This window comes from Achromobacter sp. NPDC058515 (assembly GCF_042721735.1).
In the GTDB taxonomy this organism is placed as follows: domain Bacteria; phylum Pseudomonadota; class Gammaproteobacteria; order Burkholderiales; family Burkholderiaceae_B; genus Achromobacter.
The window spans coordinates 1-57,671 of the sequence record NZ_JBHXNI010000012.1; the positions used below are offsets into that span (position 1 = coordinate 1).

Genomic DNA, 57,671 nt, shown 5'->3' on the forward strand with positions numbered 1-57,671 from the left:
CCCCACAGGTATCCCCTGTGGGGTTTTGTCTTTGCGGCGCCGGCCACGCGCGGCAGGCCGAAACCCATACAGAAAACCCCCTCGCGGCTGACGCCGCGAGGGGGTTTTTTATTCCGCAGGACTACATCCCCTAGAGATCCGGCGCGTTGGAAGCGCCTAGGTATTGCTGGCGATCGATGCCGTGGCGTTGCAGCTTGTCGTAGAACGTCTTGCGCGGGATGCCCAGTGCTTCGAGGGTGGCTTTAATGTCGCCCCGATGCGCGGCCAGCGCATCGCGTATGAGCTGGGCTTCAAAGTGCTCCATGCGTTCGGGCAGGCTTGGCGCCTCGGTCTGGGCCTGGACCGCTGCGGGCGCGGGCGCGTTGAGTACGCCCAGTACGACGCGCTCGGCAAAGTGGGCCAGTTCGCGCACATTGCCGGGCCAATCGTGCGTCATGAGATGCTGCCTGATCGAGGCGGGCATCTCCGGGATATCGCGCTGGAAGCGGCGCGAGGCGTGGCCGAGGTAGTGGGCGAACAGCAGCGGGATGTCTTCCCGGCGTTCGCGCAGCGGCGGAATCCGGATCGTGACCACGTTCAGCCGGTAGAACAGGTCTTCGCGAAACTTGGCGCGTATGGCGGGACTGCCCAGGTCTTCCTTGGTGGCGGCGACGACGCGCAGGTCCAGCGTGCGCACTTCATTGCTGCCCAGCGGCGTGATCTGGCGCGATTCGAGGACGCGCAGCAGCTTGACCTGCACGGCCAGCGGCATGCTTTCGATTTCGTCCAGGAACAACGTGCCGCCGCTGGCGTGCTCGATGCGTCCGATGCGCTTCTTCTGGGCGCCGGTGAACGCGCCGGCTTCATGGCCGAAAAGTTCGCTTTCGATGACGCTTTCGGGCAGGGCGCCGCAGTTGATCGCCACCAGTGCGCGATGCCTGCGGCGGCTGAGTCGATGCAGCGCGGTGGCCACGACTTCCTTGCCGGTCCCGGTTTCCCCTTCGACAAGCACATCGACATCGGCGTCCGCGATGTGGCGCAGCGTCTGCTTGATGCGCTCCATGGCGGGGGTGGCGCCGATGAAGGGAACTTCATCCGCTTCGATGGCGAACGCGGCTTCACGCAGGCGACGATTCTCGAGCACCAGGCGGCGCTTCTCCGCGGCATGGGTGATGGCGGTGATCAAGCGGTCGGCGGGATAGGGCTTGGAGAGGAAATCATAGGCGCCGTCCCGCATGCACTGGACAGCCGTGGCGATGTCGCCGTGGCCGGTAATCAGGATGACGGGGATGTCGGGATCTATGCCGCGCAGGCGTTGGAAGAGCTGCAGCCCATCCATGTCCGGCATGCGGATGTCGGTCACGACCACGCCGTCAAAGTCCCGGCTCAAGGCGGGCAGCGCCGCGAGCGCGCTCGCATGCGCATCCACCGAAATGCCGTGGAGCTTGAGGGTCTGGATGTTGGCGCGGCGCAGTTCGTCGTCGTCGTCGATGAATACGGCGTGCGGCGCGAAGGGCTTGCGCAGGCCGTCATCGGGTGCAGCGGCGGAAGGCGGAGGGGATTCAGTTGCGCGGGGCATGGAGCGTGCTCGAAGCGTTGGGCTGGTCCGGCGCCTTGCGCAGGGTCAGGATGAACATGGCTCCCCGGGCAGGCGCATGCGGGGAGGAAAAGACCGGATCGGCAGGATGCGCGGCGCGCAGGTCTCCGCCGAATTCCAGGGCGATGTCGCGGCTGATCACCAGGCCCAATCCCAGGCCGTCCGGCTTGGTCGTGTGAAAGGGCGTGAACAGGCGGGCGCGGGCGTCTTCGGACAGGCCGGGACCGTTGTCGTGGACATGCAGTTGCACGGTTGCCCCCAGGTCTTGCAGCGCCAGGCTGATGCGACCGTCCGGCAATCCTTGCAGCGCCTCGAGCCCGTTCTGCAGCAGATTCACCAATATCTGTTCCAGCCGGATGCGATTGGCCTGCACGAGGCAGTCCTGATCCCGGGGAGGTTGCAGCATGGCGACGCCCTGGCGCCGTGCGCGCGGCCCGACAAGCAGCAGCGCGCCTTCCAGCGCTTGCATCAGGCTGGTGGGGCCGACCGTGGCGCCCGCCTTGCGGGAAAAGGCGCGAAGCTCGCCGGTGATGTGGCCGATGCGTTCGGTCAACGCCGCGATGGTGCCCAGGTTCTCCTGCACCGCGTTGCCGTCCTGGCGCCGCAGGAACTCGGCGGCGTTGTCGGCATAGGCGCGTATGGCCGCCACGGGCTGGTTGATTTCGTGCGCCACGCCCGCCGCGACCTGGCCCAGCAGGGCAAGCTTGCTGGCCTGCACCAGCTCATCCTGCATGGTGTGCAATCGGGACTCGGCGCGTTGGCGCTCGTCCATTTCGTCGAGCAGATGTTCGTTGACCTCGCGCAGCTGCGCGGTGCGCTCGTCGACCAGCGCCGCGAGCTGTTGACGGATGGCCGCCTGCTGGTTCGCGCGTTCGCGGCCGCGATGGCGGCGGTAGAGGACGATGCCGATCAGGGCGGCCAGCGCGCTTTGCGCCAAAAGCGCGCCCAGCTGGGCGTTGGCGGTCGCCTGGTTCATGGCGGCCTGCACGGGCGATAACTGGTGCAAGGTCCAGCCTGGCGATTCGACGACGGGCAGGGTGGTGTGCAACAGGGGCGCTCCGGCGGGAGCCCGCGGCAGGGCCTGGTTGGTGCGCACGAGCTGGCCGGTGCTGACGGGCTGCAGCGGCGGGCTGATGGGTAGCGGCTGGAAACGGGCGTCGCCGAATTGCAGGCTGGCGCGCAGGGTATGCGCCAGCGCGGGCGGTAGCGGTGCCAGGACCTGGAAGCGCCAGTCCGGAATGCTGCCCAGCAGCACCACGCCATGTTCGTCGGTGACGAAGATGGGAGCGTTGGATTGCCGCCAGTCGGCTTCGAGATCCCGGAAGTCCACTTTCAGGACCACCACGCCCAGCATGGCGCCGCCGGCGTCGTCCACGCGCCGCGACAGGTAGAGCCCGGCTTCGTGACTGACCGTCCCGAGGGCGAAATGCTCTGCCGAGCCATGCGCGACGGAACCCTGGAAGTAGGGGCGGAACTGATAGTCCACCCCGACGAAGGTGGCGGGTTCGCGCCAGTTGCTGGCGGCGATCGCCAGGCCCTTCTTATCCAGCACGTAGATGGCTGAAGCGCCGACGCCGCGGCTCAGCGCATCGAGTTTTTCATCCAGCGCTTCGATCTGCGCGGCGCTGGCGCCCTGCAGCGCCGCGCGCAGGTCGACGTCCTGCGTCAGGGCGAAAGGCAGCGCCCTGAACTTATCCAGGTTGTTGCGCAGCAGGGCGGCATTGATCTGGCCCGCGCCGCGGGCCTGCACCGCAGCGTCTTCCAAGGCGCGGTCGCGGGCCCAAAGGGTGGCCGCATGCAGCACGCCGAACACGATGCCGACGATCAGCAGGGTCAAGGCCACGCGCCACCGCCACGACCAGGCGCGCATGGACGGCGCGGCATGGTCCGGCGAGGGCGGGGGGCCTGAAGAGGGGGGCGGGGCGTTTGGCATGAGTGTGCGGTTTTTCGCACATTTTATCTGGTTTCTGTGCGAATTTCCGCCACAAACAGCCTGCCAGATTCAGTGGGGATTTCAGAATTTCCTTGCTTATCAATGGTTTGTCCGTGACGTAGCGCGCTTGCCGTTCCTGGCATGGCCTTTGCATATAGAACCGCAAGCCGCGGCACATTCCCGAGCGGTGAAATCGGCATGCGGCAGGACTGCATGGCCATAAAACAGATAACGCCCCGTCGCCCGTCGCGCTGAACCCGCCCGGAGCAAGGGACATTGGTGGGGACAAATCCCAATGATCGAAGTGGATCAAGGCGCGCCCGCGCGCAAGCTCAAGTTCTATCAAATCCTGTACGTGCAGGTGATTTTCGCCATCGTGGTCGGCGTGCTCCTGGGCGCGTTCAAGCCGGAGCTCGGCCAGCAGATGCAGCCGCTGGGCGACGCCTTCATCAAGCTGGTGAAGATGATCATCGCCCCGGTCATCTTCCTGACCGTGGCCACCGGGATCGCCGCCATGAGCGACCTGAAGAAGGTGGGCCGCGTGGCGGGCAAGGCCATGCTGTATTTCCTGGTCTTCTCCACGCTTGCGCTGATCGTGGGCATGATCGTCAGCCACATCGTCCAGCCGGGCGCCGGCATGCACATCGACCCCGCGACGCTCGACCAGAAAGCGGTTTCCGGATATGTCGCCAAGGCGCACGATTCCACCATCACCGGCTTCCTGATGAACGTGATCCCCACGACCATCTTCAGTCCGTTCGTGGGCGGCGATATTCTCCAGGTGCTGTTCGTGGCTGTGCTGTTCGGCATCTCGCTGGCCATGGTCGGCGAACGCGGCAAGCCCATTCTCAACTTCATGACCGCGCTGGCGCAGCCGATCTTCAAGATGGTCGCGATCCTGATGAAGGCCGCACCCATAGGCGCCTTCGGCGCGATGGCGTTCACCATCGGCAAGTATGGCATCAAGTCGGTCGTCAACCTGGCGATGCTGGTGGGCACGTTCTATGCGACGTCGGTGCTGTTCGTAGTCGTGGTGCTGGGCCTGGTTGCCCGCTACAACGGCTTTTCGATCCTGAAGCTGGTCCGCTACATCCGCGAAGAGCTGCTGCTGGTGCTGGGCACCAGCTCGTCCGAAGCCGCCCTGCCGACGCTGATGCAAAAGATGGAGCGCGCCGGGTGTTCGAAGTCGGTTGTCGGCCTGGTGGTGCCCACCGGCTATTCGTTCAACCTGGACGGCACCAACATCTATATGACGATGGCGGCGCTGTTCATTGCGCAAGCCTGCGACATTCCCTTGTCGCTCGGCGATCAGATCCTGCTGCTGCTGGTGGCGATGCTCAGCTCCAAGGGGGCTGCGGGCGTGACCGGCGCGGGCTTCATCACGCTGGCCGCCACGCTGTCGGTGGTGCCCTCGGTGCCCGTCGCCGGGATGGCGCTGATCCTCGGCGTGGACCGCTTCATGTCCGAATGCCGCGCGCTGACCAACCTGGTCGGCAATGCGACCGCCACCGTCGTCGTGGCGCGCTGGGAAGGCGAGCTGGACCAGGAGCAGCTGCATGCCGCGCTGGATGGCGCCGGGGCGCCGCCCGCCGCCGCGCAGCCCCAGGTCGCGTTGAGCGAGCCCGCCCGGCAAAGCTGATCGGCATCGCGTAAAAAAATCCCCCGGGGCCGCAAGGCCACGGGGGATTTTTCGTATGGGGAAGGCGCCGGCTCAGGGAATCTGGATGCCGGCCTCGCGCAGCAGCTTGGCCGTTTCGAACAGGGGCAGGCCCATCACGCCGGTATAGCTGCCGGCGATGTGCGAGATGAAGGCGCCTGCCAGGCCCTGGATGCCGTAGGCGCCGGCCTTGCCGAAGGGTTCGCCGCTGTCGCAGTAGCGGGCGATTTCTTCGGCACTCAGCTCGCGCATGCGGACTTCGGTGATGGAGACGGCTTCCAGCAATTGGTCGCCCGTCCAGACGGCGACGGCGGTATGCACTTCATGGGCAGAGCCGGACAAGGCCCGCAGGATGCGCATGGCGTCGTCGCGATCGGCGGGCTTGCCCAGGACGTCGCCAGCCAGGATGACCGTGGTGTCGGCGGCCAGCAAGGGCAGGCGGGGCAAGCCTTGACCGCGCATCCAGTCGCGCCCGCGCAAGGCCTTGTCCCTTGCGGTGCGCCGCACGTAGTCAGCGGCGCTTTCGCCGGCATGCCACGGCTCGTCCTCGCCCGGCGGGGCTGGCGCGAGCAGGACCTCATGCGCCAGGCCGATCTGCGTAAGCAATTCGCGTCGCCGGGGGCTGGCCGACGCAAGATAGAGGCGCGGGGTAGGGGCTGGGGTGTCGACGGTGTCGGTCATGCGGAACAGGATAGGCGCCGGGCCGGCCAGGGGTCAGGCGCGATGGTAGGGATGGTTGGTCATGATGGCCCAGGCGCGGTAGAGCTGCTCGGCCAGCACCACGCGCACCATGGGGTGCGGCAAGGTCAGCGACGACAGCCGCAACTGGCCGCTTGCCGACGCCTTCAGGTCGGGGTCCAGGCCGTCCGGTCCGCCGACAAGGAAGGCGACATCCTGGCCGCCTGCCCGCCATTGCTCCAGCTTCTGCGACAACGCCATGGTGGTGAGGTCGCGGCCGCGTTCGTCCAGGGCCAGGCGCAACGCGCTTGCCGGCAGGGCGGCTTCGATGCGCTTGGCTTCGGCCGCCATCATCTGGGCGGGCGTCTTGCCGGTGGTGCGGGGTTCGGGCTTGATCTCGCGCAGCTCCAGCGCGCAGTCGGCCGGCAGGCGCTTGGCGTAGTCGTCCCAGGCGGTCTGCACCCAGTCCGGCATCCGCGTGCCCACTGCCACGACGATCAGCTTCACGACGCGCTCAGTACTCGGAGTCGTCGTAGGCGCCGCCGCTGTCGCTTGCGATCGGAGCGGGCCGGGTGGATTCGGGCAGGAGCTTCACGCGCACCGGCTTGCCGCCCCAGATCTCTTCCAGGTTGTAGTACTGGCGGATGGCGGGTTGCATGACGTGCACGACGACGTCGCCGAGGTCGACGACAACCCATTCGCCCGTATCTTCACCTTCGATGGTGATGCCGGTGAGGTCGAGAGCCCGGCCGCGGTCCGCAACGCTGGAGGCGAGGGCGCGGGTCTGGCGGTTGGAGGTGGCGCTTGCAATCACGACGCGATCGAACAGGCTCGTCAGATGCGTGGTGTTGAAGACCTTGATGTCTTGCGCCTTGACGTCTTCGAGGGCATCGATGACGGCGCGTTGGAGTTTCTGTATATCCATAGCTGCAAATATAACCCGCGCACGGACAGCGGATGCTGGCCCCGTGACGCTTTCAGCGCCGGGCGGGTGTGGGTTTATCGGTAAAGATGGTGCGCCGCAATATACGCGGCCACGGGCGCGGCAAGCAGCCCGTCGGTGGATTCGCCTTGCGCCAGGCGCCGGCGGATATCGGATGCCGACACCGGCATGGGGGGAAAGGGAAGTTCCTGCAGTTCGCGGGCCTGGCTGCTCAGCCATTCGGCGAGTTCCGGCGGCGCGTTGAGCGCCGTGCCGGGACGCGTGGCCACGGCCAGGTCTACCAGGCGGGCGATCTCCCGCCAATCCCGCCAGGTGCAGAAGTTGGCCAGCTGGTCGGCGCCCAGCAGCCAGACATAGTGCGCGTCCTGGGGCAGGGCGCGCAGCGTGTCGAGGGTGTAGGTGGCGCCGCCGCGTTCGATTTCGATGGGGTTGACGACCAGGCCGGCGTGTCCGGCGACCGCCAGTTGCAGCATGTCGCGGCGTTGCCCGGCCGTGGCGTGCAGCGCGGCCCGCTGCCACGGGTTGGCGGCGGGAATGAGCTGCACCTGCGCCAGCGCGAGCGCCTGCAAGGCATTCTGCGCCAGTGCGATGTGCGCGATGTGGACGGGGTCGAAGCTGCCGCCCAGGAGCCCGATGCGCTTCAAACCCAGTCCCGCGGCGTCAGGTAGGCGGCCAATTCGGCTTCGGGCGTGCCGGCTTGCGGCTGCCAGTCGTAGCGCCACTGCGCGAGGGGCGGCATGGACAGCAGGATCGATTCGGTGCGTCCGCCCGATTGCAGGCCGAACAGCGTGCCGCGATCGAAGACCAGATTGAATTCGACGTAGCGGCCGCGGCGATAGGCCTGGAAATCGCGTTCGCGTTCCGCATAGGACAGGCCGCGGCGTTTTTCGACGATGGGCATGTAGCTGGCCAGGAAGGCGTCGCCGACCGATCGGGTCAGCGCGAACGACGCGTCGAAGCCGGGCGCGTTCAGGTCGTCAAAGAAGATGCCGCCGATGCCGCGCGTTTCGTTGCGGTGCTTCAGGAAGAAATACTCGTCGCACCAGCGCTTGTAGCGCGGATAGTAGTCGGCGCCGTGGCCGGCCAACGCATCGCGGCACACCGTGTGGAAGTGCCGGGCGTCTTCCTCGAACGGGTAGTACGGCGTCAGGTCGATGCCGCCGCCGAACCAGAAGACGTCGGCCTCGTCGTGGCCGGGCCGGGCCGCCGCGACAAACATGCGCACATTCATGTGCGTGGTGGGCACGTAAGGATTGCGCGGATGCAGCACCATGGACACGCCCATGGCTTCCCACGAACGGCCGGCAAGCTCCGGGCGATGCGCGCTGGCCGAGGGCGGCAGCTTCGAGCCCTGGACGTGGCTGAACAGCACGCCGGCCCGCTCGAACAGCGCGCCGCCTTCCAGCAGGCGCGACAGCCCGCCGCCGCCTTCGGGCCGCACCCATTCGTCGGAACGGAAGGGGCCGCCTTCGGCCTCTTCCAGCGCGCCGACGATACGGGCCTGCAGGCCGGTGAGGTAGTCCCGGACGGCGGAGACGGGCAGGGCTTTCATCGGCGGTTCCGGTTACGCGTTGGACTTGGGCTTTTGCTGCGAGGGCTTCAGCGCGCGCCAGCCGATGTCGCTGCGGTACTGGCGGCCATCGAAATGGATGCCGTCGATGGCTTCGTAGACTCGGTCGCGAGCCATCTTGACGGAGTCTCCCAGCGCCGTGACGCACAGCACGCGGCCGCCGGTGGTCTTGGTTTCGTCGCCGTCGAGCTTGGTGGCGGCGTGAAAGACCATGCAGTCCTCGGCATCGGCGGGCAGGCCGCGGATGACGTCGCCCGTGCGCGGCGTGTTCGGATAGTTGTGCGCGGCCAGCACGGCGCCCAGCGCGGTGCGGCGGTCCCAGACGATGTCGGCCTTATTGAGCGTGCCGTCCACGGCGTGCTCCAGGGCGTCGAGCAGATCGCTCTTGACGCGCATCATGATGGGCTGGGTTTCGGGATCGCCCATGCGGCAGTTGAATTCCAGGGTCTTGATCTCGCGGTCGGGATCGTCGCCGGGGGCGATCATCAGGCCGGCGTACAGGAAACCCGTGTACGGAATGCCGTCGCGCGTCATGCCCTGCACGGTCGGCAGGATGATCTCGCGCATGATGCGGTGGTGCAATTCGGGGGTGACGACGGGCGCGGGCGAATAGGCGCCCATGCCGCCCGTGTTGGGACCCTGGTCGCCGTCCTGCAGGCGCTTGTGGTCCTGGCTGGTGGCCAGGGCCAGCACATTGCGGCCATCGCACATGACGATGAAGCTGGCTTCTTCGCCCACCAGGCATTCTTCGATGACGACGCGCGCGCCGGCTTCGCCCATGGAGCCGTCGCCCAGCATCGCGTCCACCGCGGCATGCGCTTCTTCCAGCGTGGCGGCGACCACGACGCCCTTGCCGGCGGCCAGTCCGTCGGCCTTGATCACGATGGGGGCGCCTTCCTGGTCAATATAGGCGTGGGCCTTTGCCGGATCGGTGAAGGTCTCGTAGCGCGCGGTCGGGATGTTGTGCCGGACCATGAAGGCCTTGGCGTAGTCCTTCGAGCTCTCGAGCTGGGCGGCCGCCTTGGTGGGGCCGAAGATCTTCAGGCCGCGGGCGCGGAACACGTCCACGACGCCGGAGGCCAAGGGCGCTTCCGGACCGACGACGGTCAGGGCGATTCCTTCGCGCTGGACGAAATCGGCCAGCTCCTCGGCATTGGTGAGCGGGATGTTTTCCATCTGCTCGGCCCGTTGCGTGCCGCCGTTGCCCGGAGCAACGTACACCTTGTGTACGCGCGGGGAGCGGGCCAGCCGCCAGGCGAGGGCATGTTCGCGGCCGCCCGAGCCAATTACCAGGAGTTTCATGTTGCGTGAGTCTGAAGATGCGCGCAGGCGAACGATGCCGCTTGCGCGCCGGGAAAGGGGAATTACTGCGCTTCGTCGAAAATGACGGTCGTATAGACTTCCTGCACGTCGTCCAGGCTTTCCAGGGCGTCGAGCAGTTTCTGCATCTTGACGGCGTCTTCGCCGGCCAGTTCGGTTTCGTTCAGCGCTTTCATGACGATGCCGTCGACTTCGGCCTTCAGGCCCGCGTCGTCGAAAGCCTTGCGCACGGCGGCGTAGTCGGGCGGAGCGCACACGACTTCGATCACGCCTTCGCTGTCGGTCGTCACGTCTTCGGCGCCGGCCTCGAGGGCGGCTTCCATGACCTTGTCTTCCGGGGTGCCGGGGGCGAACACGAATTGGCCGCAATGCTTGAACATGAAGGCCACCGAGCCTTCTTGGCCCAGGTTGCCGCCGTTCTTGGCGAAGGCGTGGCGGACTTCAGCCACGGTGCGGGTGCGGTTGTCGGTCATGCAGTCGACGATCACGGCCGCGCCGCCGATGCCGTAGCCTTCGTAGCGGACTTCCTCGTAGGCGACGCCGTCTGCGCCGCCGGCGCCACGCTGGATGGCGCGCTGGATGTTGTCCTTGGGCATGTTGGCGTCGGTCGCCTTGTCCCAGGCCATGCGCAGGCGCGGGTTGCTGTCCGGGTCGGGGCCGCCGGCGCGCGCCGCCACGGTGATTTCACGAATGATCTTGGTCCAGAGCTTTCCGCGCTTGGCGTCTTGGCGCCCTTTGCGGTGCTGAATATTGGCCCATTTGCTGTGTCCGGCCATGGCTTCCCAGGATAAATTGTCTGCAAAGAGGGAATTTTACCGTGCCGGCGGCCCTCGCGCCCGGCGGGGGGGCGCATGTGTCCTTATTGCCACGCGCACAAGGCGGGCGGCAGGCTCTACACTTGGGCATCCATCTGATCCCTGGTCCGGAGAGCCGCATATGCCCAACCCCATTGTCATCGCCAAGAATGCGCAGACCGAGTTGGCGCTGCTGCCGGCCCTGGCCAACCGCCACGGCTGCATCACCGGGGCGACGGGCACCGGCAAGACCGTCACGCTGCAGGTGCTGGCCGAATCTTTTTCCCGCCTGGGCACCCCGGTGTTCATGGCGGACGTGAAGGGCGACCTGACCGGCATTTCCCAGGCGGGCGCGGCCAGCCCCAAGCTGCAGGAACGGCTCAAGAACCTGGGCCTGTCCGAACCTGCCTGGGCGGCCAGCCCGGTCGCGCTGTGGGACGTGTTTGGCGAGCAGGGCCTGCCGGTCCGGGCCACGATCACGGACATGGGGCCGCTGCTGCTGTCGCGCATTCTGGAATTGAACGACACCCAGGAAGGGGTTCTGACCCTTGTTTTCAAGGTGGCGGACGACGAAGGGCAACTGCTGCTGGACCTGAAGGACCTGAGGGCCATGCTGCAGAACGTCGCCGACCGCTCGGCCGAACTGAAGACGCGCTACGGCAATGTATCGTCGGCCAGCGTGGGCGCCATCCAGCGCGCCCTCCTGGCGCTGGAGTCGCAGGGCGCCGAGAAATTCTTTGGCGAGCCCATGCTGGACGTCGCCGACCTGATGCGCACGGACGCCCAGGGCAGGGGCATGGTCAACGTGCTGGCCGCCGACAAGCTGATGCAGGCGCCGCGCCTGTACGCCATCTTCCTGCTGTGGCTGCTGGCGGACCTGTATGAAAAGCTGCCCGAAGTGGGCGATATGGACCAGCCCAAGCTGGTCTTCTTCTTCGATGAAGCCCACCTGCTGTTCAATGACGCGCCGTCGGCGCTGCTGAACAAGATCGAGCAGGTGGTGCGCCTGGTCCGGTCCAAGGGCGTGGGCGTCTATTTCGTGACGCAAAACCCCCTGGACATTCCCGACACCGTCCTGGGCCAGCTGGGCAACCGCGTCCAGCACGCCCTGCGGGCCTTTACCCCGCGGGACCAGAAGGCCGTCAAGACGGCTGCGCAGACCATGCGCCCCAATCCGGGTCTCAATATTGAAGCCGCCATTACCGAACTGGGCGTGGGCGAGGCGCTGGTGTCGCTGCTGGACGCCAAGGGCCGGCCCATGCCGACCGAGCGCGCGTTCATCGTGCCGCCGGCCAGCCGGATCGGGCCGGCGACGGATGCCGAACGGCAGGCCCTGCGCCAGGGCAGCCCGCTGGCGGCCAAGTATGAAAAGGAGGTCGACCGGGAGTCGGCCTACGAAATCCTGGCGGGCCGCGCGGCCGTGCCGGCGGATCAGGCGGGCGCGAAGGGGGCTTCCCCCAAGCCCGGCGGCCAGGCGCCGGCCGAGGAGTCGGGCGGCGGCTGGATGGGCGGCCTGAACGACGTGCTGTTCGGCTCGACCGGCCCTCGCGGCGGCAAGCGCGACGGCGTGGTGCAGACCATGGCCAAGAGCACGGCCCGTTCGATTGCGCGCGAGCTCGCGCGCGGGATCCTGGGATCGCTGCTGGGGTCGAAAACCCGACGCTGAACCAGCTCCTCTCATTGGAGCGTCAGCCCTCCGGACGTTTTGTAACGGGGGGTATTCCGCTGCCGCCTTTTATGCCTATGATTCTGGGCGGTGAACCCAGGAACTAAAGGAAAACGTGGTGGCTAAGAAACACAAGATTGCAGTGCTTCCGGGAGACGGGATCGGCAAGGAGGTCGTGCCTGAAGGGTTGAAGGTGCTGGATGCCGTGGCGACGCGCTTCGGCATCGAGTTCCAGTGGGATCACTTCGACTGGAGCTGCGACTATTACGCCAAGCACGGCAAGATGATGCCGGACGACTGGAAGGCCCAGATCGGCCAGCATGAAGCGATTTTCTTCGGTTCCATCGGCTGGCCCGCCACCGTGCCGGACCACGAGGCGCTGTGGGGCTCGCTGTTCAAGTTCCGCCGCGAGTTCGACCAATACATCAATTTGCGCCCGGTGCGTCTGATGCCCGGCGTGCCGTCCCCGCTGGCCGACCGCAAGCCTGGCGAAATCGATTTCTTCATCGTGCGCGAGAACACCGAAGGCGAATACTCGAACAGCGGCGGCCGCCTGTTCGAGGGAACCGAGCGCGAAGTGGTCATCCAGGAAAGCGTGTTCACCCGCATCGGCGCCGAACGCGTGCTGAAGTTCGCGTTCGAGCTGGCCCGGAAGCGCGGCAAGCACCTGACCGCCGCGACCAAATCCAACGGCATCTCCATTTCGATGCCCTGGTGGGATGAGCGCGTGGCCGACATGGCCGGGAACTATCCGGATGTGCGGTGGGACAAGTATCACATCGATATCCTGTGCGCGCATTTCGTGCAGCACCCGGACTGGTTCGACGTGGTGGTGGCGTCCAATCTGTTCGGCGACATTCTTTCCGACCTGGGGCCGGCATGCACTGGCACCATCGGTATCGCCCCGTCGGCGAACCTGAATCCCGAGCGCAAGTTCCCCTCGCTGTTCGAGCCTGTCCATGGCTCGGCGCCGGATATCTATGGCAAGGGCATCGCCAACCCGATCGGGCAGATCTGGAGCGGCGCATTGATGCTGGATTTCCTGGGATATCCCGAGGCGTCGGCCGCGGTCGTGAAGGCGATCGAGACCGTGCTGGCGGAAGGTCCGCGGACGCGCGATATGAAGGGCAACGCTTCCACCGTCGACGTCGGCAACGCGATCGCGTCGCTGGTCTCGGCCGGTTAAGGGCATTCGGCGGGTAATGGCTTGCCTGGACCGTAGATGAACGACTCCATTCTCTCTCCCCCTTCCGAACATGTGGGCGGCGGACGGGCCGACCGTTTCGTGCGCAAGCTTTTTCGCACGCTGCGCTCGCGTCCCCAGAGGCACAACCAGCATCTTTGGCCATTCGTGCGGATCTGGAGGGACCGGGAGGGCGTCATCTGCGGGTTCCGCGCCTTTGGCCGTTCGCTGCCGGTCACGCCCCTGATGCAGGGCTACGATCCGGCCGATGAATCGGTGCATTTGATCCTGACCGGCCCATCCATCGCTCAGATCCCCTATGACCGGCTGAATATCGGCGTGGCGATGGGCGTCAATGGCGCCATCGCGCTGGCGCGCAAGTTCGATCTGCAGTTCAAGTACTACTGCATCATCGACCAGAATTTCGTTCGGGACCGCATTGATCTGGTACGCGAGATCGTGGCGCGCGACCTGACCCTGTACGTGTTTCCCGAGGTGCTGCGCTATATCATGCAGGGCATCCCGCAGGAGCACATCCGCTGCCGCATCTGCATCATCGAGCTGATTTCCCGGCGCGCGTATGAGCGCAGTGCGGCGCCGGCAGTGCTCAAGCGCATCGCCGCCGCAACTCCCGACGTGCAGCTGCTGGACGCCAAGTTGGGGCTGGGCTACAGCTTCAATGCGTCGCTGGGCGTGTTCGATGCCGACACCGTGGCCTACGCGGCCCTGCAGGTGCTGGTGTCCGGCGGAGCGCGCCGGGTGTATGTCCATGGCCTGGACCTGACGGTTCAAAGCGGCCTGCGCTTCTATGACGAGGGCGAGCGTCCCCAGACCAGCCGGCTGTCGCGCCATTTCGCCCGCCTGATCGAGCCGTCGTTCAGGTTCGCGTCGACGCAATGGCGAGCGCGCGGCGTGTCGGTGTTCAATCTGTCGCCGGTCAGCGCGCTGTCCGCCGACATCATCGAACGGATGGACTGGCAAGCGCTGTTGAAGGAATAAGGACTGGAACGCGAAAAAAGGGCGCCTGTGAATGTTCACGGCGCCCTTTTTTGTTGAAGCAGGAGGGCGTGTTAATGCGCGCCTGCCGCCGCTTCCGCCGCGCCGCCGCCGCCCGCCTTGGCCGAACGAGGCCGCGCGAACCAGACCAGTCCCGTCAGCATCAGGAAGATGACCGCCGAGGCGTAGAACACGTCCACCGCGGACATGGTGAAGGCCTGCGCGTTGATCAGCCCGTCCACCATGCTCAGGGCCTGCTGGTGCGACACGCCCAAGCCGTTCTGCAAGGCGCCCATGGTCTGGTCGAACGCCTGCTGGCCGGGCTTGGCAACCTCGGTCAGTTGCGAATGGTGCATGGTGGCGCGGTTTTCCCACAGCGTCGTGGCGATCGACGTGCCGAACGCGCCCGCGGTCAGCCGCAGGAAGTTGGACAGGCCCGAGGCCGCCGGAATCCGCCACGGCTCGATGCTGGACAGCGTGATCGACGTCAGCGGCACGAAGAACGCCGCCATCGCCGCGCCCTGGATGATGGTGGGAATCATCAGCGTGCGCACGTCCGTCTGGGTGTTGAAGCCCGAGCGCATGAAGCACACCAGCGCAAAGATCAGGAAGGCCACCGTCACGATCTGCCGCGGGTCGCGCGTGGCCAGCATCTTGCCCACGATGGGCGTCAGCAGGATGGCCAGCAGGCCGACGGGGGCGGTCACCAGGCCCGCGTAGGTCGCGGTATAGCCCATGTTGCTTTGCAGCCATAGCGGCAGCAGCACGACGTTGCCGAAGAAGACGCCATAGGCCACCGCCAGCGTCAGCGCGCCGACCGTGAAGTTGCGGATCTTGAACAGGCGTAGGTCGACCACCGGATGCGCGTCGGTCAGTTCCCAGATCAGGAAGAAGACGAACGCCACGAAGGCCGTCGCCGCCAGGGCAATGATGGTGGGGCTGGCGAACCAGTCCAGTTCCTTGCCCTTGTCCAGCATGATCTGCAGGGCGCCCACCCAGACCACGAGCAGCACCAGCCCGAGCTTGTCGATGGGCAGCTTGCGCGTCACCGATTCGCGGTTGCCGTAGATGCGCCAGCTGATCCAGGCGGCCAGCAGGCCGACCGGCACGTTGATGTAGAAGATCCACGGCCACGTGTAGTTGTCCGAGATCCAGCCGCCCAGCAGCGGCCCGGCGACCGGCGCCACCAGCGTGGTCATGGACCAGACCGCCAGCGCCATGCCCGCCTTGGATTTCGGAAAGCTGGCCAGCATCAGCGTCTGCGACAGCGGGATCATGGGGCCCGCCACCGCCCCTTGCAGGACGCGAAAGGCGATCAGCGCCTCCAGGGACGGCGAGAAGCCGCACAGCCAGGAAGCCAGCACGAACAGCAACGTGGAGATCAGGAACAGGCGCACCTGCCCGAAGCGCTGCGTAAGCCAGCCGGTCAGCGGCACCGTGATGGCGTTGGCGACGGCGAAAGAGGTGATGACCCAGGTGCCCTGGCTGGAACTGACGCCCAGGTCGCCGGAAATGGTGGGGATGGACACGTTCGCGATCGAGGTGTCCAGCACGTTCATGAACACCGCCGTGGACAGTGCGATCGACCCGATGATTCGGGTGGCGCCTTCCAGCGGCGGGTAAGCGCCCGGCGGGCGGGCGGCTTCGGCGGGCGCGCCTGCGCCCACGGGCTGGGCGGTCGCGCTCATGATGCGAGGTTGGCCTGGATGATCTTGCTGATCATGGTGTCGACTTCATCGTGCGCGGGCTCGAAAGCGCGCGTCGACCAAGCGGGTTCCTTGCGCGCGGCCTGGGTCAGCGGCTCGCCTTCCTGCTTGCCCACGTCGACTTCCACGTCCATGGAGAGGCCCACGCGCAGCGGGTGCGCCTTCAGGTCTTCGGGGTCCAGCATGATGCGCACGGGCACGCGCTGCACCACCTTGATCCAGTTGCCGGTGGCGTTCTGGGCCGGCAGCAGCGCGAAGGCGCTGCCCGTGCCGGCGTCCAGGCCGGCGACGGCGCCGTGGTAGGTCACGGAGCTGCCGTACAGGTCGGCCACCATCTTGACCGGCTGGCCGATGCGCATCTTGCGCAGCTGGCCTTCCTTGAAGTTGGCCTCGACCCACACCTGATCCAGCGGAACCACGGTCATCAGGGCGGTCCCGGGGGCCACGCGCTGGCCCACCTGCACGCTGCGGCGCGCGATGACGCCGCCGACGGGGGCGGGCAGCACGGTGCGCGACTGCGCAAGCCATGCGTTGCGCAGGCCGGCGGCGGCCTGGCGCACGTCCGGGTGTTCGGCAACCGAGGTGCCCTGGGTCAGCGCCTGGTTGGTCGCCAGCTTGGCCCGCGAGGCGGCCAGGGCCGCTTTCGCTTGCGCCAGGCCGGATTGAGCGGACTTCAGGGCCGCTTCGGCGTGCAGGATCTCTTCGCCGCTGACGCCGCCGGACTTGGCCAGCTGCTGGCGGCGGTTGACGTCGCTTTGGGCGCGGGTCAGCTCTGCCTGTGCGCGCAGAATGTCGGCGTTGCGCAGGTCGACGTCGGCGGCCAACGCATCGTTCTGCACGTAATAGGTCCGCACCTGGCGCACCATTTGCGCCAGCTTGGCCTCTGCCTGCTGCAGGGCCACGTCGGTATCGGCCGGATCCAGGCGCACCAGCGGCTGGCCGGCGGCGATGGTTTCGGTATCGTCGGCTTCGATGGCCACGACGGTGCCGGGCACCTGCGGCGTGATCTGCACCAGGTTGCCGTGCACGTAAGCGTCGTCGGTGCTTTCGAAGTGGGCGCCGAACAGCGTCCACCAGATGCCGTAGGCGATGGCGACAACGATGAAGACCCCGGTCGCCGTGAGCAGCAGGCGTTTACGGGCGGGATTGGTCGAGGCAGTGGCAGCGTTCATGACGTCTGGATCCGGGGATCGTTCAATGAATGGGGTTCGGGACGGGCTCGGCCGAAGGGGCGTAACCGCCGCCCAGGGACGTGGCCAGGTTGGCGTCGAGCTGATAGGCGCGGATGCGCAGGTCGGTGTCCAGGCGGGCCTGGGTCAGCACGCCGGTTTGCGCGATCAGCACGGTGATGTAGTTGCCCATGCCGGCCTTGTAGCGGTTGACGGCCAGGTCATAGGCCGCCTCGATGGCTTCGCGGGCCTGGCGCTGCTGCGCCTTTTCCTGGTCCAGCAGGCGCAGGCCATCGAGCGCGTCGGCAACCTGATGCACGGCGTCCAGCACGGTCTGGTTGTAGTCGGACACCGCAAGGTCCGCGTCGGCGCGGCGGCCCGCCAGGTTGGCGTTGAGTTCGCCGCCATGGAAGATGGGCAGCGTGACTGCGGGGCCGATGCCGGCCATGCGGGCGTCCGCGCCCAGCAAATTGCCGGTGCCCATCGCCTGGAAGCCGACAAACGCGGCCAGGTTCACGTTGGGATAGAACTCGGCCTTCGCGCTGTCGATGGCATGCCGGGCAGCCTCGGCGCGCCAGCGGGCGGCCGCGACGTCGGGGCGGTGTCCCAGCAGATCCAGCGGGATGCTGGCGGGCACGCCGCTGGCGGGGGCGGTCAGCGCCACGGGGCCCAGCTCTTGCCCGCGCTGCGGGCCGGCGCCGGCCAGCGCGGCGACCTGGTTGCGCAGTTGCGCCAGCGTGGTCTCGGTCTGGGTCAATTCCACCTTGCCCGCGGCAAGCGACGATTCCGCCTGCTTGACCTCGACCTGGGTGTCCAGCCCGGCCGAATAGCGGCCCTGGGTCAGCGACAGCACCTCGGCCCGCTGCGCCAGCACGCGGTTCAGCACATCGCGCTGCGCAAAGGCATTCTGCAGGTTCAGGTAGGCGCGAACGGTGGCGCTGGCCAGCATGTTGCGGGCCGCCTGCGCATCCGCGGCGGCGGCTTCCTGCTGCGATACGGCGGATTGCAGGCGCGAGCGGTTCTTGCCCCAGAAGTCCAGCTCATAGCTGAAGTCCAGCGCCAGCCGGTTGTCGCTGACGACGGAACCGCCCATGGGCGCGGGGTAGACGTAATCCTTGGACAGATGCTCGCGGGTCAGCGCATAGTTCGCGTCCACGCGCGGCAAGAGCGGGGCGCGGGCGGTGCTGACGGCGGCGTTGGCTTTGGCGAGGCGCGCTTGCGCGGCGCTCATCGACGGGCTGTTGGCCAGCGCTTCAGCCATCAGCGCGTTCAGCTGCGGGTCGCCGTAGCGTTCCCACCATTGCGTGGCGGGCCAGGCGGCGGCCTGGCCGGTCAGTCCCAGCTTGTCGGCGTCCAGCGCCGCCACGGGCTGAGGCCCGGAGTCCATCAGTGCGCAACCGCTCAGGGCCAGCACCAATACGGTAGAAAGAAGGCGTTTCATCCTGACTGTTTGCTGAAAGTAGTTGATTAATCTGTATTTGCCTAGGCAACTATTATGCCAAATAAAACCCCGGCTCCGCGAGGAGCAGGGGCCTGCGTCGTCAGCGCGGTCAGCGTTCGGGGGGCGTGCCGGACGCGGAGCCGTTGGCGATCATTCGGCGCAGGAAATGCATGAGCTGGGCCACCTCGTCCGTGGAGAAGCCGCGAAGGTGGTGATTGAGCGAACGGGCGATATTGGCCGGGATATCGCGGGCCTTGGCCTCGCCCAGCTCGGTGAGTTCGATCTTGACCACGCGGCGGTCTTCCTGGCTGCGGTTGCGGCGCAGCAGTCCCTTTGCTTCCAGGCGATCCAGCGCGCGGGTCATGGCGCCGGTGTCCATGGCGTTGAGCCGCGCCAGCTCGGCCGGCGTGTCGGCGCGGCCCAGGAAGACCATGGCCAGGGGGCGCCATTGCATGGCGGTGAGGTCCAGCGGGGCCATTTCCTGGTCCAGCATCCGGGTAAGGGAGTGATAGACCAGCTTGATCAGGTAGCCGGCATTGTCTTCCGCCATGCAACGGGTGTCGTTGCGATAGTGGATGGGCGTGTCGGGGGTATCGGGTGCGGACGGGGGAGGCGCGGCATTCATGCGCCGAATTTTACTGCCTAGTCAGTTATTGTCAAGGCTGATTCTTCGTGGGAGGCTCCGGCTCCGTGGCAGCAGCCGCCGCCGGCGCCTGCTTGCGCAAGCCGGACCAGACGATGGCGGCCACGATCAGGGCCGCGCCGGCCATCATGCGCGCGGTGGGCTGCTGGCTGAACAGCACCCAGGCGAAGGCGATGGCATAGACCGGCTCTAGGGCGATCACCAGCCCGGCGCTGCGCGCGTTCAGCCGGGTCAGGCTGGAAACGAAGAGGTAGTGGGACAAGCCGGTGCAGAAGACCCCCAGCAGCGCCAGCCAGAACCAGTCCAGGGCGGGCAGCGCGGGCAGCTGGCCGACCGCGAAGGGCACCATCACCAGCGCCACCACCAGGTTCTGCCAGCACGCCACCTGCATCGGGTCCATGCCCGACGCCGAACGCCGGTTGCTCAGCGCAAGCAGCGCGAAGCTCAGCCCGGACAGCAAGCCCCAGGCCAGGCCGATGGTGCCCTGGTCGGCCAGATCGAACGAGGGCGTGACCAGCACCAGGCCCGCGGTCACCAGGCCAAGCAGCAGCCACTCGGCCAGCCGGACGCGTTCGCGGAAGATCAGGCCTTCAAACAGGGTGATGAAGGCCGGGAAGCTGGCGAAACCCAGCGTCGCGATGGCGATGCCGCCCACCTTCACCGAGATGAAGAAGGTGACCCAGTGTCCCGCCAGCAGCACGCCGGCGATCACAAGGACGAACAGCTGCGCGGGCGTCAGGGCGCCGAGCAGCGGCTTGCGGCGCATGCGGGCAAAGATCCCCAGCGAGATGACCGCGAAGACGGCCCGCCCCAGGGTGATGACCGCGGCGCTGGCCTGGATCAACTCCCCGAAAACGCCGGTCAGGCCGAATAGCACGGCGGCAATATGGATATAAGTCAGGGCGCGGTGTCGGGTCATGCGTGGGGGGATAAGGCCAAAAAGCGTGAGGAAGGCGTGCAATTATTTTTGCGCGCAACTTAAAATCATCGCATGAATCGTATTGCCAAGCTTAAGCTGGCCTCGCTGCCTTCCGGCCGCGCCGCCGGAATCGCCATGGCGGTGCTTGGCGCGATCCTCTTTTCCGCCAAGGCCATCGTCGTCAAGTTCACCTACCGCTACGGCATCGACGCGGTCACCCTTATCGCCTTCCGCATGCTGTTCGCCATGCCGTTCTTCGCGGTGGTGGCCTGGCGCCAGTCGCGCCGGGCGGCGCGCGGCGAGATCGTCGTCATGACGCCGAAGGAGCGCCTGCAGGTGTGCCTGCTGGGCTTGCTGGGCTATTACCTGTCGAGTTTCCTGGACTTCCTGGGGCTGCGCTACATCACCGCCAGCCTGGAACGCCTGATCCTGTTCCTGTCGCCGTCGCTTGTCGTGCTGCTGTCGGCGTTCTGGTTCAAGCGCCCGATCGAACGCAGGCAATGGATGGCCATGGTGCTGTCTTACGCCGGCGTGGTGCTGGTGTTTGCCCATGACCTGTCCTTTGGCGGCGGCGGCGAGGTGCTGTTAGGGTCTTTGTTCGTTTTCGGTTCCGCGGCGAGCTATTCTGTGTACCTGATCTGTTCCGGGGAACTGATCAAGCGGGTCGGCCCGACGCGCCTGGTGGCCTATGCCATGCTGGTGTCCTGCGTGGCCTGCATCATCCAGTTTTTCGTCGTGCATCCTCCGTCGATGCTGATCCAGCCCGCCGGGGTCTACGGATTTTCCGTGATTCACGCCACCCTGAATACGGTGGTGCCGGTGTTCATGCTGATGTGGGCGGTGTCGCTGATCGGCGCGCCGACCGCGTCGCTGCTGGGCATGGTGGGCCCGGTGTCGGTGCTGTTTCTGGCTGCATGGTTCCTGAACGAGCCCATCACGGTATGGCAGCTGGCGGGAACGGCGCTGGTGCTGGCGGGGGTGTTCGCCCTGATGGGAGGCGGCGCCGGCAGGCGGACGCCCGCCGTGCAGGACGATCCGCAGCCCCCGCGTTGAAGTCCGGTTTGGTTTTCTCGGTGTGTCGCATTATTTCCAATGAAAGGAGGCCAGCATGGCCAGCAATCTCGTCAAGGCAATTCGTATCGAGCAGCACGGTGGTCCCGAAGTCCTGAAGCTGGTTGAGGTGGAAGTGCCTCCGCCGGCCGCCAACGAAGTCACGATCGAGCAGCACGCCGCTGGTCTGAACTTCATCGATATCTATTTCCGCACGGGCTTGTATCCGCATCCGCTGCCTCACGGCCTGGGCTTCGAAGGGGCCGGCGTGGTGACCGCCGTGGGCGCCGACGTCAAGCACCTCAAGAAGGGCGACCGCGTCGCCTACGGCCAGAGCCCCATTGGCGCCTACGCCAAGGCGCGCAACGTGCCCGCCGCCCAGGTCGTGAAGGTGCCCAAGGGCATCGGCTTTGACGAGGCCGCCGCGCTGATGCTCAAGGGCCTGACGGTGCAGTACCTGTTCCGCCAGACCTATCGCCTGCAGGGCGGCGAGACCATCCTGTTCCACGCCGCTGCCGGCGGCGTGGGCCTGATCGCATGCCAATGGGCCAAGGCCCTGGGCGTGAAGCTGATCGGCACGGTCTCCAGCCCCGAAAAGGCCGAGCTGGCGCGCGCCAGCGGCGCGTGGGAAACCATCGACTACTCGCGTGAAAACGTGGCCGAGCGCGTGCTGGAGCTGACCGGCGGCAAGAAGGTGCCGGTGGTGTATGACGGCGTGGGTAAGGACACCTGGGAAACGTCGCTGGACTGCATCGAGCCGCGCGGCCTGATGGTCAGCTTCGGCAATGCGTCCGGTCCGGTGGCCGGCGTCAACCTGGCCACGCTGAACCAGAAGGGCAGCCTGTACGTCACGCGCCCGTCGCTGGGCGTTCACGTGAACACGCTGGAAAAGCTGCAGGCCGCTTCCGAAGAACTGTTCGACCTGGTTCTGAAGAAGAAGATCAAGGTTCGCATCGACCAGCGCTACGCGCTGGAGCAAGCGGGCGAAGCGCAGACCGCGCTGGCCTCGCGCAAGACCACCGGCGCCACGGTGCTGATGCTGGACTGATAAGTGCTTGGGATCGCGGCCCCTGGTGGCGCCGCGGTCCCGGCGGGTCACCCCCTGATCAGAGCTGTTCCTCGTTGATCAGGTCTTCCTTGCCGTAGAACTTGACGCCGATGTGGATGCGCTCGCGGCCTTGCGAGCGGCGGTGGCGGTTGGTGTCGCGCAGCGAATAGACGCAGCCGCAATATTCCTGCTGGTAGAAATTCTCGCGCTTGCTGATTTCGATCATGCGGGCGGAGCCGCCGCCCTTGCGCCAGTTGTAGGTCCAGTAGACCAGGTCGTCGTAGCGGGCCGCGGCGCGTTCGCCGCAGCCGTTGATCTGGTTCATGTCCTTCCAGCGCGAAATGCCGAGCGAACTGGTGATGGTGTCAAAGCCATGCTCATGGGCGTAGAGCGCGGTGCGCTCGAAGCGCATGTCGAAACAGGCCGTGCAGCGCTCGCCGCGCTCGGGCGCGTTTTCCATGCCCTTGACGCGGTCGAACCAGTTGTCCATGTCGTAGTCGGCGTCGATGAACTCGATGCCGTGCTGCTCGGCGAAGCGGATGTTCTCCTGCTTGCGGATCTCGTACTCTTTGACCGGATGGATGTTCGGGTTGTAGAAGTAGATCGCGTAGTCGATCCCCGAGGCCGTCATGGCTTCCATGACTTCTCCGGAACAGGGCGCGCAGCACGAGTGCATCAGCACCTTGCGGCGGCCGGCGGGCAGGTCGAGTTTGGGGCGCACGAGTTCGGACATGGCTTGCAGACAAGAAGGCGGAAAACCCCTTATTTTACGACGAGTTGGCTTAAGGGGGCGGGGGCGGCCCGCCCGTCAGCCCAGCACGGTGGCCCAGAGCTCCCGCACGGCGGCCCGCTCGGCCTGCAGCTGCTCGGGCGCGACCCGGGCTTTTTCCACGCCTTGCATGCGCAACTGGTGCTGGACCCGGCGCAGCGTGCGGTAGGCGTCGCCCGCGCGCGAGGCCAGGTCCGGCGGAATCAGCCCGGCTTCGCCCGCCAGGCGCAACAGCGTGATATTGCCCAGGTTGCGCACCAACAGCGGATGCGTGCCGGCGTGGCAAAGCACCAGATACTGCGTGACGAATTCCACGTCGACCATGCCGCCGCGGTCATGCTTCAGGTCGAACCTGTCGGTGGTGTTGGGGTGGCCGGCGTTGATTTTCTCGCGCATCGCCAGGACTTCCACGCGCAGCGCGCCCGCATCGCGCGGGAGCACCAGGATGTCCTCGCGGATCTTCTCGAAACGCGCGCCCGCTTCGGCGTCTCCGGCGGCATGGCGCGCGCGGGTCAGCGCCTGGTGTTCCCAGGCCCAGGCATGCTTGTGCTGGTATTGCTCGAAGGCCTCCATGGACACGGCGAGCAGCCCCGCGTCGCCATCCGGCCGCAGGCGCAGGTCTACTTCGTACAGCCGTCCCGAAGATGTCATGGTCGACAGCCAGGACGTCATGCGCCGGCCCAGCTTGGCGTAGACCTCGGCGGCGTCCTCGCGCGGGTCGTCGAACACGAAGACCAGGTCCAGGTCCGAGGCGTAGCCCAGTTCCTTGCCGCCCAGCTTGCCGTAGGCGATGACGGCAAAGCGCGGCACGGCGCCCTCGACCTTGTTCACCAGCGGCCAGGCGCGGCGGATGGTCTCGGTCAGCAGCAGGTCGGCCAGCGCCGACAACTGGTCCGCCAGCTTTTCGACCGTGAGCTCGCCCTCCAGATCCTGCGCCAACAGCTGGAAGCTGGCCTGACGCTGCACATCGCGCATCAGGTTCATCTGGCGTTCGATGTCCGGGTCGCCGTCGGGCAGGCGGCAGGCGTCCAGGTCCGCCGTCAGTTGCCGGGCGATCTGGGTGAAGTCCAGGGGCTGGAAGAGGGTGCGCCAGTCGATCAGGCTGTCGAGCAGCAGGGGATGCTGTGTCAGGTACTGCGCGGCCCAGGGGCTGGCGGCAACCATGCGCGCAACGCGGGCCAGCGTGTCCGGATACTCGGCCAGCAGCGCCAGGTAGGCGCTGCGCTGCGCGATCTTTTCGATCAGGTCGAACAGGCGGACGGCGGCTTCCAGCGGCGCCGGGGTCTGCCGGGCGGCGCGCAGGGCGGCGGGCAGCAGGGTCTCCATGCGCCGGCGACTGCTTTCGGGCAGGCTGCGCACGCGGTGGCTGCCCATCAGGGTTTCGGCCCGGCGCACCAGATCCTGCGCCTCGTCGCCAAACGCCTGCCGGATCTGGGCGGTCAGTTCGCTTTCGCTGTCGGTTCCGTCCTCTTCGGAGGCGGCGTCGGCAGCCTGCGCCGCGGGGGCCTGCTCTTCCTCGCCCATGCCCACCATGCGGAACGCGTTGCGGAAAGTCTGCGAGACGAATGCGCGGTGTTCGGCCAGCGTGCGTTCGAAGTCTTCGGCGCTCATGCCCAGCGCCGCGGCCAGGGCCGCGCGCAGCGCCGGATCGCCAGGGAGCAGGTGAGTCTGCTCGTCTTCGCGGTACTGCAGGGCATGCTCGGTGCGGCGCAGGAAACGGTAGGCCTCTTCCAGGCGCCGCGCGTCTTCTTCGGGCACCAGGCCCGCCAGGCGCTCCGCATGCAGCGCTTCCAGCAGGCCGCGCTTTTGCAGCGCGGGCATGCGGCCGCCGCGGATGAGCTGGGCAAGCTGCACCACGAATTCGATCTCGCGGATGCCGCCATCGCCCAGCTTGATGTTGTTCGCGCTGTCGATGCCGTTGCGCGCCATTGCGCGCCGCTGCCAGTCCTGGCGGATGCGTTCGCGCAGGGCGCGCAGCGCGGCCAGCGCATCGAAGTCGAAATACTTGCGATAGACAAACGGCACGCGCAGGCTTTCCAGCTGCCTGGCCTGGGCGGCGCTGTCGCTGTCCGCGAACGCCTGCGCGGGCATCAGCCGCGCCTTGAGCCAGGCATAGCGTTCCCATTCGCGGCCCTGGCCGATCAGGTAATGCTCCAGCGCGTCGAGGCTCCAGGCCAGCGGGCCGGAGTCGCCGTCGGGACGCAGGCGCAGGTCGGTCCGGAAAACCTGGCCATTGGCGTCCACCTCGGACAATACAGGCATCATCCGGCGCGTCAGCCGGCCGTAGAACTCGTGGTGGCTGATGCGGCGCGGGCCGTCGGTTTCGCCTTCCTCGCCGTACAGCATGATCAGGTCGATGTCGGAGGACACGTTCAGTTCGCAGCCGCCCAGCTTGCCCATGCCCACGATCAGCATTTCCTGCGGCTTGCCCGTCGCGGGGTCGCGCGGCACGCCATGAACGGCCGCCAGGTCCGCGGCCACGCTGCGATAGGCGGCGGCCACCGCGATGTCGGCCAATGTGGTCATGGCGCCGACCACTTCTTCAAGGTCCGCCTGGCCGGTCAGGTCGCGCACGATGAGCACGCTGAAGACGCGCTCGCGCAATTTGCGCAGCACCATGCGGCAGGCGTCCACCGGCAGGATGTCGGGCGCGGCGGGGCCCGCCAGCTCGGATTGCCATTGGGCCATCAAGGCGGGCGTGACCGGCTGGAGCACAGCCTGCGCCAGCCAGGCGGCGAGATCCGGATGGGCATCCAGGCGGCGGCGCAGATGGCCGGACCAGGCGAGAGCGGGGGCAAGCGGGGACGGATTGGACATGGCGAAAGGGCGGCAGACGAATGGACGCGTTTCAGGTATAAGTGGGGACGATACCGCAAGACATATTCTCCTGCCCACTGATCCGTGTCTGTTCCGAAAAAAGTGCTCCGCTGCCTGTTCTGGGCCGCGCTGATCGTATATGGCGTCGTCGCCATCGGGTTTCTGGGCGTGCGCTACTGGGTTCTCCCGCGTGTGGACCAATGGCGCCCTCAGATTGAAGCCTACGCCAGCCAGGCGTTGGGCGCCCGAGTTACGATCGGCGCGATCCGCGCCAATTGGCAAGGGCTCAATCCCAGGCTAGATCTTGCCGCCGTCCAAGTCTACGACGACGAGGCTGCCCCCGTGCTGACCTTGCCCTCGGTATCCGCCGTGCTGGCCTGGCGCAGCATTCTTGCCTTGTCGCCCACGCTGGTGCGCCTGCGGGTCGAAAAGCCCGAACTGACGCTGCGGCGGGACGCCGCCAACCATCTGTGGATTGCCGGGCAGGACATAGACCTGAACGCCAGCGACCACGAATCCGACCTGAATCACCCGGCATTGCGCTGGCTGGCGACGCAGCGCGAGCTGCTGGTCCGCGGCGCCACGATCCGCTGGCAGGACGAGCTGCGCCAGGCGCCCGAACTGCGGCTGGACAACGTCGATTTCCTGGCGCGCAACGGCAGCCTGTCGCACCGGTTCGTGCTGCGGGCTTCGGCTGGCGAGGCGCTCGCCCGCAAGGTGGAGCTGCGCGGAGAGTTCAACCGCAGCCTGTTCGCCGCGGAGGCGAAGAATCCCTCGAACTGGAGCGGGCAGGTCTATGCGGAAGTCGATGACCTGGAACCGCTGGCCTGGTCGCCGTGGGTCGACGCGCCTCCGATTGCCGGGCGGGTCGCGGGCCGGGCCTGGTGGGAGTTGGAACGCGGCAAGTTTTCTCAACTGACGGCCGACGTGGCGGTGCGCGGCGTGGATTGGGCCGCCGCCCCGGACGGACCCGCGGTGCGCGGCGGCGCGGCCCAGTTCCGCATCTCGGGCCTGCCGGGAGATTTCGTGCAGGCCGAAGGCTTGCCGCTTGCGCGCAGCGACGGCGCGGCGGACCTGGCGGTCAAGGGGGCGGTGCAGCAGTTGCGCGTGACGCTGCCGGGCGTATTCGAAGAGCCTACGCTTGCGGCCAGCGAGATCGAGCTGGACGCGCAGGTCAAGGGCCCCGATGCGAAGAACTGGTTCGTGGACGTGGCTCAGCTGCATGTGGTCAACGACGATCTGGACGTGCGCCTGCAAGGGCAATGGCAGCGGGAAGGCAAGACGGCGGCGGGCAGCGTGGATCTGCAAGGCACGATGGCGCGCGGGGCCATGCCGGCCATCCATCGCTATCTGCCGCTGGAGGTCAACGCCGACGCCCGCGAATGGCTGGCCACCGGCTTGCCCGCTGGCGAGTTGCGTTCGGCCTCCATCACGCTCAAGGGCGACCTGGATGACTTTCCCTTCGGCGAGCCGGGCGTTGCCGGCGAGTTCGTCGTCGCGGGCGCCTACGCCGGCGCCAAAGTCGACTATGCGCCCGCCCGGCCGCACAGCAAGGGCTGGCCAATGCTGGAGAACCTGTCGGGCGACTTTCGCATCGACAAGGTGAGCCTGGCGCTGGACAGCGCGGGCGGCGCCGTCGCGCACACGGGGGCGGGGCAGACCATCACCCTGGGCGCCGTGACCGCCACCATTCCCAACATGGAGCATGATTCGGAACTGCTGCTCTCGGGCGAGACCTCGGGGCCGGTTCCGGCCTATCTGGCCCTGGCTGCGAACTCTCCGCTGGGCGAGCTGCTGGACGGCGCGCTCGACGAGGCGCGCGGCACGGGCGACTGGCGCGTGCCGCTCAAACTGAAGGTGCCGCTGCTCAACACCGACGATACGCAGGTGCAAGGCCACATCCTCTTCGCGGATAACAGCTTTACGTTCATGCCGGAGATGCCGCTGCTCAGCCAGATGCACGGCGATCTCGAGTTCTCCGAGAAGGGCGTGCAGACCCGGGAAATCCGTGCGCAGTTCCTCGGCGGACCCGTCAAGATCTTCGGCGCCCTGGCGCGAAGCTCGGACGTGTTGCGCTTTGAGGGCACGCTGGCGGGATCGGGCCTGTCGCAATTGAGCCATGCGCCATCCATGTCCCGCTTTGCCGGCAAGGCCGCGTACAAGGGCCGGCTGGGCTATCAGAAGGGCGGTTCGGTCGATGTTTCCGTCGAGTCCGATCTGGTCGGCATGGCGATCGACATGCCCGCGCCGGCCGGCAAGCAGGCCCAGGCGTCCCAGCTGCTCAAGCTCCAATGGGCATCGGCGCAAGACCGTGGCGCGAAGAACCGGCGCTGGCTGACGGCCAGCCTGGGTGAAAGCGTGAATGCGATTTTTGAACGAAATCCCGCCGATTCCGCGCCGTCGTACTTTGCGCGAGGCGCGCTCGGCGTCGGCCGGCCCGCCAGCCTGCCCGAACGAGGGCTGAGCGTGAACGCCAGCCTGCCGGAGCTGGACATCGATGGCTGGGAAGCCGTCGCCGACGGCTTCGATGCGCCGGCGGGCAAGGGCAAGTCCGCGTCCAAGCCGGTCCTGCCGCAGCCCGAGCGCGTCAGCCTGGCGGCCGGCGTCCTGCGCGCCAGCGGCTACACCCTGAACGATCTGACGCTTTACGCCACCCGTCCTGGCCCGGCGCAATGGCGCGTGGAACTGCAATCCCGGCAGGCGACCGGCACGCTGGAATGGCGCGAGGCTTCCGGCGCGATCGCCGGACAGATCACCGCCCGCCTCAAGCACCTGTCGCTTGCCGGCGAGGACGACACCAATGAGGCGGACAAGGCCCTGGCGTCCGGCAATGACCTGTCGGACATCCCGGCAATCGACCTGCAGGCCCAGGAATTCCTTCTGTACGGCAAGAACCTGGGCGCGCTGCAGGTGATCGGCACGAATCTGGAGCGCGGCCGGCAATGGCGCCTGGACAAGCTGTCCATCGCCAACGACTCCGCCACGCTGAACGCCACCGGCAATTGGCGGCTGGAGGGTCCGGGCCGGGGCCTGACCGTCGACGCCGCCGTCAAGTTCGAGAATGTCGGCGATTTCCTGAACCGGATCGGTTTCGAGCAAGTGGTGTCGGGAGGCAAGGGCACGGCCCAAGGCAAGGCAACCTGGCGCAACCTGCCCTGGACCCATAACATCGCGGACATCGTGGGCGATGTGGTCATCAGCCTGGACAACGGCCGCTTCATGCATGTGAACTCGCGCACCGCCCGCCTGCTGGAGCTGCTGTCGCTGCAATCGCTGCAGCGCCTGGCGCGGCTGGACGTGAATCCGACGAACCTGCTGCGCGACGGCTTTCCGTTCGACACCATCCGCGGGCAGGTCAAGGCGGCAGGCGGGATGCTGACCACCGAGGGCTACAAGATCAACGGGCCGGTCGCCGCGATTGTGCTGGCCGGGGGCGTGGACCTCATCAAAGAGCGCTGGGACATGAAGGCGGTGGTCATCCCCAACCTGGACGCCAGCGGCGCGGCGATGGTGACCGCGCTTGCGGTCAATCCGCTGATCGGCCTGGGCGCGTTCGTCACGCAGTGGCTGCTGAAGCAGCCGCTGGCGCGCGCGATGACCATGGAGTATTCCGTGACGGGCAGCCTGGACGACCCGCGCATCGAACCGATCGATGGCTCTGGCAGGGCGCCGGACAAGCAGACGCCCAGGCCCGCCGACCTGATGCCGCGCCGCATGCCCGAGTTCATCGAGCACTGATCGCTCCCCAAAAAAAACGCCCCGTGGGGCGTTTTTTTGGGGGCGCAAGACCAGTCTTACTTCTTCTTCATCATGTCGAAGAATTCGGCATTGGTCTTGGTGGCGCGCATCTTGTCCAGGATGAATTCCATGGATTGGACCTCGTCCATGTCGTGGATGAACTTGCGCAGGACCCAGACCTTCTGGAGCAGGTCGGGGGCGATCAGCAGCTCTTCGCGGCGGGTGCCCGACTTGTTCAGGTTGATGGACGGGTAGACGCGCTTTTCGGCCAGGCGGCGCTCAAGGTGGACTTCGGAGTTGCCCGTGCCCTTGAATTCTTCATAGATGACTTCGTCCATGCGGCTGCCGGTTTCGATCAGCGCGGTGCCCAGGATGGTCAGCGAACCGCCTTCTTCCAGGTTGCGGGCCGCGCCGAAGAAGCGCTTGGGGCGTTGCAGGGCGTTGGCGTCCACGCCGCCGGTCAGCACCTTGCCGGAGGCCGGCACGACGGTGTTGTAGGCGCGGGCCAGACGGGTGATCGAGTCCAGCAGGATCACGACGTCCTTCTTCATTTCGACCAGGCGCTTGGCCTTTTCGATGACCATTTCGGCCACTTGCACGTGACGGGTTGCGGGTTCGTCGAAGGTCGACGCCACCACTTCGCCGCGCACCGTGCGCTGCATTTCGGTCACTTCCTCGGGGCGTTCGTCGACCAGCAGGACGATCATGACCGCATCCGGGTAGTTCGTGGTGATGGCGTGCGCAATGTGCTGCATCATCACCGTCTTGCCGGACTTGGGGCTGGCGACGATCAGGCCGCGCTGGCCCATGCCGATGGGGGCGAAGACATCAAGAATGCGGCCCGTGAGGTTTTCTTCGCTCTTGATGTCGCGTTCCAGACGCATGGTCCGGTTCGGGTGCAGCGGCGTCAGGTTCTCGAACATGATGCGATGCTTGATCGCTTCGGGCGCCACGCCGTTGACCTTGTCCACCTTCACCAGGGCGAAATAGCGCTCGCCATCCTTCGGCGTGCGCACTTCGCCTTCGATCGAGTCGCCGGTGTGCAGGTTGAAGCGGCGGATCTGCGAGGGCGAGATGTAGATGTCGTCCGTGCTGGCCAGATACGAGGTCTCGGGGGAGCGCAGGAAACCGAAGCCATCCGGCAGGACTTCCAGGACGCCGTCGCCAAAGATCTGCTCGCCTTGCTTGGCGCGCCGTTTCATGATGGCGAACATCAATTCCTGCTTGCGCAGGCGGTTGGCGTTCTCGATTTCCAGGCCAGCGGCCATTTCGAGCAGCTGCGAGACGTGCAGCGCCTTCAGTTCGTTGAGGTGCATCGCGGTGAGTTTTGGGGGAAAAGTGAAGGAGGACTCTGGCGGCGCGCCACGGACGGGCTCGCGCGGTACTGAATGAGCGCCGCCTCCAGGGCGGCGCCTTCGTTCACAGCACGCAGTTTACAACGCGCCGTCCAGGAATGCAGTAAGTTGCGACTTCGACAGCGCGCCAACTTTGGTCGCGGCGGCTTGGCCGTCTTTAAAGAGCATAAGGGTAGGAATGCCGCGGATGCCATATTTGGTGGCGGTGCCTTGGTTTTCGTCCACGTTCAGCTTCGCGATCGTCAGGCGACCCGCGTACTCGGTGGCGACTTCTTCCAGGATCGGGGCAATCATCTTGCAGGGGCCACACCAGGCAGCCCAGTAGTCCACCAGCACCGGCTGGCCGGATTTCAACACATCGGCATCGAAGCTCGCGTCACTGACGTTCTTGATTTGGTCGCTCATGATGGTGATTCTCGGTTCGGCAGCAAAAGGCGCGTGAAAGACGCGCCTTGCCGTTGTTCTTGTTTGTGGAATGGACTAAAGCATACCACTGTCAATAACAACAGGCATACCACTGTTAATAACAACAGGGTTTGCAGGATTTGTGTAGGATGTTGCGGCGCAGTCGTCGTGATCCGGGTCGTCAGACCCGGGCGCGCTGGCTGTGACTGTCATCATCCTACCGAATTCGGAGCTGGTCAGGTCGTGCGCATCCCACCCGGAGCCGCGCAGAATCTAGGCTTATCCGTAAAATGTCGGTTTTTTTCCACAGATGTTGGGGATAACTTGGCCACTCCACGTTACACCGAGGCGTCCATTCGCGTCCTGAAGGGACTGGAGCCCGTGCGCCAGCGCCCGGGCATGTACACCCGCACCGAAAACCCCCTGCACGTCGTGCAGGAGGTCATTGATAACGCCGCAGACGAGGCCCTGGCCGGCTACGGCAAACAGATCCAGGTCACGCTGCACCTCGACGGCAGCGTGTCCGTCGAGGACGACGGGCGGGGCATTCCCGTCGGCCTGCATCCCGAAGAGCACGCGCCCGTCGTGGAACTGGTGTTCACGCGCCTGCACGCGGGCGGCAAGTTCGACAAGGCCGGCGGCGGCGCCTATGCCTTTTCCGGCGGCCTGCACGGCGTTGGCGTATCCGTCACCAATGCCCTGTCCACCCGGCTGGAAGTCGTGGTGTGGCGCGATGGCGCGGTAAACCGTCTGGTTTTCAAGGGCGGCGACGTTGCCGAGCCCCTGGCGCCCTATGACCAGGGCGGCCGCAAGAAGTCCGGCACGCGCGTGCGCGTCTGGCCAGACCCCAAATATTTCGATAGCCCCAATATTCCGTTGGGCGAGCTGACCCACCTGATGCGCAGCAAGGCGGTATTGCTGCCCGGCGTGAAGGTGTCGCTCGTCAACGAAAAAACCGGGGACACCAAGACCTGGCAGTACGAGGACGGCTTGCGCGGCTATCTGTCCGAGGCCCTGGCCGGTGCCGAGCTGATGGTGCCGTTCTTCGAGGGCCAGCAGTACGCCGGCGCCGACCACGAAAACTTCGCCGAAGGCGAGGGCGCGCAATGGGTGGTGGCATGGACGGAAGACGGCAACGCGGTGCGCGAGTCCTACGTCAACCTGATTCCCACGCCGGCCGGCGGCACGCATGAGTCCGGCCTGCGCGAAGGCCTGTTCGGCGCGGTCAAGGGCTTTGCCGAACTGCACAGCCTCTTGCCCAAGGGCGTGAAGCTGCTGCCCGAAGACGTGTTCGCCCGCGCCAGCTTCGTGCTGTCGGCCAAGGTGCTGGATCCGCAATTCCAGGGCCAGATCAAGGAACGGCTGAACAGCCGCGACGCGGTGCGCCTGGTGGGCGGCTTTGCCAAGAGCGCGCTGGACCTGTGGCTGCACAGCAACGTCGAGTACGGCAAGAAGCTGGCCGAGCTGGCCATACGCCAGGCGCAGGCGCGCCAGCGTTCGGCCCAGAAGGTCGAAAAGCGCAAGAGTTCCGGCGTGGCCGTGCTGCCCGGCAAGCTGACCGACTGCGAATCCAGCGACGCCTCCCGCACCGAAGTATTCCTGGTCGAGGGCGACTCGGCCGGCGGCTCCGCCAAGATGGGCCGCGATAAGGAATTCCAGGCCATCCTGCCGCTGCGCGGCAAGGTGCTGAACTCCTGGGAAGTGGATCGCGACCGGCTCTTCGCCAACAACGAAATCCATGACATCTCGGTTGCCATCGGCGTGGATCCCCACGGCCCCGGCGATACGCCGGACCTGTCGGGCCTGCGCTACGGCCGTATCTGCATCCTGTCCGACGCGGACGTCGACGGATCGCACATCCAGGTGCTGCTGCTGACGCTGTTCTACAAGCATTTCCCCAAGCTGGTCGAGGCAGGAAACGTCTACGTGGCCAAGCCGCCGCTGTTCCGCCTGGACGTGCCGGCCCAGGGCAAGCGCCCGGCCCGCAAGATCTATTGCCTGGACGAGGGCGAGCTCGAGGCCGCGCAGGACAAGCTGCGCAAGGAAGGCGTGCGCGAAGGCGCCTGGGCCGTCAGCCGGTTCAAGGGCCTGGGCGAAATGAACCCCGAGCAGCTGTGGGAGACCACCATGAACCCGGACACGCGCCGCTTGCTGCCCGTGGGCTATGGCGACCAGACCCCGGCCGACACCACCCGCATGTTCGACATGCTGATGGGCAAGGGCGAATCCTCGCAGCGCCGCGCCTGGATCGAAGAGAAGGGCAACCTGGCGGAGCTGGATATCTGATGACGCCATCCGCGCCCGGGCAAGCAAGCATGACCGTCGACCTGACGGCCGACGACTACGCGAACTTCGCCGCCTACGTGTACAAGCGGCCGGAGCTGCGCCGCCGCCGCTACCGGTCCCACCTGCGCTTCGCGGTCCTGATGATCGTGGCCTTGCTGGCCTACCTGGTCTGGCAGACCTGGGACGGCAAGGGGCCGGATTGGGGCCGCCTGCTGCCGGTGTACTTCGAGGGGCTGGCGGTGGGCCTGGGCATCCTGGCCGTGCTGGCGCTGGCCTATGAATACGTGCTGCCCGCGCTCGTGAAAATGAACACGCGGCGCATGCTGGCCAGGCAGCCCGACACGCTGTACCTGGGCAGGCACCAGCTGGATTTCGGACCCGACGGCATTTCGGACGCCACCGCCACCGCCTCCGGGCGCATGGACTGGGCCGATGTGCGGCGGGTCGAGGAAACCCCCGAGCACCTGTACGTCATTCTTGGCACCCTGCAGGGCGTGATCATCCCCAAGCGCGGGCAGGACGCCGCCACGCTAGATGCGGTGCGCGCCCGGCTGCGCGCGCATGTCGCCGATACGCAACTGGCCACGTCCGCAGAGGCGCATTGACGCCGTTTCGATGAATTTGTCTACCTGAATACATCATGACCGACAGCAATCAACCCGGCTTGTTCGACTCTACCCCGCCCGATGGCGATGGCGACGGCAACGCCGCCATCACGCTGGCGCGCTACGCGGAACAGGCCTATCTGGACTACGCGGTTTCCGTGGTGCGCGGCCGCGCCTTGCCCGATGTGGGCGACGGGCAGAAGCCCGTGCAGCGCCGCATCCTGTTCGCCATGCAGGCGATGGGGCTGGCCGCGGGCGCCAAGCCCGTGAAGTCCGCGCGCGTCGTGGGCGACGTGCTGGGCAAATACCATCCGCACGGCGACCAGGCCGCCTATGACGCCATGGTGCGCATGGCGCAGGATTTTTCCCTGCGCTATCCGCTGATCGACGGCCAGGGCAACTTCGGCTCGCGCGATGGCGACAACGCCGCAGCCATGCGATACACGGAAGCCCGCCTGACGCCCATCGCCAAGCTGTTGCTGGACGAGCTGGACGAGGGCACCGTGGATTTCGTGCCCAACTACGACGGCAGCCAGCAAGAGCCGCAGATGCTGCCGGCGCGCCTGCCCGTCATGCTGCTCAACGGTGCCTCGGGCATCGCGGTCGGCATGGCCACCGAGATCCCGTCGCACAACCTGCGGGAAGTGGCCCAGGCCTGCGTGGCGCTGATCAAGCAGCCTCAGCTGCCGGATGCCGAACTGCACGCGATGATTCCCGGGCCCGACTTCGCAGGCGGGGGCCAGATCATCACCCCGGCGGCCGACATCGCCCAGATCTACCGCGTGGGCCGCGGCTCGCTGAAGGTGCGCGCTCGCTGGCAGTTCGAGGAAATGGCGCGCGGCCAGTGGCAGTTGGTGGTCACCGAGCTGCCGCCCGGCACGTCCGGCCAGAAAGTGCTGGAAGAGATCGAGGAAATCACCAATCCCAAGGTCAAGGCCGGCAAGAAGAGCCTGACGCCCGAGCAGACGCAGGCCAAGGCCGTCATGCTGAACCTGCTGGACGCCGTGCGCGACGAGTCCGGCAAGGATGCCGCGGTGCGCCTGGTCTTCGAACCGAAGACCTCGCGCGTGGACCGCGACGAGTTCGTCAACACGCTGCTGGCGCAGACCAGCATGGAAGGCAGCTCGTCCATCAACCTGGTGTGCATCGGCACCGACGGCCGTCCGCGCCAGAAGGGCCTGCGCGACGTGCTGGTCGAGTGGCTGGCGTTCCGCACCAATACCGTGGTGCGCCGCACGCGCTTCCGCCTGGACAAGGTCATCGACCGCATCCATGTGCTGGAAGGCCGCATGCTGGTCTACCTGAACGTGGATGAAGTGATCCAGACCATCCGCGAATCCGACGAGCCGCGCGCCGCGCTGATGGAGCGTTTCAGCCTGTCCGAGCGCCAGGCCGAGGACATCCTGGAAATGCGCCTGCGCCAGCTTGCCCGCCTGGAGGGATTCAAGATCGAACAGGAACTGGCCGACAAGCGCAAGGATCAAATAGGCCTGCAAGAGCTGCTGGACAACCCCACGACGCTCAAGCGGCTGCTGATCAAGGAAATCGAGGCCGACGCCAAGCAGTTTGGCGACGACCGCCGCACGCTGATCGAAACGGCCGAACGCGCCGTGCTGGAAACCAAGGTGCTGGACGAACCCGTCACCGTGGTGGTGTCGCAGAAGGGCTGGCTGCGCGCCCGCCAGGGCCACGGCCATGACGCCGCGCAATTCGGCTTCAAGCAGGGCGACGACCTGTACGGCGCCTTCGAGTGCCGCACCACCGACACGCTGATCGCGGTGGGCGACAACGGTCGCGTCTATTCGGTGCCGGTGGCCGGGTTGCCGTCGGCGCGCGGCGATGGCCAGCCGGTCACCACCATGATCGACCTGGAGTCCGGCACGCGCATCGTCCACACGATCGCGGCGTCGGCCGACAGCCGCTGGCTGCTGGCCACGCGCGGCGGCTACGGCTTCGCGGCCAAGCTGTCCGACATGACCAGCCGCCAGCGCGGGGGCAAGCAGTTCATCACGCTGGAGGAGGGCGACGAACTGCTGCGTCCGGTGCCGCTGTTCGAGGGCGCCACGCAACTGGCGCTGCTGTCGCACAAGGGCAAGTTCCTGGTGTTCGGCCTGGACGAGGTCAAGTCGCTGTCCGGCGGCGGGCGCGGCACCATCCTGATGGGGCTGGACGGGGCGGACAAGCTGGACCAGACCGTGCCGATCGGCGCGCGCGGCTTGCGCGCCACCGGCATCTACCGCAACAAGCTCACCGAGGACATCCTGGCGGGCGAGGCGCTGGCGCTCTATGTGGGCAAGCGGGCGCGCAAGGGGCGGGCGCTGGACGTGCGGCCCAAGCAGCCGCTGCTCTCTCCGGTGCTGGGTTGACGCACGGCACCCAGGACGGCGCTTCTGGCGGCGCGCGCCCGCAGCGCCGCCGGGCCGGTCCGAGGGGCCGCGCTTGACTGCCGCAATCGACGCCCGCGAACGCCTCGCGCAGGTGGACGCGCTGCGCGGTTTTGCGCTGTTCGGCATCCTGGTGGTCAATATCGGCGTGTTCTCGTCGCCTTTCTACGGCGCGGGCGTGCCCGACCCGGTGTACTCGCGGCCCCTGGACCTGACCGTGAACTGGCTGATCGCCTGGCTGTTCGAGACCAAGTTCTACCTGCTGTTCTCCTTCCTGTTCGGCTACAGCTTCACCCTGCAGATGGCGGCGGCCGAACGCAGCCAGGCCGCCTTCGCGCCGCGCTTTCTGCGCCGGCTTGCCGGGCTGGCCGCATTGGGCCTGGCGCACGCGGTGCTGTTCTACCAGGGCGATATCCTGGTCACCTACGCGTTGCTGGGCCTGGCCTTGCTGCTGTGCCGGCGCATGGATCCCCGGCGGGCGCTGCGCGGCGCGCTGTGGCTGATCGTGCTGGCCGCGTCGATATGGGCGATCCTGGGCGCGCTGAGCTTTCTTGAGCCGGTCCAGGCCGGCTATGCGGCGCAGTACAAGGCCGACGCGCTGGCCTCGATCGAGGCCTACCGCGGCACCATCGGCTCCACCATTGCCCAGCACATCAAGGAACTGACCGAGACCATCTGGTTCATGGTGCTGTTCGTGCAGGGCCCGTTCGTCCTTGCCATGTTCCTGGCCGGCTATGCCCTGGGGCGGCGCAATGCGCTGGCGGACCCCTGGCGCCACCCGCGCGCGCTGTGGCTGCTGTGCGCCCTGGGACTCTTGCCGGGGCTGGCCGGATCGGCGGTCTACGCGACCACGTCATTGCCCTGGGTGGGCGCTGCCTGGGAGCTGCCCGGCCTGGCGGCGGACCTGCTGACCGCGCCGCTCTTGAGCATGTCCTACGCCGCGGCGTTCCTGCTGGCGCTGCGCACCCGGGCGGGCGGCCGCGCCGGCGCGTGGCTGGCGCCGGCGGGGCGGATGGCGCTGACCAACTACCTGATGCAGTCCGTCGTGTGCGCCTTTCTGTTCACCGGCTGGGGGCTGCGGCTGTTTGCGTCCGTGTCCCCGCTGGCCGCGTTCTGCATCGCGGTCGCGATCTTCGCGGCGCAGTTGCCGCTGTCCGCATGGTGGCTGCGCAGCCATGCGTATGGGCCGGTGGAATGGTTCCTGCGCGCGCTCACCATCGGCGCCTGGCCGGCCTGGCGGCGCGCGCAGGCGGACTGACTACGCGGCGCGGGCGCGCAGCCGGCCGGCCGGGGCGCCGCCGTCGCGCCGTCCCTGGCGCACCCATATGCCTGCCAACAGCAGCAGCGCGGGCACGTACACCCAGAAATCCGACCAGCGATGCGGATTGGGCGCCTTCACATTCACCACGTCCCAGCCTTGTTCCCAGCCTGCCCGCTGGGCGCGGCTGCCAAAGCGCACGCCGCCGATCTGCATCTGGTCTCCCAGGCTCATCAGCGTCACCCCGGCCTCGGCCAGGCGCTTGCGCCCGGCGTCCGGCGCGGCGGCTTGCGTTTCCAGCGCGGGCAGGGCGACCGCGACCGTCTTGGTCAGTTCGTCGCCTTCCAGGTTGATGCCCCGCAGCACCACGGTCAGCCGGCCGTTGTCGGGCAGCGCGGCGGCGGTGGCAAGCATGTCGGAAGCCGGCCGGTTTTCGTGGCTGGGGGCAAAATGGTCCATGAACCAGTCGGGCCTGAACAGCATGAACGTAACCAGCAGCAGCACCACCACTTCGGCCAGCGTGCAGCGCACGCGAAACCACTTCATGGTGGCCGCCGCGAAGGTCAGCGACGCGAGCGTGGCGCCTCCCACCACCATCGCCAGCTCCCAGCCGTAGTTCACGTCGATCAGCAGCAGCATCGGATTGAACACGAACATGAACGGCAGGATGGCCGTGCGCGCCGCGTAGGTGACGCCCTGGATGCCCGTCTTGATCGGGTCCTCGCCCGATATGGCGGCGGCCGCGAAGGTGGCCAGGCCCACGGGCGGGGTGATGTCGGCCATGATGCCGTAATAGAACACGAACATGTGCACGGCGATCAGCGGGATGACCAGGCCGTTCTGCGCGCCCAGCTCCACCACGACGGGCGCCATCAGCGTGGCCATCAGGATGTAGTTGGCGGTCGTGGGCATGCCCAGTCCGAGGATCAGGCAGACCACCGCAGTGAAGATCAGCATGAGCAGCACATTGCCCATCGAGACGAGCTCGACGAAGGCGGTCATGCGCAGGCCCAGCCCCGTCAGCGTGATGGCGCCGACGATCAGCCCTGCGGTGCCGCAGGCGATGGCGATGCCGATCATGTTCCGCGCCCCGTCCTGCAGTCCGCCGATGGCGTCGCGCCACCCCTGGCGCCAGGCGCAGGCCGCCGGCTGCTTGCGGAACCACGCGATGAGCGGGCGCTGCGTGACCATCTGGAACAGCATCGCCATCGCCGCCCAGAACGCCGACAGGCCGGCCGACAGCTCCTCGACGCTCAGGCACCAGACCAGGATGCCGATCGGGATCAGGAAGTACAGGCCGGCGCGCACCGTGGGCCAGGGCTGCGGGCGCACGGGATGGTTGATGTCGATGTCCTGCGGCAGGTCCGGGTGGCGGGCGGCCACGCGCAGGAGCCACAGGTACAGGACGGCCAGGATGGCCAGCAGCACCCAGGTCGCCGCGGCCCCGGCCAGCGCCTGCACGCCGGTGCCGATCCAGTACACCGCGCCCATCACGAGCAGCGTGCCGCTGATGCCCATGCCCCAGCCGGCCAGCTTCTGCAGCGGCGTGCGCGTGGGGCCGGAGGCCATCATGGGCTGGATGCCCAGCTTGAGCGCTTCCAGGTGGACGATATAGAAGAGCGCGATGTAGGAGATGGCGGCGGGCAGGATGGCGTGGCGGATGATGTCGGTGTAGGGGATGCCCACATACTCGATCATCAGGAACGCGGCGGCTCCCATGACGGGCGGCATGATCTGCCCGTTGACCGAGGACGCCGTTTCAATGGCGCCCGCGCGCACGCCGCCATAGCCGGCCTTTTTCATGAGCGGGATCGTGAAGATGCCGCCCGTCACCACGTTGGCCACCGATGAGGCCGACACCAGGCCGTTGACGGCCGAGGACACGACGGCCACCTTGGCTGGCCCGCCGCGCAGGTGGCCCAGCAGCGCGAACGACACCTGCATCATGTAGTTGCCCGCGCCGCACTTGTCCAGCAGCGAGCCCAGCAGCACGAAGATGAAGATGTACGACACCGACACCCCTAGCGCGACGCCGTACACGCCCTCGGTGGTCAGCCACATGTGCGACATCAGGCGTTCCAGCGACGCGCCGCGGTGCGCCAGCACATCCGGCAGCCAGGGGCCCGCCAGCGCGTAGGCGACGAACACCAGGCCCAGCACGGTCATGGGCAGGCCGAGCGCGCGGCGCGTCACTTCCAGCAGCAGCGCCAGGCCGATGAGCGAGGTCCACACGTCCATCGGCGTGGGCTGTCCGGGCCGCCCCGCCAGTTCGTTATAGAACAGGTACAGATAGCTGCCGCAAAAGCCCGCGGCCAGGGCCAGCAGCCAGTCGTACCAGGGCATGCGGTCGCGCGCCGACCGCTTGCTGGCCGGATAGGCCAGGTAGCCCAGGAACATGGCGATGCCCAGGTGCAGCGCCCGTGCTTCGGTGTCGTTGAATATGCCCCAGTTCAGCGCGAACGGCATCGGCGAGGCGTACCAGAGCTGGAAGAAGGACCAGACCAGCGCGCCCGCCGCCAGCGTGGCGCCGGCGATGCCGCGGACGTCGCGGCCGCCGCGGTCAGCCTCGGCGACGAGCTGTTCCAGGTCCGCGGTCGGCGTGTGCGACTCTTTTGTCATGAAATTCCCCTGCGTATCGTGGCGCGCGCCGGTGGTGCGGCGCGCGATGAACCCTTGTGCGCGGAAATGGGCGCGCAAGAGGCAGCCGTCCGGGACGGGGCGCGTGCCCCGTTCGCCGGGCGTGCCTGGCCAGCGGGTTTAGAGCAGGCCCTTTTCCTTGAAGTACTTCTCGGCGCCCGGATGCAGCGGCGCCGACAGGCCGTTCTTCACCATGTCGGCCGCCTTCAGGTTGGCGAAGGCGGGGTGCAGCTTCTTGAAGTCGTCAAAGTTGTCGAACACGGCCTTGACCACGGTGTAGACCGTGGCGTCCGGCACGTCCGCCGACGTGACGAAGGTGGCGGTGACGCCGTAGGTCTTGGTCTCCGCCGCATTGCCCGGATACAGCCCGGCGGGAATCGTGGCGTGGGCGTAGTAGGGGTACTTTTCCACCAGCTTGTCCACGGCGGGGCCGGTCAGCGGCACGAGCTTGGCGCCGCAGCTGGTGGTGGGGTCCTGGATGTTGGCCGACGGGTGGCCGACGCCATAGAAAAAGCCGTCGATCTTGCCGTCGCACAGCGCGGAGCCATGCTCGTCGGGACGCAGCTCGGAGGCCAGCGAGAAGTCCTTGAGCGTCCAGTTCATCGTGGCCAGCAGCTCTTCCATCGAGGCGCGCGTGCCCGAGCCCGGGTTGCCGACGTTGAACCGCTTGCCCTTGAAGTCCTCGAAGCCCTTGATATTGGCGTCCTTGCGCGCCACCACCGTGAACGGCTCGGGATGGATGGAGAAGACCGAGCGCAGCTTGGGGTAGGGGCCCGCCTGCTTGAACTGGCCCTGGCCGTTGAAGGCATTGAAGCCTACGTCGGACTGCACGACACCCAGGTCGAGCTCGCCGGCCTTGATGGTGTTGGCGTTGAAGACCGAGCCGCCGGTCGACTCGACCGAACAGCGGATGCCATGGGTGGCGCGGTCCTTGTTGACGAGGCGGCAGATGGCGCCGCCGGCGGCATAGTAGACGCCGGTGACGCCGCCGGTGCCGATACTGACGAACTTCTGTTGGGCGGCGGCAGGAGCCGGCGCCGCGGACAGCAATGCCGTGGCCAAGCCTGCCGCGGCGAGCGTCCAGGCATTGCGATGGCCCAAGGTGTGTTTGACGGACGTGGTCATGCAAACTCCTTTTGGGGGTTTTCCCCGTGATATTGCCGGTCTCTGCCGGCGGTTGGCAGCCCCGCGAGCCGCGGGTTGCCCTGTGCTGAATCATCACGTGCCCGCTGTCGGCGGGCGGCGCGCGGCGGATCCCCCCGCCGCGCGCGCTGGCGGCCCTAGCCGCCAGCCTGGGCAATGCCGGCGTCGATGGCGCCGGCCAGCCGCTCGGTCAATTGGTCCAGTTCGTCGTCGGAAATGATGAAGGGGGGCGCGAGCAGCACGTGGTCGCCCTGGCGGCCGTCGATGGTGCCGCCCATCGGATAGACCATCAGGCCGCGCGCCATGGCTTCGCGCTTGATCCGCGCATGCAGCGAGTGGGCGGGGTCGAAGGTCTGCTTGGTGCCGCGGTCCCGCACCAGCTCCACGCCCATGAAGAGGCCGCGCCCGCGGATGTCGCCCACGTGCGGATGATTGCCCAGCGCCTGTTCCAGGCGCTGGCGCAGGCCCTCGCCCTGAATGCGCACGCGTTCCAGCAGCTTGTCGCGGCGGATCACGTCCTGGACGGCGAGCGACGCCGCGCAGGCGATGGCGTGGCCGAGGTAGGTGTGGCCATGTTGGAAAAAGCCGCTGCCCTGCTGCATGGCGTCCACGATGCGCTGTTGCGCCATCACGGCGCCGATGGGCTGATAGCCCCCGCCCAGGCCCTTGGCGATCGTGATCAGGTCGGGCGCCACGCCCTCCTGCTCCACCGCGTACAAGGTGCCGGTGCGGCCCATGCCGCACATGACTTCGTCGGCGATGAGCAGGACGCCGTGGCGGTCGCATATCTCGCGGATCCGGCGGAAATAGCCGGGCGCGGCGGTGACGGCGCCCAAGGTGGCGCCCACCACGGGCTCGGCCACGAAGGCCATCACGGTGTCGGGCCCCAGCCGCTCGAACGTCTGCTCCAGTTCCCGGGCCAGGCGTTCGCCATATTGCTCGGCGTTCTCGTTTTCGCGCTGGTCGCGGTAGGCGTAGCAGGGCGAGACGTGCTCGACTTCGATCAGCAGCGGGGCGAACTGCGCGCGGCGCCAGGCGTTGCCGCCCACCGCCAGCGCGCCCAGCGTGTTGCCGTGATAGCTCTGCCTGCGCGCGACGATGTGGCGGCGCTGCGGCTGGCCGATCTCCACGAAATACTGCCGCGCCATCTTCAAGGCGGCCTCCACCGCTTCGGAGCCGCCCGACACGAAGTAGGCGTGCGAGGTGCCCGCCGGCGCATCGGCCACCAGCCGGTCGGCCAGCTGTTCGGCGACCTCGGTGGTGAAGAAGCTGGTGTGGGCATAGGCCAGCGCGTCGATCTGCGCATGCATGGCGGCCTGGATGTCGGGGTGGTTGTGCCCCAGGCAGGACACCGCGGCGCCGCCCGAACCGTCTAGGTATGCGCGGCCGGCGCTGTCGTGGATCCACACGCCCTGGCCGCGTACGGCGACGGGAGGCGTCTGGCGTAGAGAACGATGCAGGACGTGGGTCTGGCTCATGCTGTTTCCGTGTAGCAGGGGTTGAAGGCGGATGCGGGCAGGGGCGGGCGTCAGCCCGGCCGGCGCGGGCTGGCGCCGGTCCAATAGATGTTGTCGGCGCGCAGGCGCTGTTCCACCTCGGTCAGGCGGTTCAGCACCTCGTCGCCGCCGCGCGCGGTCAGGCGCGCGATCAGATGTTCGGCCAGCCCCAGCAGGCCGGCGGTGGTGTGGAAGAACGAACCGGGCCCCTGGCGCGCGGGCCGCGCCTGCACGCCGTCCCGGTCGGGCGGCGCAAAGCGCAGCGTGTGGCGGGCGTCGACGGCCAGCGGCGACAGCGGGTCGTCGGTCAGCGCAATCAGCGCCACGCCGCGCTGGGCGGCCTGGCGGGCGAGCTGGACGGTGGCGGTCGGGTAGGGCGCCTGCGAGATGACGATCAGCGCGTCGCCCGCCTCCAGGTTGTCGGCCTGCTCGGCGGGCGCGCCGCCCATGCCGTCGATCAGGACGCTGTTGCGGCGCACCAGTTGGTACGCATAACGCATCTGGAACGCAATGCCGAAGGCCGAGCGCGTCCCCAGGAAGCCGACCTGGCGGGCATCCAGCAAAGTCTGCACGGCCGCGTCGAAGGCCGAAGGGGGATTCAGCGCGCACACGGAGCCCATGGCCTGGATCTGGTAGTCGGTCAGCACGTCATGCCCGGGCGCGGCGGGTTCGCCCGCCGCGGCCTGCAAGGCGGCGGCGCGGTCGCGCAGCCCCGGCCGGCTGTGCCCGGCCAGCGCCTGCTGGAAGGGCTGGCGGAACCCCTCGTAGCTGGCGTAGCCGACCGCGCGCGCCAGACGCAGCATGGTGGCGGGCGCCACGCCCAGGGTCTGCGCCTGCCGCCGCATCGACCAGAGGCCGACTTCGGCGGGATGGGCCACGACCCAATGCGCCGCGCGCTGCAGTTCCGGCGGCAGCTGATCCAGCTTTTCCTGCAGGGTCAGAAGGAGGTCGGACGGCATTGGCATGTCGGGCAGGGCAATATGTAAGAAAACATATGATAAATACGACGAATTAAAAAAAACATATGTTTTTTATAGGGGCTTCCACCAGTAGCCCCGTCCCCGATAAAGCGGCGCCCCACGGCCAAGCATCAAGTCCAGCCATAGTGCATTTATCTTCTGCAAATCGGTGTTCATTTATTTACATCGTGCCCAGGGGTTTTTGTTTGACTCGAATAGATCGGTCGCATATCATTCGTGTAGAAATGAATTTGACCCAACCTATTTCAACCATGACCGAAGCCGCGAAATCTGATCCCGCCCAGCAGTACGACCTGCGCATTTTGCGAGCCTTGCGCCGCATCACGCGTTCGATCGCACTGCACTCGCGCCAGTTGTCGGCGGTCAGCCATATCACCGCGCCCCAGCTGATGTGCCTGCGCACGGTAATGGCCAACGGGCCCATGACGGCCACGGCCATCAGCCGCGAGATGCACGTCAGCCCCAGCACGGTGGTCGGCATCCTGGATCGCCTGGAAGACAAGGCTTTGATCCGCCGCGAGCGGGGCCGCGAAGACCGCCGCATCGTGTTTGTCACCGCCACGGACGCCGGGCGGGAATTGGCGCAAGGCGCGCCGTCGCCGCTGCAAAAGCATCTGGCCGACGCGCTCAATGCCTTGCCGGAATTGGAACAGGCCACCATCACGCTGTCCCTGGAGCGCATCGTCGCGCTCATGGAACAGGATGGCCAGGCCGCAGTCGACACGCATGGCGACGTGTCGTCGCCCATCCTTGAAGTGCCCACGGGCGGGGCACCCCCAGAATCGGGAATCGTCGCATGAAGAAAAACGAACTGGACTCCCCAATACTCTCAAGTGCCGTGGCGCCGGCGGTCAGCGCGCAGACCCATACCATGCGTCTGCCCGACCGCAAAGACGGCGCCGCCATCCACCGCCTCATTTCCGAGTGCCCGCCGCTCGACCTGAATTCCCTCTACGCGTACCTGCTCCTGTGCGAGCACTCTCGCGACACCTGCGTCCTGGCCGAAAGCGCCGGTGGACGTATCAACGGCTTTATCTCCGCTTATGTGATCCCGGCCCGGCCCGACGTCCTGTTCGTCTGGCAGGTCGCGGTGCACGCCCGCGCACGCGGCCATCGGTTGGGCCGCGCCATGCTCCGGGAGCTCTTGCGACGCAAGGGGCTCGAGCATGTCCGCTATCTTGAAACCACGGTGGGGCCTGACAACCAGGCATCGCGCCGCACTTTCGCCGGCCTGGCCGGCGAGACAGGCGCCCACGTCTCCGAACAGCCGTTCTTCGACCGGCAACTCTTTGGCGGCGCGGACCATGACGACGAGATGCTGTTGAGGATAGGTCCGCTCGCCTTGCCGGTCCCTTAGGGACGGCGCAGGCCTGACGGTCTTATCGATTACCGGGATGGTTCACCCCGATCCGGATGCGCATCCCGCACCCGGAGGGGAGCTGGCCGTCCGTCAACTTATGAGATGAAAGGGAGGATTGATCATATGGACTTGAAAATCTTTGACCGTATGGAGTCGGAAGTGCGGGGCTACATCCGGTCGTTTCCCGTGATATTCAGCCAGGCTCGGGGCTCGACCCTCATTGATGAGGACGGCACCGAATACATCGATTTCTTCAGCGGCGCAGGCACGCTGAACTACGGCCACAACAATCCTGTTCTCAAGGAAAAGCTGCTGGAGTATGTGCAGTCGGACGGCGTCGTCCACGGACTGGATATGGCCACCAGCGCGAAGAAGCGTTTCCTGGAGACGGTGGATCGCGTGCTGCTCAAGCCGCGCAACTGGCAATACACCCTGCAGTTCACGGGTCCGACCGGCACCAACGCCGTGGAAGCCGCGCTGAAGATCGCGCGCCAGGTGAAGGGTCGCCCCAATGTGATTTCCTTCACGCATGGCTTTCATGGCGTGAGCGGCGGCTCGCTCGCCGCGACGGCCAACATGAAGTTCCGCGACGCCGCCGGCTACGCGCTGGGCAACACCACCTTCATGCCCTACGACGGATACTTCGGTCCGGACGTGGACACCATGTCCTACCTTGAGCGCATGCTGGAGGACCCCAGCAGCGGCATGGACAAGCCGGCCGCGGTCATCGTGGAAACGGTGCAGGGCGAAGGCGGCGTCAACGTGGCCACGCTGCGCTGGCTCAAAGAGCTGGAAAAGCTGTGCAAGCGCCACGACATGCTGCTGATCGTGGACGACATCCAGGTCGGCTGCGGCCGCACCGGCACGTTCTTCAGCTTCGAGACCGCCGGCATCCGCCCGGACATCATCACGCTGTCGAAATCGCTGTCCGGCTTCGGCCTGCCCATGTCGCTGGTGCTGATGAAGCCCGAGCTGGACATCTGGAAGCCGGGCGCCCATAGCGGCACGTTCCGCGGCAACAACCTGGCTTTCGTCACCGCAACCCAGGCGCTGGAAACCTACTGGACCAACACGGCCTTCACCGCCGAGATCCAGCGCAAGGAGCGCCTGGTGGGCGACTGGCTGGAGAACCTGGTGCACAGCTATCCCAATGCCGGCCTGTCGGCGCGCGGCCGCGGCCTGATCCAGGGCCTGGTGGCCAACACCACGCCGGCGCTTGCAAACCGCATCTCGCAATGCGCGTTCAAGAAGGGCGTCGTAATCGAAACCTCGGGCGCGCACGACGAAGTGCTCAAGCTGCTGCCCGCGCTGACGATCGAGGAAGACCTGCTGGCCAAGGGCCTGGATCTGATCGAGGCCAGCGTGGCCGAAGCGCTGGCTGACGAGGGGCAGTCCGCCCGCATTCTGAAATTTGGAGGAAAACGTCAATGATCGTACGCAATGTCAAAGATGTGATCGGCACGGCCGACGAAGTCCGCACCGACACCTGGGTCAGCCGCCGCGTGCTGCTGAAGAAGGACGGCATGGGCTTCTCCTTCCACGAGACCACCATCTTCCCGGGCGGACGCACGCACATCCACTACAAGAACCATCTTGAGGCGGTGTGGTGCATCGAAGGCGACGGTTCGATCGAGACCATCGCCGACGGCAAGAAGTACGACCTGGGGCCCGGCGTGGTCTACGCCCTGAACGAAAACGACGAGCATTGGCTGTGCGGCGGCAAGGAGCCGCTGCGCGTCATCTGCGTCTTCAATCCGCCGCTGACCGGCCAGGAAGTCCACGACAAGGAAGGCGTGTACGCCTTGCCCGAAGCCGTCGCGGCCTGAAACCAAGGAGGTTCGCATGATCTCACCTGCACAGGATCCGTACGCCTCCCGTACGGACCGAAGTTCCGCTATCATCTCCCGCCAGGATCCGGTGGTCTACGAGGACGGCAAGTACGCCGGCGCCTTGAGCGGCGAGCAAGTCGGGCAATATGAGCGCGACGGTTTTCTCCTGCTGGAAAACCTGTTCTCGGAAGCCGAGATCCGCGCGCTGTCCGCCGAGGTCGAGCGCATGACGCGCGATCCGTCCATCATCCGGCGCGAAGAGTCCATCACCGAGCCCGGCAGCAACGCCGTGCGCTCCATCTTCATGGTGCATGTGCTCAATCCCATGCTGGCCCGCCTGGTGCGCGATCCCCGGCTGGTCAACGTGGCGCGGCAGATCCTCGGCTCCGAGGTGTATATCCATCAGTCGCGCGCCAATATGAAGCCGGGCTTCAAGGGCAAGGAGTTCTACTGGCACTCCGACTTTGAAACCTGGCATGTCGAGGACGGCATGCCCTCGATGCGCGCATTGAGCTGCTCGGTGCTGCTGACCGACAACAACGATTGCAACGGTCCCTTGATGCTGGTTCCCGGATCGCACCGGCAGTTCATTTCGTGCGTCGGCGAGACTCCGAACGAGCACTACAAGCAATCGCTGAAGAAGCAGGAGTACGGCGTGCCGGATCCGGTCAGCCTGCAGCTGCTGGTGGAGCAGGGCGGCATCCGCTCCATGACGGCCAAGGCCGGCTCGGTGGTGTTCTTCGACTGCAACACGATGCACGGCTCCAACAGCAATATCTCGCCGTGGCCGCGCGCGAATGTCTTCATGGTCTACAACAGCATGGAGAACACCTTGAACCCGCCCAAGTACGGCCTGAACCCGCGTCCCGAGCATATCGCGACGCGCAAGGGGTTCAAGGCGGTGACGCCGCTGGACGCCTTGAAGCTGGTTGGCGGTTAAGCCGGCAGACTGTCCAGACCAAGCCCGGGCCCGCCCCGGGTTTTTTGCGCGACACCGGGCTGCGCTTGTTATATTCTCGGCACCCGTAACGTTGAGCCTTCGCCGCCATGTCCGCCCGTATCCTCAGCCTGCACATCTATCCCGTCAAATCCTGCGCGGGCATCGACCTGAACGAATCGCCCATCGACCGCGCCGGCCTGGCTCACGACCGCCGCTGGATGGTGATCGGCGCCGACGGCAAGTTCATGACCCAGCGCCAATGGCCGGCCATGGCGCTGATCCGCACGGCGCTCGCCGCCGATGCGCTGCGCCTGTCCGCGCCCGGCATGGCGGACCTGGATGTAGCCCTGGATGGTTCCGGGCTGGAGCCGGGGGCGGAAACCGTGGCCGTATGGAGCGACACCATTTCCGCGCGGCGCGAAAGCGCGGCTGCGGGGCAATGGCTTACGGAATTCCTCAAGACGCCGTGCCGGCTGCTCAAGGTGGATGCGGCGGCGCAACGGACGGCCAAGCCGGATTGGGTTTCGCGCTGGGTCGACGCGCATCCCGATCTGGCGGACGCATTCGTGGGGGATCACTATTTTGGCTTTGCCGACGGTTTTCCGCTGCTGGTGGCCAACCAGGCATCGCTGGACGACCTGAACGCGCGCTTGCAGGCCAAGGGCGCGGCGCCGGTGCCGATGGACCGGTTCCGGCCGAACATCGTGGTCCAGGGCGAATGGGAGGCCTTCGAGGAAGACCATACCGCCATGATCACGGCGGGCGACGTGCGGATGGCGTTCGTCAAGCCGTGCACCCGCTGCTCGATTCCCGACATTGACCAGCGCACCGCGCGGCAGTACGACGAACCGGGCCGCACGCTGTCGGGCTACCGCAATCTGGATATCGGCGTGGTGTTCGGACAGAACGCCATCCTGGACGCGCCGGCGGGGGCGCGCCTGAAGGTGGGCGACGCGGTCGAGATCGAACTGGATTTCTGACCCGCCGCCCCGTCTGGCGCCTTACGCCGTGGACAGCTTCAGGCCGACCAGGCCCAGCACGATCAGCGCGACGCTGGCGATGCGCATCCAGCTGGTCGATTCGCCGAACAGCATGATGCCGGCCACGAAGGCGCCGATCGTGCCGATGCCCACCCACACCGCGTAGGCGGTGCCCAGGGGAAGGGTTTTCATGGCGACGGCCAGCAGCCAGAAGCTGATGATCATGCCGCCCACGGTAATGAGGGACGGCCACAGGCGGGTGAATCCGTTGGTGTACTTCAGGCCGACGGCCCAGACGATTTCAAACAGGCCAGCCAATACCAGGATGATCCAGGTCATGCACGACTCCTAAGCTTGCATTGCCGGCATTGCGCCGGCAGACAGGGGTCGTCCCCGGATGAAAAGCGCCGGTCGCTTGGCCGCGCGCATCAACGGGCCGTCCCGTTGCGGCAAAAATTATAGAATACCGGCTTCCGACGGCAAAACCGGGTGCCGGGCATCAACTCTGCAACACTTCGCGTTCCGGGCCGCGAAACCAGGATATTTTTATGCAACGCATCATGCTGCGGGCAAAGCTGCACCGCGTCACGGTCACCGAAGCCGACCTCCACTACGAAGGATCTTGCGGCATCGACGAAGACTTGCTGGACGCTGCCGGCATGCGCGAGTTCGAACGCATCGAACTCTACAACGTCACCAATGGCGAACGTTTCGACACCTACATCATCAAGGCGGCCCGCGGCAGCGGCGCCATCTCCTTGAACGGCGCGGCCGCGCGCCGGGCCCAGGTGGGCGATCTGTTGATCATCTGCACCTACGGCCCGATGTCCGAAGCCGATTCGGCCACGCACAAGCCGCAAGTGGTGCTGGTGGACGACGCGAATCGCGTCAAGGAAATCCGCAAGTTCCCGGCTTGACGCCGGGCCGGGCGGAGCGCCATGCCGGCCGTGCCGGATAGCGCTCCGTCAACCCTGAACCGTTTCATCATGAGCTTCCAGGTCATCATCCAACCCAGCAAGCATCAATTCCCGGTCGAGCCCGGCCAGACCGTGCTCGACGCCGCCCTGGCCGCGGGCATCGTGTTGCCTTACAGCTGTCGCAACGGCGCGTGCTCCACCTGCAAGGGCAAAGTGGTGTCCGGGGAGTTCGACGCCGGCCAGTACCCCGCGCAGATTCTCTCGCCCGAGGAACTGGCGGACGGCTACACGCTGTTTTGCCAGGCGCGGCCCGAGTCCGACCTGGTGGTCGAATCCACCGAGGTCCGGCTGGCCAGCGATATCCAGATCCGCAAGCTGCCGTCGCGCGTGCAGACGCTGGAGCGCGTGGCGCCGGACGTCACGGTGCTCAAGCTGCAACTGCCGGCTTCCGAGCAGTTCCGCTACTACGCGGGCCAGTATGTCGAAGTCATCCTGAAGGATGGCCGCCGCCGGAGCTATTCCATGGCGGGCGCGCCGCATACCGGCAGCCCGCTGGAACTGCACATCCGCCACATGCCCGGCGGCCTGTTCACCGACCACGTCTTCGGCGCGGGCGACACGCAGATGAAAGAGCGCGAGATCCTGCGCCTGGAAGGGCCGTTCGGCTCGTTCTTCCTGCGTGAAGACAGCGACAAGCCTATCGTGCTGCTGGCCAGCGGCACGGGCTTCGCCCCGGTCAAGGCGATCGTCGAGCACATGATCCACAAGAACATCAGCCGTCCGGTTGTCCTTTACTGGGGCGGCCGCCGTCCGCAAGACCTGTACATGGATGCGCTGGCGCAATCCTGGTCCGGCCTGCTGCCGAATTTCAGCTATGTGCCCGTGGTGTCCAATGCCCTGCAGGAAGACGGCTGGGCCGGCCGCACCGGCTTTGTCCACGAAGCCGTCATGAACGACATCGCCGATCTCTCGGGCCATCAGGTCTATGCCTGCGGCACGCCATTGATGGTGGACGCGGCGCGGCGCGAGTTCAGCACCCAGAACGGATTGCCGCCAGAAGAGTTCTACGCGGACGCCTTCACGTCCGAAGCCGACCTGGCGAAAGCCGCGTCGTAAGTAACATGAGATGAGCGGAAGGGGCGGAACCCATGAACCTGAAAAGGTCTGTGACTTCCGCCCCTTTTTATTACTTAGGCGGCGGCAAAGCGGCGGGGTAAACTGCTTTGGCGGCGGCTTGCCAGGGGGCGCGGACATCGGGTCCGCGAACGGAACTGGTGCGCAAGGAGCAATGCGGGCATGAAAGTAGCGGTATTGGGTAGCGGCATTATCGGCATCTCCAGCGCCTGGTGGCTAAGCCAGGCCGGCCACGACGTCGTGGTCATAGATCGCTGCACCGGTCCCGCGCAGGAAACCAGCCTGGCCAACGGCGCGCAGATCTCCGTGTCCTATGCCGAACCCTGGGCCAACCCGCAAGCGCCGCTCAAGCTGCTGAAATGGATGTTCCAGGACGACGCTCCGCTGCTGTTCCGTCCTCAGCTGGACTGGCGCCAGTGGATGTGGGGCCTGGCGTTCCTGCGCGAGTGCCTGCCCGGCCGCCTGGCTCCGAATATCCGCGCCATGGTCCGCCTGGCGGAATACAGCCGCGCCACCCTGCGCGGCATGCGTTCCGAATTGGGCATCCAGTACGACCACCTCGAGCGCGGCATCCTGAATTTCTACCGCGATCCGCACGAATTCGAAAACTCGCAGCGCGCCGCCGGCCTGATGCGCGATTTCGGCGTCGAGCGCCGCGTGGTTTCCGCGGACGAGGTCATCGCGATCGAACCCGCCTTGGCGCCGCATCGCCGGACCATCGTCGGGGGCGACTACACGCCCGAGGACGAAAGCGGGGATGTGCATCTGTTCACCGTCGCGCTGGCCGAACGCTGCGCCCGCGCGGGCGTCGAGTTCCGCTACAGCACGCGCGCCACGCGCCTGCTCACCACCGGCGGCACCGTGCAGGGCGTGGAGCTCATCCAGCCCGACGGCCAGTACACCACCTTGGCGGCCGACGCCTATGTCGTGGCGATGGGCAGCTTCAGCCCCGCGCTGTTGCGTCCCCTTGGCGTTCCGTGCAACGTCTATCCGGCCAAGGGCTATTCGGCGACGTTCCCGGTCTTGAATCCCGCCGCCACGCCGACGGTCAGCCTGACGGACAGCAGCCACAAGATCGTCTTTTCGCGCCTGGGCGACCGCCTGCGCATGGCCGGCACGGCCGAGCTGTCCGGCTACTCCCGCAGCCTGAATACCGGCCGCTGCGAAGCCTTGACGCGCCTGGCGCGCGAACTCTTTCCCGACGCGCTCGATTTCGAGCGCGTCAGCTATTGGTCGGGCTTGCGCCCGTCCACCCCCTCGAACGTGCCCATCATCGGCCGCAGCCGCATCCCCAATTTGTATATCAATACGGGACACGGTACGCTTGGCTGGACGATGGGTGTTGGCTCGGGCCGGGCATTGGCCGATCTGCTCAGTGGACGGCGGCCAGAACCGGAATTCCCTTTTCTTGGTCTGTGAACCTATGAAGAAACTGCAATTGGCGGGCGTAGCCCGCGCGATGTTCGCCAGCCGGCGCGCATGGGTATTTGGCGTCGCCATGGCGATGGCAGGCGCGGCGAATGCCGCTGCCGTGGAGATACAGGTCTGGCACACGCTGTCCGACGCAAACAAGGCCGAGTTCGAAAAGCTCGCCAAGCAATACAACAAGGAACAGGACGAGGTCCGCGTCACGCTGCGCGGCTTTGCGTCGTCCAACGCCCTGGAGCAAGAGGCCGTGTCCGCGGTCAAGGCCAAGAAGGGCCCGAACCTGCTGCAGCTCAATGACAACCACTCGCCCGAAGTCGTGGCCCAGCACAAGGCTGTGCTCCCGCTTTACCAGCTGCTGGCCAAGTACCCGATCAAGGACCTGAACTGGTTCATTCCCGCCACCAGCAGCTTCACGCGCGACAGCAAGGGTCGCCTGCTGGCCTTCCCGTGGATGGCTGAAGTGCCGGTGATGTTCTACAACACCGCCGCCTACAAGAAGGCCGGCCTCGATCCCAACAAGCCCGCCCGCACCTGGACCGCCCTGCAGGCGGAACTCCTGAAGCTGCGCGACGTGGCCGACATCGATTGCCCCTACGCCTCCAGCGACCAGGTCGCGGTCCACCTCGAGAACCTGGCCCCGATCAACAACCAGCTGTTCACCAGCAACAACAATGGCCTGGACGCCGTCAGCAAGAAGTCGGCCGCGCCCGCCATGCAGTTCGACACGCTCTACATGCGCCACATCTCGCTGATGGTGAGCTGGAAGCGTTCGCTGCTGTTCACGGCGTACTCGGGCGACAACGCCAGCGACAAGCTGTTCGCCAAGGGCGAATGCGCGGTGCTGACGGCCAACTCGGGCGCGTTTGGCCAGTTCCTGGCCACCAAGTCGCTGTCCTTCGGCGTGGCGCCCCTGCCTTACTACGACCAGGCCACCAAGGAGGGCGGCAAGCCCTTCGTGAGCGGTTCGGCCCTGTGGGCGCTTGACGGCCATCCCCAGGCCCAGGAAAAGGCTACCGCGAACTTCCTGGCCTGGCTGTCCAAGCCGGTCGTCGCCGCCGAATGGCATCAGCGCACCGGCTATCTGCCGCTGACCGAGGCCGCTTTCCGCGCGTCCGACGTGTCGTTCTATAACCGCATCCCTGGCGCCCAGACGCTGATCGCCTCCATGAGCGCCAAGCCCGTCGCGAACAGCCGCGGTTTCCGCATGGCCAACTACGACCGCATCGAGCCCGTGCTGAACAAGGAGCTCACCGATGCCTTCGAAGGCAAGGTGCCGCCGGTGGCCGCGCTGAACAATGCCGCCTCGCAAGCGCGCAGCATTGCTTCGCAACGCTGATGGCAACGGAATGACGCGTCGCCGCTGACGCGAAACCCCGCGCTCTTGCGCGAAAAGCCCGGTCTTCCGACCGGGCTTTTTCTTGCCCGCCGATCCGGCGCGGGCAGCGTGGATCAATCCATCCATGCGTACATGCCAGTCTGGCGGGGCCACCCGCGCTCATCCACCATGCCGCTCATGCGTATCGCTTCCGATGCGCCTTTTGCTTGCGGTGAGGCATGGTGCGAATCTTCTTCCTGATGGCGGGGCTGTCCTGCCTGAGCGCATGTACTGGGGCCGGACAAGGCCTGGGCGGGTCTTCCTGGCAGGCCGGGAACCCGTCCGCGCAGGGCTTTCGCTTCGACTGGCAATTGTCCGGCGATCCCGCCGTCGCGCCCATGCAGGTGTTCGACGACGGCCGCGAAACCTGGCTGCAATTCGCGCCGGGCCAAGCCCTGCCCGCGATCTTCGGCGTGGGCAGCGATGGCGAACGCGCCTTGCCATACGTGCGCCGCGATCCGTACGTGGTGGTCGCCGGCCCATGGAAAGGCCTGGCGTTTCGCGGGGGGCGGCTGGCGGCGAAGGCGCAGCGGGCGCAAGCGGTTTCGCCGGGCCTGGCGGCGGCGCCTGAATCGCCGGAGCCGGAATCGCCGGCGCTGCCGCCCGCCGGCGCCTTGGCCGCGGGCGGCAGCCCGGCGCCCAGGGCGCCAATGGACGCAGCCGTTGCGCACGCGCCTGCCGCCGCGCCGGCTGCCCTGTACCGCGCCGCGCCGCCGGACGCCACGCTGCGGGCCGTGCTGGCGCGTTGGGCTGACATGGCGGGATGGACCTTCCAGCCCCAGCATTGGGCGGTCGACGTGGATATTCCGCTGTCCGCCACCGCTGAATTCTCCGGCGACTTCAAGTCGGCCGTGCGCGGGCTGCTCGGCGCCACCGAACTCGCGGATAGGCCCCTGCAACCCTGCTTCTATGGCAACCGCGTGCTGCGCGTCGTGCCCATTGCCCAATCCTGCTCGCGCATGACTGTTTCGCAAGGAGCCGCGGCATGAAGCCCAGACTGCTTTTGTCGGCCGCCCTGTCCTGCGTGCTGGGAGGATGCGCGGTATCGCAGCAGGTCTCGGACCTGCGCCGCGCGGCCAGCGGCCGGCATGCCGACGCGGCGGCCCGCCATCAGGCCTTCGCCGATGGCCTGTCGGACCGCCAGGCGCGCATCGATGCGCAGGATGTGGCGGCGCCATGGCTGGCGGGCAAACCGCAGCCCCTGGCGCGCGAGGTCCTGCTGCCGCCCGCGCTTCGGGAAAACGTGCAAACCACCATGATGCTTGCGGACGACGCCGATCTGCCCGCGCTGGCCCAGCGCCTGACCGCCGCGACAGGCATCGCGGTGCGGGTGCGTCCCGATGCCTTGCTGCCGCAGGATCTGTTCCTGCCGCGGCTGGCCATCAGCGGTTCGCTGTCCCTTTCCGCGCCCGCGCGCATCGAGGTGCGGTCCGGTCCGCAACCGCTTGCCGACCTGCTGGATGCGCTGGCAGCGCGCTTTTCGGTTTATTGGCGCTACGAACACAATGCGCTGGAGTTCTATCGAACCGAGACGCGCGTGTTCGACTTGCGGGCGCTGTCGCTGGCCAGCAAGGTCGACGTGCGGCTGGGCCGCTCGGGCAGCGCGGAAGGCGAGGGGTTCGAAAGCACCTCCAATACTTCCCTGTCCGCGGGCGAGCACAACGCGCTGGCCATCCTGCGCGCCAACATCCTGCCTTTCCTGACGCGCTCGGGCGTCATCGGAGACCCGGTGGACGGCGCCACCACGCTGGTCGTGACCGATACGCCGGATGCGCTGGACCGCGTAGCGCGCTACCTCGAACGCGAGAACAAGGCGCTGACCCGCCGTGTTCGCCTCGTGTTCGAGGAAATCACCCTCATCGCCAACAGCGAAGCCTCGGGCGGCATCGACTGGACCGCCCTGTACGCCGCCGCTGGCGCAACCGCGCGGCTCGCCCTGCCCGGGGCATCCGGCGCCGGCGCGGGGCTGCTCCAGGCGGCCGCGGGCAGGGGGCCGTTCCAGGGTTCGCAAGCCATCGTTTCCGCCCTCAGCGCCATGGGCGCGGTCGTGCGGCACAGCAAGATCCCGGTCCTGACGCTGAACCGCCGGCCTGTCACGCATGCCGTCAGGACCACGTTCTCTTACATCGACCGGGTGCAAAGCACCGCGGTCCCCGGCGCAACGTCCAGCGGCGCCAACGGGTCGCTGCCGGCGGTGTCCATCAGCCAGAAGGAAGAAACAGTGGGTTCCTTCCTGACTTTGTTGCCGGACATCCAGGAAGACGGCCAGATCCTGTTGTCCATCGCCTATGACAACGCGGTCGCGCAACCCTTGAAGACCATCACCTTCGGAGAGAGCGCCAACCAGGTCCAGGTCCAGCAGATCACGATCGACGGCAGCGGCACCGTGCAGCAGATCGAACTGCGCCCCGGTCAGCCCATCATCGTTTCCGGCTTTGACCGCAACCAGGATCAGCATGATCGCCAACGGCTTGCGCCAGGGATGCCGCTGCTCGCCGGCGGCCTGGACAGCGCCGCCTCCGAACGCCTGACGACGCTGGTGCTGGTGACGGCCCAGGTCGAGGAAGGATATTGAGCGTGAACCGGGCGCCACAATTTCTGCTGCTTGAATGTCCGGGCTCGGGGCGGATGCTGGCGTTCGGCTTGCGCTGGTTTGCGCTGATCGGGTCCAACGTCCCCGCGCTGGCGCGTGCGCGTGCGCGGCGACTGCGGGCGACGCATTACGTGGTGGGCGGCGCGCCCGCCACGGTGGCAGGCTATGGCCGCGCGCATGCGGGATGGCGCCGCAGTGCGCCCGCCCGCGCGTCCCGCCAGAAGGGCGGGGCACACCTGCAGTCGGCCGCGCAGTTGTTCGCGCTGCTGTACCCCGATGGCGGCTACAGCCTGGTCCGCCTGCCGGATGGGCGGCAGTGGCTGGTGGCGGCTCATGGCGGCACGGTGCTGTCGCAGACGGACAGGGTCTTTGGCTCGCTGGAAGAGGCCCTGCCGGAACAAAGGGCGTTGCTTGCCCAGCGGCCCGCCTTGAAGGAGCACGCCGCCGGCGAGGTCTGGGCGGCCCTGCTGCAGGCAACCGAGCCCGGCGCCCGCCTGGCGGCGCTGCCTACGCGCTGGGCGGAGCTGCCGCTGGCGTTGCGGCTGTTCCTGGTGTGCGTCGGCCTTGCCGCCGCGGTCCCTCCCTTGTGGAACACCGTCGCCGGATCGCTGTTCAGGCCAGCGCCGGCCAAGCCCGAGTCCGTTACGGTCCGTGAGCTCCAGGAAGACGCCCACCAGGCCATGTTGCGCGGCACGGCCGCGCACGCGCCGGCCGAGCTGGCCCGCTTGCTGGCCGGCGTGGGCCGGCTTCCCATACAGGTCCGGGGCTGGGCCTTGCGCCGGGCACAGTGCGACGCCGGCGCGCAGCAATGGAATTGTTCCGCTGTCTATGCCAGGGCCCATCCCCTGGCCACCAACGACGGCCTCCATGCGTTGCTGCCTGCCGGCTGGCGGGTGTCGTTCAAGCCGCTGGAAGAGGCCACGCTGACGTGGCGCATGGCGTCCGGCGCG

General features: G+C 66.8%; 47 protein-coding genes (1 of these 47 running past the window's edge). 24 read left to right on the plus strand and 23 right to left on the minus strand.

The features are described from left to right. Window positions 1-130: 130 nt before the first annotated feature. Both ACFWP0_RS20020 and ACFWP0_RS20025 read right to left on the minus strand, forming a co-directional pair. Entirely contained in the window at window positions 131-1,558 is a 1,428-nt protein-coding gene (locus tag ACFWP0_RS20020) for a sigma-54-dependent transcriptional regulator (RefSeq protein WP_377844955.1), read from the minus strand. Next, entirely contained in the window at window positions 1,542-3,446 is a 1,905-nt protein-coding gene (locus ACFWP0_RS20025; protein WP_377844956.1) for an ATP-binding protein, read from the minus strand. Before ACFWP0_RS20025 ends, ACFWP0_RS20020 begins: the two co-directional genes overlap by 17 nt. A 358-nt stretch (window positions 3,447-3,804) precedes the next feature. Here ACFWP0_RS20025 and ACFWP0_RS20030 point away from each other — a divergent pair, with 358 nt between their 5' ends. Then, the gene (locus ACFWP0_RS20030; protein WP_377844958.1) at window positions 3,805-5,148 is read left to right on the plus strand and encodes a dicarboxylate/amino acid:cation symporter; all 1,344 of its coding nucleotides are present in this window, start codon (window positions 3,805-3,807) and stop codon (window positions 5,146-5,148) included. 72 nt (window positions 5,149-5,220) lie between these two features. Here the strand turns inward: ACFWP0_RS20030 and ACFWP0_RS20035 are convergent, their stop codons facing one another. From ACFWP0_RS20035 to ACFWP0_RS20065, 7 genes are all read right to left on the minus strand, one after another. Then, on the minus strand, window positions 5,221-5,847 hold the full coding sequence (locus ACFWP0_RS20035) for a Maf family protein (RefSeq protein WP_377844960.1): 627 nt from the start codon (window positions 5,845-5,847) through the stop codon (window positions 5,221-5,223). Window positions 5,848-5,880: 33 nt separating this feature from the next. Continuing rightward, window positions 5,881-6,351, minus strand: coding sequence for a 23S rRNA (pseudouridine(1915)-N(3))-methyltransferase RlmH (rlmH, locus tag ACFWP0_RS20040; RefSeq protein WP_377844961.1), 471 nt, complete (start codon window positions 6,349-6,351; stop codon window positions 5,881-5,883). A gap of 7 nt (window positions 6,352-6,358) precedes the next feature. Then, window positions 6,359-6,769: a ribosome silencing factor gene (gene rsfS, locus ACFWP0_RS20045; RefSeq protein WP_377844963.1), complete on the minus strand. Its 411-nt coding sequence runs from the start codon at window positions 6,767-6,769 to the stop codon at window positions 6,359-6,361. Between the two features lie 74 nt (window positions 6,770-6,843). Beyond that, complete coding sequence (nadD, locus tag ACFWP0_RS20050) at window positions 6,844-7,431, minus strand: nicotinate (nicotinamide) nucleotide adenylyltransferase (protein ID WP_377844965.1); 588 nt, start codon at window positions 7,429-7,431, stop codon at window positions 6,844-6,846. Continuing rightward, window positions 7,428-8,339: an oxygen-dependent coproporphyrinogen oxidase gene (hemF, locus tag ACFWP0_RS20055; protein WP_377844967.1), complete on the minus strand. Its 912-nt coding sequence runs from the start codon at window positions 8,337-8,339 to the stop codon at window positions 7,428-7,430. Before hemF ends, nadD begins: the two co-directional genes overlap by 4 nt. Before the next feature lie 12 nt (window positions 8,340-8,351). Further along, window positions 8,352-9,659 (minus strand): phosphoribosylamine--glycine ligase, encoded by a 1,308-nt coding sequence (gene purD, locus ACFWP0_RS20060; protein WP_377844969.1) that lies wholly within the window; start codon window positions 9,657-9,659, stop codon window positions 8,352-8,354. A 62-nt stretch (window positions 9,660-9,721) separates the two neighbouring features. Continuing rightward, on the minus strand, window positions 9,722-10,453 hold the full coding sequence (locus ACFWP0_RS20065) for a YebC/PmpR family DNA-binding transcriptional regulator (RefSeq protein WP_377844971.1): 732 nt from the start codon (window positions 10,451-10,453) through the stop codon (window positions 9,722-9,724). Between the two features lie 160 nt (window positions 10,454-10,613). Here ACFWP0_RS20065 and ACFWP0_RS20070 point away from each other — a divergent pair, with 160 nt between their 5' ends. The 3 genes from ACFWP0_RS20070 (at window position 10,614) to ACFWP0_RS20080 (ending at window position 14,319) form a co-directional block, all read left to right on the plus strand. After that, on the plus strand, window positions 10,614-12,137 hold the full coding sequence (locus tag ACFWP0_RS20070; RefSeq protein ID WP_377844973.1) for a helicase HerA-like C-terminal domain-containing protein: 1,524 nt from the start codon (window positions 10,614-10,616) through the stop codon (window positions 12,135-12,137). Between the two features lie 118 nt (window positions 12,138-12,255). Next, window positions 12,256-13,323: a tartrate dehydrogenase gene (locus ACFWP0_RS20075; protein ID WP_377844975.1), complete on the plus strand. Its 1,068-nt coding sequence runs from the start codon at window positions 12,256-12,258 to the stop codon at window positions 13,321-13,323. A gap of 36 nt (window positions 13,324-13,359) precedes the next feature. Beyond that, window positions 13,360-14,319, plus strand: a complete 960-nt coding sequence (locus ACFWP0_RS20080; RefSeq protein WP_377844977.1) for a hypothetical protein — start codon at window positions 13,360-13,362, stop codon at window positions 14,317-14,319. Window positions 14,320-14,390: 71 nt separating this feature from the next. Here ACFWP0_RS20080 and ACFWP0_RS20085 read toward each other — a convergent pair whose 3' ends face one another. From ACFWP0_RS20085 to ACFWP0_RS20105, 5 genes are all read right to left on the minus strand, one after another. Next, a complete protein-coding gene (locus ACFWP0_RS20085) occupies window positions 14,391-16,004 on the minus strand; it encodes a DHA2 family efflux MFS transporter permease subunit (RefSeq protein WP_377844979.1) in 1,614 nt (537 codons plus the stop codon). Further along, window positions 16,001-17,194 carry an efflux RND transporter periplasmic adaptor subunit gene (locus ACFWP0_RS20090; protein ID WP_377844980.1) on the minus strand — a complete coding sequence of 398 codons (1,194 nt, stop codon included), beginning with the start codon at window positions 17,192-17,194 and terminating at the stop codon, window positions 16,001-16,003. Before ACFWP0_RS20090 ends, ACFWP0_RS20085 begins: the two co-directional genes overlap by 4 nt. 22 nt (window positions 17,195-17,216) lie before the next feature. Continuing rightward, window positions 17,217-18,632, minus strand: coding sequence for an efflux transporter outer membrane subunit (locus ACFWP0_RS20095; RefSeq protein WP_377844982.1), 1,416 nt, complete (start codon window positions 18,630-18,632; stop codon window positions 17,217-17,219). 109 nt (window positions 18,633-18,741) lie between these two features. Further along, complete coding sequence (locus ACFWP0_RS20100) at window positions 18,742-19,257, minus strand: MarR family winged helix-turn-helix transcriptional regulator (protein ID WP_377844983.1); 516 nt, start codon at window positions 19,255-19,257, stop codon at window positions 18,742-18,744. Between the two features lie 31 nt (window positions 19,258-19,288). Next, window positions 19,289-20,194 (minus strand): DMT family transporter, encoded by a 906-nt coding sequence (locus ACFWP0_RS20105; RefSeq protein ID WP_377844985.1) that lies wholly within the window; start codon window positions 20,192-20,194, stop codon window positions 19,289-19,291. 72 nt (window positions 20,195-20,266) lie between these two features. Between ACFWP0_RS20105 and ACFWP0_RS20110 the strand changes: the two genes are divergently transcribed. After that, window positions 20,267-21,247, plus strand: coding sequence for a DMT family transporter (locus ACFWP0_RS20110; RefSeq protein ID WP_377844986.1), 981 nt, complete (start codon window positions 20,267-20,269; stop codon window positions 21,245-21,247). Window positions 21,248-21,302: 55 nt separating this feature from the next. Further along, window positions 21,303-22,292: a quinone oxidoreductase family protein gene (locus ACFWP0_RS20115; RefSeq protein WP_377844988.1), complete on the plus strand. Its 990-nt coding sequence runs from the start codon at window positions 21,303-21,305 to the stop codon at window positions 22,290-22,292. A gap of 58 nt (window positions 22,293-22,350) precedes the next feature. On the opposite strand, the gene ACFWP0_RS20120 is transcribed toward ACFWP0_RS20115, so the two are convergent. Next, complete coding sequence (locus ACFWP0_RS20120; RefSeq protein ID WP_377844990.1) at window positions 22,351-23,025, minus strand: epoxyqueuosine reductase QueH; 675 nt, start codon at window positions 23,023-23,025, stop codon at window positions 22,351-22,353. A 75-nt stretch (window positions 23,026-23,100) separates the two neighbouring features. Next, on the minus strand, window positions 23,101-25,878 hold the full coding sequence (gene glnE, locus ACFWP0_RS20125; RefSeq protein ID WP_377844992.1) for a bifunctional [glutamate--ammonia ligase]-adenylyl-L-tyrosine phosphorylase/[glutamate--ammonia-ligase] adenylyltransferase: 2,778 nt from the start codon (window positions 25,876-25,878) through the stop codon (window positions 23,101-23,103). Between the two features lie 102 nt (window positions 25,879-25,980). Here glnE and ACFWP0_RS20130 point away from each other — a divergent pair, with 102 nt between their 5' ends. Continuing rightward, the gene (locus ACFWP0_RS20130; protein WP_377844994.1) at window positions 25,981-29,616 is read left to right on the plus strand and encodes a YhdP family protein; all 3,636 of its coding nucleotides are present in this window, start codon (window positions 25,981-25,983) and stop codon (window positions 29,614-29,616) included. A 56-nt stretch (window positions 29,617-29,672) separates the two neighbouring features. Here the strand turns inward: ACFWP0_RS20130 and rho are convergent, their stop codons facing one another. Both rho and trxA read right to left on the minus strand, forming a co-directional pair. Beyond that, complete coding sequence (gene rho, locus ACFWP0_RS20135) at window positions 29,673-30,932, minus strand: transcription termination factor Rho (protein WP_006218533.1); 1,260 nt, start codon at window positions 30,930-30,932, stop codon at window positions 29,673-29,675. 117 nt (window positions 30,933-31,049) lie between these two features. Continuing rightward, the gene (gene trxA, locus ACFWP0_RS20140; RefSeq protein ID WP_006218534.1) at window positions 31,050-31,376 is read right to left on the minus strand and encodes a thioredoxin TrxA; all 327 of its coding nucleotides are present in this window, start codon (window positions 31,374-31,376) and stop codon (window positions 31,050-31,052) included. Between the two features lie 324 nt (window positions 31,377-31,700). Between trxA and parE the strand changes: the two genes are divergently transcribed. The 4 genes from parE (at window position 31,701) to ACFWP0_RS20160 (ending at window position 37,909) form a co-directional block, all read left to right on the plus strand. Continuing rightward, on the plus strand, window positions 31,701-33,662 hold the full coding sequence (gene parE, locus ACFWP0_RS20145) for a DNA topoisomerase IV subunit B (RefSeq protein ID WP_377844996.1): 1,962 nt from the start codon (window positions 31,701-31,703) through the stop codon (window positions 33,660-33,662). Beyond that, entirely contained in the window at window positions 33,662-34,267 is a 606-nt protein-coding gene (locus ACFWP0_RS20150) for a YcxB family protein (protein ID WP_377844998.1), read from the plus strand. The genes parE and ACFWP0_RS20150 overlap by 1 nt, the downstream gene beginning before the upstream one ends. A 35-nt stretch (window positions 34,268-34,302) precedes the next feature. Beyond that, complete coding sequence (gene parC / locus ACFWP0_RS20155; protein WP_377844999.1) at window positions 34,303-36,633, plus strand: DNA topoisomerase IV subunit A; 2,331 nt, start codon at window positions 34,303-34,305, stop codon at window positions 36,631-36,633. 73 nt (window positions 36,634-36,706) lie between these two features. Further along, entirely contained in the window at window positions 36,707-37,909 is a 1,203-nt protein-coding gene (locus tag ACFWP0_RS20160) for a DUF418 domain-containing protein (RefSeq protein WP_377845001.1), read from the plus strand. Here the strand turns inward: ACFWP0_RS20160 and ACFWP0_RS20165 are convergent, their stop codons facing one another. From ACFWP0_RS20165 to ACFWP0_RS20180, 4 genes are all read right to left on the minus strand, one after another. After that, complete coding sequence (locus tag ACFWP0_RS20165) at window positions 37,910-40,528, minus strand: TRAP transporter permease (protein WP_377845002.1); 2,619 nt, start codon at window positions 40,526-40,528, stop codon at window positions 37,910-37,912. It lies immediately after the preceding gene. 138 nt (window positions 40,529-40,666) lie between these two features. Beyond that, on the minus strand, window positions 40,667-41,671 hold the full coding sequence (locus ACFWP0_RS20170) for a TAXI family TRAP transporter solute-binding subunit (protein WP_377845004.1): 1,005 nt from the start codon (window positions 41,669-41,671) through the stop codon (window positions 40,667-40,669). A 155-nt stretch (window positions 41,672-41,826) separates the two neighbouring features. Next, the gene (locus tag ACFWP0_RS20175; protein WP_377845006.1) at window positions 41,827-43,167 is read right to left on the minus strand and encodes an aspartate aminotransferase family protein; all 1,341 of its coding nucleotides are present in this window, start codon (window positions 43,165-43,167) and stop codon (window positions 41,827-41,829) included. A gap of 50 nt (window positions 43,168-43,217) precedes the next feature. Beyond that, complete coding sequence (locus ACFWP0_RS20180; protein WP_377845008.1) at window positions 43,218-44,150, minus strand: MurR/RpiR family transcriptional regulator; 933 nt, start codon at window positions 44,148-44,150, stop codon at window positions 43,218-43,220. A gap of 266 nt (window positions 44,151-44,416) precedes the next feature. Between ACFWP0_RS20180 and ACFWP0_RS20185 the strand changes: the two genes are divergently transcribed. The 6 genes from ACFWP0_RS20185 to ACFWP0_RS20210 all read left to right on the plus strand — a co-directional run bounded on the left by ACFWP0_RS20185 (window position 44,417) and on the right by ACFWP0_RS20210 (window position 49,274). After that, complete coding sequence (locus tag ACFWP0_RS20185; protein ID WP_377845010.1) at window positions 44,417-44,965, plus strand: MarR family winged helix-turn-helix transcriptional regulator; 549 nt, start codon at window positions 44,417-44,419, stop codon at window positions 44,963-44,965. Then, complete coding sequence (ectA, locus tag ACFWP0_RS20190) at window positions 44,962-45,522, plus strand: diaminobutyrate acetyltransferase (RefSeq protein WP_377845012.1); 561 nt, start codon at window positions 44,962-44,964, stop codon at window positions 45,520-45,522. Before ACFWP0_RS20185 ends, ectA begins: the two co-directional genes overlap by 4 nt. Before the next feature lie 126 nt (window positions 45,523-45,648). Further along, entirely contained in the window at window positions 45,649-46,956 is a 1,308-nt protein-coding gene (gene ectB / locus ACFWP0_RS20195) for a diaminobutyrate--2-oxoglutarate transaminase (RefSeq protein ID WP_377845014.1), read from the plus strand. Then, window positions 46,953-47,351, plus strand: coding sequence for an ectoine synthase (locus tag ACFWP0_RS20200; protein ID WP_057283782.1), 399 nt, complete (start codon window positions 46,953-46,955; stop codon window positions 47,349-47,351). Before ectB ends, ACFWP0_RS20200 begins: the two co-directional genes overlap by 4 nt. 16 nt (window positions 47,352-47,367) lie before the next feature. Beyond that, the gene (gene thpD, locus ACFWP0_RS20205; protein ID WP_377845015.1) at window positions 47,368-48,294 is read left to right on the plus strand and encodes an ectoine hydroxylase; all 927 of its coding nucleotides are present in this window, start codon (window positions 47,368-47,370) and stop codon (window positions 48,292-48,294) included. Between the two features lie 107 nt (window positions 48,295-48,401). Next, window positions 48,402-49,274: an MOSC domain-containing protein gene (locus tag ACFWP0_RS20210; protein ID WP_377845017.1), complete on the plus strand. Its 873-nt coding sequence runs from the start codon at window positions 48,402-48,404 to the stop codon at window positions 49,272-49,274. A 21-nt stretch (window positions 49,275-49,295) separates the two neighbouring features. On the opposite strand, the gene sugE is transcribed toward ACFWP0_RS20210, so the two are convergent. After that, on the minus strand, window positions 49,296-49,613 hold the full coding sequence (sugE, locus tag ACFWP0_RS20215) for a quaternary ammonium compound efflux SMR transporter SugE (protein ID WP_377845019.1): 318 nt from the start codon (window positions 49,611-49,613) through the stop codon (window positions 49,296-49,298). A gap of 209 nt (window positions 49,614-49,822) precedes the next feature. Between sugE and panD the strand changes: the two genes are divergently transcribed. From panD to ACFWP0_RS20250, 7 genes are all read left to right on the plus strand, one after another. Next, window positions 49,823-50,191 carry an aspartate 1-decarboxylase gene (panD, locus tag ACFWP0_RS20220; RefSeq protein WP_006224022.1) on the plus strand — a complete coding sequence of 123 codons (369 nt, stop codon included), beginning with the start codon at window positions 49,823-49,825 and terminating at the stop codon, window positions 50,189-50,191. A gap of 69 nt (window positions 50,192-50,260) precedes the next feature. Then, a complete protein-coding gene (locus tag ACFWP0_RS20225) occupies window positions 50,261-51,307 on the plus strand; it encodes a CDP-6-deoxy-delta-3,4-glucoseen reductase (RefSeq protein ID WP_377845222.1) in 1,047 nt (348 codons plus the stop codon). Window positions 51,308-51,487: 180 nt separating this feature from the next. Then, on the plus strand, window positions 51,488-52,744 hold the full coding sequence (locus tag ACFWP0_RS20230) for a D-amino acid dehydrogenase (protein WP_377845021.1): 1,257 nt from the start codon (window positions 51,488-51,490) through the stop codon (window positions 52,742-52,744). Between the two features lie 4 nt (window positions 52,745-52,748). Continuing rightward, window positions 52,749-54,089: an extracellular solute-binding protein gene (locus ACFWP0_RS20235; protein WP_377845022.1), complete on the plus strand. Its 1,341-nt coding sequence runs from the start codon at window positions 52,749-52,751 to the stop codon at window positions 54,087-54,089. A 218-nt stretch (window positions 54,090-54,307) separates the two neighbouring features. Continuing rightward, window positions 54,308-55,117: a TcpQ domain-containing protein gene (locus ACFWP0_RS20240; protein WP_377845024.1), complete on the plus strand. Its 810-nt coding sequence runs from the start codon at window positions 54,308-54,310 to the stop codon at window positions 55,115-55,117. Further along, entirely contained in the window at window positions 55,114-56,703 is a 1,590-nt protein-coding gene (locus tag ACFWP0_RS20245) for a hypothetical protein (RefSeq protein ID WP_377845026.1), read from the plus strand. The genes ACFWP0_RS20240 and ACFWP0_RS20245 overlap by 4 nt, the downstream gene beginning before the upstream one ends. 2 nt (window positions 56,704-56,705) lie before the next feature. Beyond that, window positions 56,706-57,671, plus strand: partial view of a hypothetical protein gene (locus ACFWP0_RS20250; RefSeq protein ID WP_377845027.1) — the 5' portion only. Its footprint extends 372 nt past the window's final position; only the first 966 of its 1,338 coding nucleotides appear in the window; its start codon is at window positions 56,706-56,708; its stop codon lies off the right edge, out of view.

Coding starts and splice junctions, on each gene's coding strand:
- ACFWP0_RS20020 (WP_377844955.1), bottom strand. CDS start 1,558: ATGCCCCGCGCAACTGAATCCCCTCCGCCTTCCGCCGCTGCACCCGAT.
- ACFWP0_RS20025 (WP_377844956.1), bottom strand. CDS start 3,446: ATGCGCGCCTGGTCGTGGCGGTGGCGCGTGGCCTTGACCCTGCTGATC.
- ACFWP0_RS20030 (WP_377844958.1), top strand. CDS start 3,805: ATGATCGAAGTGGATCAAGGCGCGCCCGCGCGCAAGCTCAAGTTCTAT.
- ACFWP0_RS20035 (WP_377844960.1), bottom strand. CDS start 5,847: ATGACCGACACCGTCGACACCCCAGCCCCTACCCCGCGCCTCTATCTT.
- rsfS (WP_377844963.1), bottom strand. CDS start 6,769: ATGGATATACAGAAACTCCAACGCGCCGTCATCGATGCCCTCGAAGAC.
- hemF (WP_377844967.1), bottom strand. CDS start 8,339: ATGAAAGCCCTGCCCGTCTCCGCCGTCCGGGACTACCTCACCGGCCTG.
- purD (WP_377844969.1), bottom strand. CDS start 9,659: ATGAAACTCCTGGTAATTGGCTCGGGCGGCCGCGAACATGCCCTCGCC.
- ACFWP0_RS20065 (WP_377844971.1), bottom strand. CDS start 10,453: ATGGCCGGACACAGCAAATGGGCCAATATTCAGCACCGCAAAGGGCGC.
- ACFWP0_RS20070 (WP_377844973.1), top strand. CDS start 10,614: ATGCCCAACCCCATTGTCATCGCCAAGAATGCGCAGACCGAGTTGGCG.
- ACFWP0_RS20080 (WP_377844977.1), top strand. CDS start 13,360: ATGAACGACTCCATTCTCTCTCCCCCTTCCGAACATGTGGGCGGCGGA.
- ACFWP0_RS20085 (WP_377844979.1), bottom strand. CDS start 16,004: ATGAGCGCGACCGCCCAGCCCGTGGGCGCAGGCGCGCCCGCCGAAGCC.
- ACFWP0_RS20090 (WP_377844980.1), bottom strand. CDS start 17,194: ATGAACGCTGCCACTGCCTCGACCAATCCCGCCCGTAAACGCCTGCTG.
- ACFWP0_RS20095 (WP_377844982.1), bottom strand. CDS start 18,632: ATGAAACGCCTTCTTTCTACCGTATTGGTGCTGGCCCTGAGCGGTTGC.
- ACFWP0_RS20100 (WP_377844983.1), bottom strand. CDS start 19,257: ATGAATGCCGCGCCTCCCCCGTCCGCACCCGATACCCCCGACACGCCC.
- ACFWP0_RS20105 (WP_377844985.1), bottom strand. CDS start 20,194: ATGACCCGACACCGCGCCCTGACTTATATCCATATTGCCGCCGTGCTA.
- ACFWP0_RS20110 (WP_377844986.1), top strand. CDS start 20,267: ATGAATCGTATTGCCAAGCTTAAGCTGGCCTCGCTGCCTTCCGGCCGC.
- ACFWP0_RS20115 (WP_377844988.1), top strand. CDS start 21,303: ATGGCCAGCAATCTCGTCAAGGCAATTCGTATCGAGCAGCACGGTGGT.
- ACFWP0_RS20120 (WP_377844990.1), bottom strand. CDS start 23,025: ATGTCCGAACTCGTGCGCCCCAAACTCGACCTGCCCGCCGGCCGCCGC.
- glnE (WP_377844992.1), bottom strand. CDS start 25,878: ATGTCCAATCCGTCCCCGCTTGCCCCCGCTCTCGCCTGGTCCGGCCAT.
- rho (WP_006218533.1), bottom strand. CDS start 30,932: ATGCACCTCAACGAACTGAAGGCGCTGCACGTCTCGCAGCTGCTCGAA.
- trxA (WP_006218534.1), bottom strand. CDS start 31,376: ATGAGCGACCAAATCAAGAACGTCAGTGACGCGAGCTTCGATGCCGAT.
- ACFWP0_RS20150 (WP_377844998.1), top strand. CDS start 33,662: ATGACGCCATCCGCGCCCGGGCAAGCAAGCATGACCGTCGACCTGACG.
- parC (WP_377844999.1), top strand. CDS start 34,303: ATGACCGACAGCAATCAACCCGGCTTGTTCGACTCTACCCCGCCCGAT.
- ACFWP0_RS20165 (WP_377845002.1), bottom strand. CDS start 40,528: ATGACAAAAGAGTCGCACACGCCGACCGCGGACCTGGAACAGCTCGTC.
- ACFWP0_RS20170 (WP_377845004.1), bottom strand. CDS start 41,671: ATGACCACGTCCGTCAAACACACCTTGGGCCATCGCAATGCCTGGACG.
- ACFWP0_RS20175 (WP_377845006.1), bottom strand. CDS start 43,167: ATGAGCCAGACCCACGTCCTGCATCGTTCTCTACGCCAGACGCCTCCC.
- ACFWP0_RS20180 (WP_377845008.1), bottom strand. CDS start 44,150: ATGCCAATGCCGTCCGACCTCCTTCTGACCCTGCAGGAAAAGCTGGAT.
- ACFWP0_RS20185 (WP_377845010.1), top strand. CDS start 44,417: ATGACCGAAGCCGCGAAATCTGATCCCGCCCAGCAGTACGACCTGCGC.
- ectA (WP_377845012.1), top strand. CDS start 44,962: ATGAAGAAAAACGAACTGGACTCCCCAATACTCTCAAGTGCCGTGGCG.
- ectB (WP_377845014.1), top strand. CDS start 45,649: ATGGACTTGAAAATCTTTGACCGTATGGAGTCGGAAGTGCGGGGCTAC.
- ACFWP0_RS20200 (WP_057283782.1), top strand. CDS start 46,953: ATGATCGTACGCAATGTCAAAGATGTGATCGGCACGGCCGACGAAGTC.
- thpD (WP_377845015.1), top strand. CDS start 47,368: ATGATCTCACCTGCACAGGATCCGTACGCCTCCCGTACGGACCGAAGT.
- ACFWP0_RS20210 (WP_377845017.1), top strand. CDS start 48,402: ATGTCCGCCCGTATCCTCAGCCTGCACATCTATCCCGTCAAATCCTGC.
- sugE (WP_377845019.1), bottom strand. CDS start 49,613: ATGACCTGGATCATCCTGGTATTGGCTGGCCTGTTTGAAATCGTCTGG.
- panD (WP_006224022.1), top strand. CDS start 49,823: ATGCAACGCATCATGCTGCGGGCAAAGCTGCACCGCGTCACGGTCACC.
- ACFWP0_RS20225 (WP_377845222.1), top strand. CDS start 50,261: ATGAGCTTCCAGGTCATCATCCAACCCAGCAAGCATCAATTCCCGGTC.
- ACFWP0_RS20230 (WP_377845021.1), top strand. CDS start 51,488: ATGAAAGTAGCGGTATTGGGTAGCGGCATTATCGGCATCTCCAGCGCC.
- ACFWP0_RS20235 (WP_377845022.1), top strand. CDS start 52,749: ATGAAGAAACTGCAATTGGCGGGCGTAGCCCGCGCGATGTTCGCCAGC.
- ACFWP0_RS20240 (WP_377845024.1), top strand. CDS start 54,308: ATGGTGCGAATCTTCTTCCTGATGGCGGGGCTGTCCTGCCTGAGCGCA.
- ACFWP0_RS20245 (WP_377845026.1), top strand. CDS start 55,114: ATGAAGCCCAGACTGCTTTTGTCGGCCGCCCTGTCCTGCGTGCTGGGA.